The following is a 57,671-nucleotide window of genomic DNA, read 5'->3' as shown; positions in this document are numbered from 1 at the left end:
CGGCAGGTCCAGATCAACGGTGTGCGTACCGAACTCGACGGACTGGAAGCGCGGATCGCGGCCGTCGCCGGTGTGCGCGGGTGCGCCGCCACGGTGCGGGGCGGCACGATCGTCGCGTACGTCGCCGGTGACGTCGCGGCCGTGCGGCGCGCGCTCGCCCACGAACCGGGCACGAGGTCGATTCCCGTCGTCGCGGTCGGGGCGTTGCCGCGCACCGCCAACGGCAAGATCGACCACGGCGCGCTGCCCGATCCCGCGCTCGATGCCGGTGAGCCTCCCGCCACCGGCGACGAACGCGTCGTCGCGGATGCCGTCCGCGAACTCCTCGGCGTCACCGTCGGCCGCGACGGCGACTTCTTTCGCGCCGGCGGCACGTCCCTCACGGCGACGGCTCTCACGGCACTGCTCGAGACCGCGCTCGGCGTGGACGTGCCCGTTCGCCTCGTTTTCGAGAACCCCACGCCCCGCACACTCGCCGCCGCGCTCGCCGCGCACGCGCCGGCGCCGGCACCGGATCTCGCACGACCCGACCGCCCGCCGCTCACCGCTGCGCAGCACCGCATCTGGATCGCGGCCCGCATCGATCCGTCGGCGTACACCGTGCCCGTCGTCGTGCGGACGAGCGCCGACCTCGACGGCGACCTGCTCGGCGCCGCGTTCCGCGACGTCGCGGCGCGACACGAGTCGCTGCGGACGCGTTTCCCCGTGGGCGACGACGGCGTGCCGTGGCAGGACGTCCTGCCGGAGTTCACCGTCCCCGTCGAGGAGTGCAGCGTCGAGACGTGCGACCTCGAGGCGACCGTCGACGCGCTCGCGGCCCGCGAGTTCGACGTCACCGCAGCACCACCGGTGCACGTGACGCTGCTGCGCGCCGAGTCGGAGACCGTCGTCGTCGCTGTCGTCCATCACATCGCGACCGACGGCGCGTCGGTGCCGCCGCTGCTCCACGACCTCACGACGGCGTACGCCGCGCGGAGTGCGGGCACGGCGCCCCGCTTCGGTGCGGCGCCCGTGCAGCCCGCCGACGTCGCGGTCCGCGAGGCCGCCGCCACCGTCGACGACACCTTCTGGCGCGAGACCTTCGCGGACGCCGCGACGACGCTCGCCCCGCTGCCGACCTACGGCGCCGACGACGACGCGAGCGTGACCGTCTCGATTCCCGTCCGGACCGCCGAAGGCGCTGCCGCGTTCGCGCGCGAGGAGGGAACGACGCTGCTCGCGGTGCTGCACACCGCGGTCGCCGCCGCTCTCGGAAGGCTCTCCGGCACAACCGACCTCACGATCGCGACCGTGACCTCGGGGCGCGGCCCGGCATCGCACGACGCCGTCGGCATGTACGTCGCACCTATCCTCGTCCGCACGCGGCTCGGCGACGCCGCGACGTTGCGCGAGGCCGCACGCGAGGTCCGCGCCGCCCAGCTCGCCGCGATCGCCCATGCCGACGTGCCGTACGGGCGGATCGTCGCGGCCGCGGGTGCGCCCCAGGTCTCGCTGGGACACGACGACGTCGCCGCGTTGCCGGATTTCGGTGGCTTCGCCGGGGCGCGTGTCGAGGTGCGCGGCGGCGACGCGATGCTCGCGCCCGTCCACATCCACGCGACCTCCGGCGCATCGGACGCACTCGAGCTCCGGGTCCGCTGCCGGGGCGCGAGCCGTGACGTCACGCGCACGCTCGCCGAGCACGTCGTCGCGATGCTCACGGCGCTCGTCGCCGATCCCGGGGCCGACCCCGCGGACGTGCCGCTGCGCCGCGCCGAGCCGATGCGCACGGATGCCGTCGCGCCCAGGACGTTCGGCGACGTGCTCGTGCGTGCCGCGGCGGCCCACCCCGATGCCGTCGCGCTCGTCGCGGACGGTACTGCGATCACCTATCGCGCGTTGCTCGCCGCAGCCCGCGAGCACGGACGCGCGCTCGCGCTCGCACCGGGATCCCTCGCGGGTCTGCCCGCGGAGCGATCGGGGCGCTTCGTCGTCGACGTGTGGGCGGCAGCGCTCGCGGGCGCGACGTTCACGGCGGCCGATCCCGACGCCGTCGCACCGCTCGGCGACCTCGCGGGCGTCGCGTACGTCGTCGCGACCTCCGGGACCACGGGCACACCGCGTTTCGTCGCGGTCCCGCACCGCGGCGTCGCCGCGTTCGCCGCGACGGCCGCCCACGGGCTCGCCCCGGGCGACCGCGTGCTGTTCGGGCTCGGCACCGCGTTCGACGCCGCGCTGTACCCGCTGCTCGCGGCCGCCGGATCGGGCGCGACGCTCGTCGTCGCACCGCAGGACGCCTTCGCCGGACCGCCGCTCGCCGACGTGATCGCGGAACACGCGGTGACCCACGTCGTCGCGACGCCGTCGATCCTCGCGACACTCGATCCCGCCGCGGTGCCGTCGGTCCGGCACGTCGTGTGCGGCGGGGAAGCGCTGCCCGCGAGCCTCGCGGCGGAGTGGAGCCACTGTGTCGTCGTCGATTCCTACGGACCGGCGGAGTCGACCGTCGTGGCGCTGACCGGCCCCGCGGGAGCCGGACTCGGCCGGCCCGTGCCCGGCACGAGTGCGCGCGTTCTCGATCCTGCGCTGCGGTCCGTCGTGGTCGGCGGTGCCGGCGAGCTGTATCTCGACGGCGACGGGCTCGCGCTCGGATATCTCGGCGATCCCGCGACGACGGCGGCTCGCTTCGTCGCCGCGCCGGGTGGCGCGCGCCGCTACCGGACGGGTGATCGCGTCGTCGCGCGTGCCGACGGCTCGGTCGAGTTCGGGGGACGCCTCGATCGTCAGGCGAAGGTACGCGGCATCCGCGTCGAACTCGGTGCGCTCGACGCCGTCGCGCGCGCGGTCCCGGGCGTCACCGCCGCCGCCGTCACGGTGACCGGCGGCGACCTGCGGTGCTACGTCGTCGGCGATGCTGCCACGAGCACCGTCGCCGCCGCTCTGCACGGCGCCGTCCCGGCGCTGCGGGTGCCGCCGGTCGTCACGTCGCTCACCGCGCTCCCGCTCACCGCGAACGGCAAACTCGACGAACGGGCACTGCCCGCAGCGTCGGCGGCCCGGCCCCTCACGACCGACACACAGCGTCTCGTCGCCGCGGCGTTCGCGGCCGTGCTCGAGCGGGACCTCGACGAGATCGGTTCGGACACCGACTTCTTCGGTGCCGGCGGAACTTCGCTCACCGCGACCCGGCTCGTCGCGCGGCTCGGCGCGGCGACGGAGCGCTCGGTGCCCCTCGGCCTGGTCTTCGGCGCCCCCGTCGTCCACGACCTCGCCGCGGCGGTGGACGCCCTGCCGCGGGGTGGGGCCATCACGCCGGAGGCGCGGCCCGAGCGAATCCCGCTCTCGCGCGCGCAGAAACGGATGTGGATCGCTGCGCAGCGCGACCCCGCGTCGTCGCTGCACGTCCTGCCCGGACTCGTCACGATCGACGGGCCGCTCGACGTCGCCGCGCTGCGCGCCGCGTTCACGGACCTCGTGACGCGGCACGAGGTCCTGCGCGCGCGGTACCGGCTCGGTCCCGACGGCGAGCCGTTCCAGGAGATCGTCGCTCCGGAGCACGTCGCGCTCGACATCCGGAGCGGCACGGTCGATCCCGACGCGATCCACCGCGCCGCGAGCATCGGGTTCGGTCTGCTCGACGAAGTGCCGCTGCGCGCCGTTCTCCACGGCGTGGGGGAGCAGCGTCACGTCCTCGCCGTCACGGCGCACCACATCGCCGTCGACGGCTGGTCGATCCGTCCGCTGCTCGGCGACCTCGTCGCCGGCTACGCCGCTCGTCGCGCGGGCGCCCTGCAGGACATTCCGCCGCCCGCGATCCAGGTGGCCGATCACGCGCTGTGGGAGGCACGGCAGAGCATCGACACGTCGTACTGGCGTGCGCGTCTCGCCGGACTACGTTCGGTCGCACCGATTCCTCGTGACCGCGAGGTGGAGCTGCGGCCCGACACCCCGGCGACCGCGGTGCGGGTGCCGCTCGCCCCGCACGTCGCACGTGGAGTCGCAGAGTTCGCGGCGCGGGCGGGAACAACGGAGTTCGTCGTCGCGCACGCCGTCCTCGCGCTGCTGTGCGCCCACGAATCCGGCTCCGCCGACGTCGCGATCGCGACCGCCGTCTCGGGCCGCGGCCGACCCGAACTCGACACGCTCCCAGGCATGTTCGTCGACATGGTCGTGCTCCGCACGCTCGTCGACGTCGGCCGCACCGCCGAGCAGCATGTCGTCGCCGTCCGAGGTGCCGACACCTCGGCCTTCGCCCACGCCGACACCCCGTACGACGCGGTCGCGCCGCTGCTGCCCGGCCACCCCCAGATCGCCGTGGCGCTCGACGATTTCACGTTCGACGTCCCACCGGCAGCGGACCTGACCGTCACCGTCGAGGAGATCGCGCTCCCCGTCGCGCGCTCCGAGCTGTTCTTCACCCTCGACCGCCGGGCCGGCGAGGTCGTGCTGACGTACTCGACCGAGGCGTTCGACGTCGCGACGGCCCAGCGCCTTGCGCGGCGCTACGCCGACCTGCTCGCCGAGGTCGTCGGGCACCCCGGGCGCGCCGTCGCCGAGTGGACCGGTTCACTGGCCGTCCCCGAGGCGCCGCCCGCCGACGAGCCCGCCCCGCTCGTGGCGCCCCGGTCGGCGACCGAACTCGTCGTCGCCGACGTCTTCGCGGAGGTCGCGCGGGCCGCGCAGGTCGGCGCCCTCGACTCGTTCTTCGAGATCGGCGGCGACTCCCTCGCGGTGCCGCGCGTCGCGACGCGGCTGCAGGAGGCGCTCGGTGCACCCGTGCCCGTCGCGGCGGTCTTCGCGAACCCGACCGTGGCCGCGCTCGCCTCGGCCATCGACGAGGGCCTACCCGAAAACGGTGACCTCACAGCACTTCTCGGCACCGTCGTTCACCTGGGCGGACACGGCGACGGCGCCCCGCTGTTCGCGATCCACCCGGCGGGCGGACTCGCCTGGTGCTACGTGGGCCTCGTGGAGGTCGCGGGCGGCCGCGACGTCTACGGCGTGCAGGCGAGTGCGCTGCCCGCGGCGCCCGCGAGCATCACCGAACTCGCGGCCTTCTACGTGCGGGCCGTCACCGCAGTCGCCTCGACCGGGCCGTACCACCTGCTCGGCTGGTCGCTCGGCGGACTCGTCGCCCACGAGATGGCCGTCCAGCTCACCGACGCCGGCGAGCAGGTCGCCTCGCTCGTTCTCCTCGACACCGTCCCACCCGAGTTCTTCGCACTCGCCCCGGACGCGGGCGGCGCCGACGCCGAGTTCCGCGAGGCGGCACGCGCACTCGCCGCGTCCGTCGCCCTCCCCGACGACACCGCCGACCGGATCGACGCCGTCGTCTCCCGGCTGCGCGAACTCGCGCCCGCGCACGTCCCGCGGCCGTTCCCCGGGCCGATCGACTTCGTCACGGCGACTCGCGCACTCGCGTACCACCCCGAGCCCGTCGCGGCGTGGGACGGACGACTCGGGCCGCTCGTCACCGAACACCGCGTCGACGCCGACCACCACGAACTGGCGGACCCCGAGCACCTCGGTGCCCTCGTGCGGTTGCCGACACACGACGCGCTCGACTCCACGTGAGCGCCCGAGACCGACGTATCGCCCCACCGAGAGAGAGATCCATGGAGATTCAGGACTACCTGCGCATCCTGCAGGCGCGATGGAAGATCATCGCGATCACGACGGTCGTCGCCGTGCTCGGCGCGCTGGGCGCATCGTTGCTCGCGACACCCGTCTACCAGGCGTCGGCGCGGCTGTTCGTCTCGACGTCGGCGGGATCGTCGGTCAACGAGATCTACCAGGGAAACCTCTTCTCGCAGCAGCGCGTGACGTCGTACACCCAGCTGATCACGGGTGAGACCCTCGCGCAGCGGACCATCGACCGGCTCGGGATCGACGCGAACGCCGCCGAGCTCGCGTCACAGGTGACGGCGACGTCGGCGCCCGACACCGTGCTCATCGACCTCGACGTCCAGGACGCCTCGCCCGAGCGCGCCCGCGACATCGCCAACGCGATGAGCGACGAATTCGTCGTCATGGTGCGGGAACTGGAGACCCCCGAGTTCGGTGGTGCTCCCGCCGCGCGTGTCGTCGTCGAACAGCGTGCCGACACTCCCGCGGCTCCCGTCTCGCCCAAGACGACGCGCAATCTCGCGCTCGGCTTCGCCGTCGGCCTGCTGCTCGGTATCGCGTTCGCGGTGCTGCGCGACCGGCTCGACAACACAGTCAAGGACCGCCGCACCGTGGAGGAGATCACGGGCACCGCGATGATCGGCACCGTGCCGTTCGACAAGGAACGACTCACGACGCAGCCGATCGACTTCGCGTCGGGCAACTCCGTGAGCGCCGAGTCGTTCCGCGAACTGCGCACCAACCTGCAGTTCCTCGAGGTCGACAACCCGCCGCGGGTCATCGTCGTCACGAGTTCGCTTCCCGGCGAGGGTAAGACGACCACGGCGATCAATCTCGCGCTCGTGCTCGCCGAGAGCGGCAAGCGGGTCTGTCTCGTCGAGGGCGACCTCCGCAAGCCGCGGGTCTCGACGTACATGGGGATCATGGGCTCGGCCGGGCTGTCGAGTGTTCTCGCCGGGCGCGCCGATCTCGAAGACGTCCTCCAGGACGCCGGCCACAGCGGAATGCAGGTGCTCGCGTCCGGGCCGATCCCGCCGAACCCGAGCGAACTCCTCGGCTCCGACACCGCACGCCAGGTGCTCGCCACGCTGCGCGCCGAGTTCGACTACGTCGTCGTCGACGCATCGCCGCTGCTGCCGGTCACCGACGCCGCCGTGCTCTCCGCGATGGCCGACGGCGCGCTTCTCGTGGCGCGGCACGGCGAGACGAAGAAGGAGCAACTGGCGCGTGCCACCTGAAATCTCGTGGCCGTCGGCGCCAACGTCCTGGGCACCATCATCACGATGACGCCGCGAGGACGAGGCGTCTACGAGTACAGCTACCGGTACGACTCCGACGCTCCGTCGACGCCGGCGGCCCCGTCGGCGACCCCCGATCCCGCCGGCAGCGGCTCACACCGCGCGTAGCAGGGGCAGGATCCGCGTGGTGAGGTCGGCGAGCTCGGCGCCGACCCGCTCGAAGACCGCGGGTTCGCGGCCCATCGGGTCCTGGACGTCCTCGGGCGAGGCCGTCGCGCGGTGTGTCGTCCGCGCGGCGGCCAGCGTCGCGACGTCCGACGCACCCGTCGCGGCCACGAGCCTCGCCGCTTCGACGAAGGTGAAGGTGCGGCGCATCGCGCGCGGTGCCTCGGCGAGCACACGATCGCGTTGCCGTTCGGTCATCGTGAGGACGAGGTCGGCGTCGCGTGCGAGCGCGGGCGTGAACATCCGCGCCGTGAAACCGGACGGATCGCCCCCGAGCCGCGTGAGAACGTCGGCGGCCGTGGGTTCCATCGCGCTGCCGATCACCGCGCGGACACCCGCACTCGACACGCGGCCGGACAGGTCGATGCCCTCCGCGCGTGCGTACGCGAGCAGCAGTCGCTCGGCGCTGGGGGAGCGGCAGATGTTGCCGGTACACACGAACAGCACACGCATCGGCCCAGGGTAACGAGTCACGGAACGGAACGGGCGCCGGCCGCCGCGCCCCGTCGTGACCTTTTCGATACACTCACCGGGCACGAGCGGGGACAGTCGGGGTCTCTCGCGTGAGAACCGAAGGCGGCTGGTGAGTTCGATCCTCGGGGTTTCGATCGGAACGAGCACCGTCCGCCTCGTTCACACCGGCAGGCTCGCCACCAGCGGCACGGCGTTGCAGCCGGGAATGCCGCAACCGCAACCACAACCGCCCGAAGCCGAGGCGATCGACGCACGCGGTCAGCGCGGTGAGGCGGTCGCTGCCGCAGCGGTCGGCGTGGCGGCCGCGGCGGGGCTCGCGACCGTCACCGGGATCGCGGTCCGCGACGACGACCAGGCCGGAGCGGTGCTCTCCGCGATGGAGAGCGAACGGATCGACGACTGCGTGCTCGTTCCCGAACTCGCCGCAGCCCTCACCGAACTCGACGAGACGGGCATCCTCGGACCCGCGCGCACCGTCCTCGTCTACGACATCGGGGCGTCCGGCGTACGGGTCCACGTCGTCGACCGCGGCACCGGCGCGCTGCTCGCCTCGGAACGCACCGAGGCGATCGGCGGCGACGTGTTCGACGCCGCGATCCGTCGCTACCAACTCGGCGAACGCCGCATCAGCGAACCCACCGACGCCGCAGCGTCGGCCGAACTCGACGCCCGCTGCCGCGCCGCGAAGGAATCGCTCTCGGTCGGCGGTGCCGCATGCGTGCCCGGCCCCGGCGGCCTGCTGCTGCTCTCCCGCGACGTCTTCGAGGGCCTCGTCGCCGAGACGATCGAGACGTCCGCGCGGCTCGTGCGTGACGTCGTCGCCCGCTGCGATCAGCCCGTCGAGGTCGTCGCCGTGATCGGAGCGTCGGCCCGAATCCCGTTGGTACCGCGCGTGCTCGAAGCATGGACGAGGCTGCCCGTCGTCGTCCCCGCAGAACCCGAGACGGTCGTCGCACGCGGTGCCGCCGTCCTCGCCGCCCGCACCGCGGCGGGCCGCCGGACCGACGTCTCGCCGCTCGGTGTCCCGCAGACGCACGGCAACGTCGTCGCACTCGACACGACCGCCCTCACCGGCACGCCGAGCACTTCGGGCACGCCGAGCACCTCGGCGCTGCCGTGGAATCCGATGCCCGCGGCCGCCGTCCTCGCACCGAACACCGCGCTCGCCGAACCGGACCCGGCCGACCCCGCGCCGTCACGACGCCCCCGCGGTGCAGCGCTCGCGGGCGGAACCCTCGGCGTCCTGGCGCTGGTCGCACTGGGTTTCGGCTACGGCACGACGCGCATGGAGAGCACCGAGGGCACGGGGCGTCCCGTCGACACCGTGGAGGAGGAGCCGTCGACGACGTCACCCCCGCCGTCGCCGACCACCACACCCGAACCGCCGCCGCCCGTCGTCGAGGAACCGGTCTACGTGCCGCCGCCCGTCACGACGACGGAGCCCGAGCCGCCACCCCTGCCGCCTCCGCCGTCGATCGAGATCCCCGGTCTGCCGCCGATCGAGTTGCCGCGCATCGAACTTCCGCCGCTGCCGGGGCTTCCCCCGCGCGGCTGACCGTCAGGCCTTCGCGTGCCGGCCGCGCGGACGCTCGGCCCCCGCCGAGCCCGGCGGCCGCGCGAGGATCGCGGCGATCGCCGTCGTGAGCGGGACGGACAGCGCGAGCGCGATGCCACCCACCGCCGAGCGCGCGATCTCGATCGCCACCGCATCGCTCGTGAGCACGTCGAGGAACGGTCTGCCGGTGACGCTGAAGAGCAGCAGCAGCGGCAGCGCTCCGCCCGCGTACGCGAGCACGAGGGTGTAGACGGTGCTGGCGATGTGATCGCGCCCGACTCGCATCGCCGACCGGAAGATCGCGCCGGGACCGGCCGATTCGTCGAGGGCCGCGAGCTCGAAGGCCGACGACGCCTGCGTGATGGTGACGTCGTTGAGCACGCCGAGCGACCCGATGATGAACCCCGCGAGCAACAGTCCCGACAGGCTGACCTGCGCGAGATAGGTCTGGACGTTCGTGTTCTGTTCCTCGGACAGCCCGGTGAGCGTCGTCGCCTCGATCGCGACCCACGACAGCACCGCGGCGAGCACCATCGACGTCAGCGTCCCGAGCAGCGCCGAACTCGTGCGCAGCGAGAACCCGTGTGCGAGATAGAGAACGGCGTACAGGATCACCGAGCCCGTCACGAGTGCGACGGGAACGGCGGGCCGCCCGTCGAGCACCGCGGGGAGCGTGAAGACGATGAGCACACCGAACGCCACCGCGATCCCGATCAGCGCCCGCAGGCCACGGCCGCGCGCGATGACCACCACGACGATCGCGAACGCCGCCGCGAGCAGCGCGAGCGGAAGCCCGCGCGAATAGTCCTCGAAGCTGTACTGCGTCTGGCCCGTCGTGTCGTCCTGCCGCAGCAGCCGGATCGAATCACCGGGCTGCAGCTGGGGCTGGCCCGGCCCGCGCACGATCTCGAGCAGAGTCTGCGCGCCCTCGTTCGGTCCCGATTCGATCGTCACGAGGCTGCGGTCGCACTCGTAGGACTGCGCGGGCGGCGGCAGCGGTGCGCCCGTGAACGCCCGTCCCGCGGACGGGCTCCCGCACGGCCCGATGCTGTGGGCCGTCACGGCACCCGATTCGGTGACGCCCGCACCGCCGACGGCGTCCTGATAGGCGCTCGTGTCCGCGTCTCCGCTCGGCCACAGCGCGACGGCGCCGGCGATCGTCGCGACGAAGCCGACGACGAGCAGCACGACGACGATCCGCGCCGCCGATCTCCCGATCGGAACCGGGCCGTCGTGGCCGTGACCGTGGCCGTGACCGTGGCCGTGACCGTGACCGTGTGGGGACGGGGCTCCCGAAGTGCTCGACCGAGACGGCATCGGATCAGGGTAGCCCGGTGGCGGGTCCCCGAACTCCGGGCACGGAGCGATTGCCGGCGCGTCGCTCCTGTGTGGCTTCGGTGTCGCCTGTGTGGTTCAATGACTGCGGCACAGAACAGGCTGTGGCAGCGGGGTGGGCTGCCGCACGACGGACTGCGGCGCAGAACACGGAGCGTGTCGAACGAGGGGTACGTTCCGGGTTTCTGCGTGATCTCCGGTCGATCCCGGGATCGGCACGAGAGTTCTGGGTGAGCGCGAGAGTCGGCGTGAACACACGAACGGCGCGGAATGATCGAGCTGGGTGGCGGGGTACAGGGGGTTTGACCCCGCCACCTACCTGCGCCCACAGGGGGGGATGGGGCGACAGGCGCTCGAGGCACTCGAGGGTGCCGGGATCAATGTACCGACACCGGACGGGTTCACGTCAACCGAAACCGGAAAAATTCCGTCCGTATTGTTTTGACTGCGCGTGCGCGCGGCACTTTCCGCAGGTGGATCCGCCGAACTCCGCGACGCCTCGACTGTGACGCGTCACCATCGGTGCGGTCACCGGGCACGCCCGACCCGCCCCGTACACTTCCTGATTCGGAGGTGGATTGTGAACGTGTTCGGTCGACGGGGGCGCACGGCTCCCGGGCCGCGATCGGCAGCGGGGCTGCGCAGGATCGTCACCGGCCTCGCCCTACCCCCGGGCTGGACCCGCGACACTCTCGTGGAGGTCGTCGCACGCCGACGTCGCCGGCCGATCCAGCTCGTCCCCATCGACGCCGCCGTCATCGGCGGCCAGTACTCCGGGGCGTGGCTCAAACGCGATCACGACGACCTCGTCGTCTACGCGGATTCGAGTTCGCTGCGTCACTCCACCAACGTCGTGTGCCACGAACTGACCCACATGTTGCTGCGCCACGACGAGGTCGCGACGCCCGAGTCGGCCGCCGACGCCGTCGACGTCGTGCGGGCCGTGTCCCGGCCCGGTGTGCGTGCGGTCTTCGGCCGTTCCGGGTACGCCGACGAGCAGGAGTACGAGGCCGAGCTGCTCGCCGGAATGATCATCGCCGCTCGGCGCCCGGGATTCGGCGACGACGCCGCCGGGCGCATCGCCGGCAGCTTCTGATCCGGGGATGGTCACCGAGATCCTGGTGTGGCTGGGCACTGCCTTCGTGTGGGTCGCCGTCGCCCTGCGGTTCGTCTTCCGCGGCACGAAACGCGATCAGCGTGCCGTCGACTGCGCCCTCGTCTTCGGTGCGGTGTCGCTGCTGCTGTCCAAGCGAACCTTCGGTAGCGCGCTCGAGGACGTCGTCGGCCCGGCCCAGCGGTCGAATCTGTCCAACTCGCTGACCCTGTTCGCTGTCGGCTTCATCCTCGTTCTCGTCGTGGTGTGGCGTCACGGTGACGACGCACCCCGGTGGATCGAGTCCGTCGCGGTCGGCGGTGTCGCGGTCTTCTGCATGGCGCTGTTCGTCATCTCCGCCGATCTGCCCGAGAACACCCCGATCCACGAGGGGTCCGACGCCGCGAGCGCGGCGTACCTGTCGTTCTATTCGGTGCCGCTGCTCGTCCTCGCGTTCTACGGTGCGTGGGTTGCCGCCACGGCGTCGCGTCGCGGCGAGTTCGTCGGCACCCGGCGGTGGACGGTCGCGGCCGTGTTCGGGTTCGCGGTGCTCCTCGGCGTCGGAACCGTCGCCGTGCTCGCGGCGGCGTTCCACGAACTCGTCAGCGGCTCGGACGCCGTCGCGGCCGTCCAGACCGACGCCGGGCCGGACTATCGCGTGCTGGTGGTCGCCGCGGGTGCCGCGATCGCGATCAGCCCCGTCGTCCGCGGCGGTGCACGCCGCTGGGCCGCGCGCCGCCACATGCGGCGGCTCCGGCCGATGTGGCGCGACCTCACGTCGGTCGCGCCCGAGGTCGTGTTGCGGCTGCGCCGGCGTGACCGGGTCTCCGTCGACGCCCTGTACGCGCTGCATCGCATGTGTGTCGAGATTCGCGACGCAGTGACCGTCGTCGGAGGCCACCTGCCGGACGGCAGACTGCCCGAAGGGCCGGCGGAGCAGGCTCGCGTCCTCGCGGCGGCCGTGCGCGCCCACGCGCGGGGCGAGGAGCCTGTGCACACCGCCGACCTGTCGGGCTACGACGTCCTCTCGCCCGAGGCCGAGCTGCATCTGCTGGTCGCGATCGCCGACCACTGGCCCGCCCTCGCCGTGGCCGAGCCGCCGGCGACTCCGGTCAGTGCGGCGGGAGCTGCTCGAGCACCGTGAGCCACGACCGCATGTCGGCGACCGACAGATCCTGACGCTCCGCGAGCGACCGCAGCGAGAGGTGACGGACACCCGCGTTGCGGACCGCGATCTGGAAGCGCAGCTGGACCTCGAGGTCGGCGTCGCCGTCGATGAGGTATTCCGGCGCGCACCCGAAGTGTGCCGCGACACGGGTCAGCAGCGCCGGGTCGGCGTGCGTCGCGCCGTTGCGCAACGCGGCGACCTCCTGCTCCGTGACCGGAACGCCACCCGCGGCGGTCACCGCCGCCGCGACGTCCGACTCCGAGGGCGGGGTGTCGCCGAGTCGATGTGCCGCCGCGAACAGCAGGTCGAGACGCTGTCCGAGCGTGCTCATGCCGATTCCTCCGACCGTTGCCACCGTTGCCGATTCGTTTCCCACCGTTGACGGAACCGTTCGCGGGTGTGGGTGTCCATGTCCGCCGTGCGCCCGTAGAGGAACCTCCGGTAGAGGGCCTCCTCCAGTTCGTCGGGGTCGTTCGCGGCCGCGGGGACTTCGAGCAGATGGCCGAACGCGAACTCCAGGAGCGGCTGACGTGGCCCCTCCGGCCCGCCGTTCGCCTCGAGCAGGCGGGTCACGTAGGCGCCGGTGATGGAGCCGACGACGTCGTCGAGATCCGCGGAGATCTCGGCGAGCGCCCCGATCTCGGGGTGCTCGAGCGCGAGCCGGGACAACCTGCCCTGCGGGCCGAGCAGGTCGACGAGCGTCTCGAGGTCGAGCGGGATCTGCCGCGGTCCGAGCTGCAGTTCGGGGGCACGACGTCGCGGGGGAGGCGCGACGTCCTCGATCGGCGTCGGCTCGCCCCCGGCCAGGGTGCGCGCCGCGCTACCCGGCTCCCAGCGAAGACCGAGATCGAGTTTGCGGAGCGTCTCGGCGCTCGGCGCCGGGCCCGTGCCGTTCTCCGCTCGCGTCTGCGCCGCATCCGAGGGGCCACCGGCGGCGGTCACCTCGTCCTGGGTCAGACCCAGCGCGCGGCGCCGTCGATGGACGTAGTCACCGAATCTCGTTCGGATGTTCTCGTCGCTCCTGATGTTCGCGACCACAGCTTCCCCCACCGCCCCCGACCAGGGAGCTCTCGACATGCGAGCTACACGTAAGCGACACGTGTCGCCTGATCACGATACCAGCGGCCACACGACCGGCGTGCGGCCGCCGCATCGGTCACTGCTTGTAGCTCGTCAGGAAGTTGCCGAACCGCTCGATCGCGACCGCGAGATCACGGGCCCACGGCAGCGTCACGATGCGCACGTGGTCGGTGGTCGGCCAGTTGAAGCCGGTGCCCTGCGTCAGCAGGATCTTCTCCGACACCAGCAGGTCCTGGACGAGCTTCTCGTCGTCGTGGATCTCGTAGACGTTCGGATCGAGCCGCGGGAACGCGTACAGCGCACCGCGCGGTTTGACGCAGCTCACGCCCGGAATCATGTTGAGCTTCTCCCACGCGACGTCGCGCTGCTCGAGCAGCCTGCCGCCGGGCAGGATCAGATCGTCGATGCTCTGGTAGCCGCCGAGGGCGACCTGGATAGCGTGCTGACCAGGCACGTTGGGGCACAGTCGCGTCGACGCGAGCAGATCGAGTCCCTCCAGGAATCCGCTCGCGTGGTCCTTCGGCCCCGTGATCGCGAGCCAGCCCGAGCGGTAGCCGGCGACCCGGTACGCCTTGGACAGGCCGTTGAACGTCAGGCACAGCAGGTCGGGGGCGAGCGTCGCGAGCGAGATGTGCTTCGCGTCGTCGTAGAGGATCTTGTCGTAGATCTCGTCGGCGAGCAGCAGCAGCTGATGCTTGCGCGCGAGATCGACGATCTGCTGCAGCACCTCGTGCGAGTAGACGGCGCCCGTCGGATTGTTCGGGTTGATGACGACGATCGCCTTCGTGCGATCGGTGATCTTCGACTCGAGATCCGCGATGTCCGGATTCCAGTCGTTCTCCTCGTCGCACAGGTAGTGCACGGGGGTGCCGCCGGCCAGCGACGTCATCGCCGTCCACAGCGGGTAGTCCGGCGCGGGGATGAGCACCTCGTCGCCGTTGTTCAGCAGCGCCTGCATCGTCATCGTGATGAGCTCGGAGACGCCGTTGCCCAGGTAGATGTCGTCGACGTCGACCTCGGGGAAGCCGGGGACGAGCTCGTAGCGCGTCACGATGGCGCGGCGTGCGGGGAGGATGCCCTTCGACTCCGAGTAGCCCTGCGAGTAGGGCAGTGCCGCGATCATGTCGCGCATGATGACGTCGGGGGCGTCGAACCCGAACGGTGCGGGATTGCCGATGTTGAGCTTGAGGATGCGATAGCCCTCGGATTCGAGTCGCGCCGCCTGCGCGTGTACCGGCCCGCGGATCTCGTAGAGAACGTTCTGCAGCTTGCTCGACTGTTCGAGCTCGCGCAGCGGCCGGTGACGGATCGACTCTTGGTTGCTCACGCGAGCCATTCTCCCACCCCGGGGCAACCGGTTTTGCGGCCACCACCGACGTTTTTCGCCGAACCACCGGCCCGCACCGCCACCGCGCGGTGACTATCGAGTGTCCCCGCGGTCGGTACCGTGTGACCGAAACGACGAATGAGCCCGCCGGGCAACTGCACCCCGACTACAGCGATCCCGACGCGACGCCACCTCCGTGGAGCGTGATCGACGGCGTGCTGCGCGACGCGGGGATCTACTGGCTGACGACGACGCGGCCGACCGGACGACCGCACACCACACCGGTGATCGCGGTGTGGGACGGCCGGAGCGTGTGGTTCTGCACCGGACCCGACGAACGCAAGGCCCGCAACCTCGGTGACCGCGGACCGTGCACCGTGACGACCGGGTGCAACGACTACGAGGCGGGTACCGACGTCGTCGTCGAAGGCGACGCCGAGCGGGTCCGTGAACCCGCAGAACTCGCACGCTTCGCCGACGCACTGCACGCCGGTTACGGCGACGACTGGCGATTCGACACCGTCGCGGACGGCGTCGAGCATCCCGCCGGCGGTGTCGCGGCGGTCTACCGCGTTCGCGCCGACGTCGTGTTCGCGTTCACCCGCGGACCTGCCGCGCAGGTGCGGTATCGGCCGTAGCGGTGGTGCCGACGGGCTCGTCCGGCGGCTGCCAGCGGAACACCCCCGCGCCCTGGGCGAACGCGAGGTGCCCGCCGAGCGCGCCCCCCGCGCCTGCGGCCGACATGCCCAGCAGGCTCCAGACGACCCCCGCTCGACCCGACCCCTCCCGCGAAGCACGTAGGAGATCAGGAAGCACGACGAGCCCACCGAGTTGGCCATCGCGTGCACCTCGGCGACACGGCGCTGGCGCACGTCGTCGAGACGCCCGTACTCGGCGGCGCCCGCCAGCGCGGCGGGCGCCGTACCGAGGAGGCCGATCCCGACGAGGATGCGGGCGGCGTCGCGGTGACCCGGTATCGCGTCGAAGATCAGCGAACACGTCCAGGCGCCGATCGGGATGGTGGCGAGGGTCGGATGAATCGGGTGGCCGACCGGTTCACCCGTGAGCAGGCGTCCGATCGTTCCCTTCCCTATCGTGTTCCGAACGACGGTTGCCAGGGCGTTGGAGGGGCCGTCGAGAAACGAGAGCGATTCGGCGGCGCGCAGGATGCGGTGTCCGTTCATGCCGGGGGAGTACCCGAATCCGGCGGATTCGATACGTCGAAGCGGCATCGTGACGCGTCGAGCCGAGGACGTCGCGATACCGCTCGGTCGTTCTAGGGTGAGGTCATGAGACGCGCGCCGTACGGATCCTGGGAATCGCCGATCACCGCCCGTGACCTCGCAGCGAGCGGGCACCCCGTCGAAGGCGGGGTGTTCGTGGGAGACCAGGCGTGGTGGGCGGAGCTTCGCCCCGACGAGAACGGACGGACAGCGATTCGCCGGACGGGTCTCGACGGCCAGCCCGAGGACGTCCTGCCCGCGCCGTGGAACGCGCGTACCCGCGTCCACGAGTACGGCGGCGGCGCGTGGCTCGTCACCCCGCAGGCACAGGTCGTCTTCGCGGAGTACTCCGATCAGCGCGTGTACCGACTCGACGGTTTCACGCCGATCCCGCTGACGCCGGAACCGCCCCGCGCGGCGTCGATCCGCTACGGCGACCTCACGCTCTTCGGCGACGAGGTGTGGGCGGTGCGGGAGCAGCACGCCGAGGACGGCTCGATCGAGCGAGACATCTGCGCGTTCCCCCTCGACGGGTCGGGCGCCGACGGCACGGGCATCCGGTCCGTCGTGGGCGGCTCGGATTTCCTTGCGTACCCACGCGTGTCGCCGGACGGCCGCGCGCTGGCGTGGATCGCGTGGGATCACCCCCAGATGCCGTGGGACGGAACCGAACTACGGGTCGCCGCACTCGAGAACGGCACGGCGACCGACGTCCGGACGCTGCTCGGCTCCACCGAGGAGTCTGTGCTGCAGCCCGAATGGATCGACACCGACTCGCTCCACGTGATCAGCGATCGCAGCGGGTGGTGGAACATCTATCGCGTCGCGGTCTCCGGCGGTGAGCCCGTCGCCGTACACGAGATCGCCGCCGACTTCGGCGGGCCGCTGTGGACGCTGGGGACCAGGTTCTACCTGCCGCTCGACCGCGGCAAGTTGCTCACGGTGCGGACCGTCGGCACGGACACGCTCGCGGTGCTCGACCCGGCGACGGGGCGGCTCGACGACATCGACCTGCGCGGACTCACGACGGTGCGACTCTGCGACGCGAGCGGTGGCGCAGTGCTGATGCGGTCCGGTGGCGCGCTCGCCGCGGCCGGGCTCCGTACATACGACCGTACGAGCGAGGAGATCTCCGTCGTACGGCTCTCGTCCGAGGAACTTCCGGCGGGCGAGTACCTCCCCACCGCCGAACCGGTGACGTTCGAGAAGAACGGCCGCGACGTCCACGCCTTCGTCTACGCGCCGCACAATCCTCGCTTCGAGGGCATGCCCGACGAGCGGCCGCCGTTCGTGGCGTTCGTGCACGGTGGCCCGACGGCGCACGTCGCGCCCTCGCTCAGCGCGGTGTTCGCGTTCTTCACCAGTCGCGGTATCGGCGTCGTCGACGTGAACTACGGGGGCTCGACGGGATACGGGCGCGAGTACCGCAACCGGCTGCGCGGGCAGTGGGGTGTCGTCGACGTCGAGGACGTGATCGCGGTGGTCGAAGGACTCGCTGAATCCGGGGCCGCGGACCCGGCGCGACTCGCGATCGAAGGCGGCTCCGCCGGCGGTTGGACGGTACTGGCCGCGCTCACGTCGTCGGACGTCTTCGCGTGCGGTGCATCGTATTACGGCGTCGCCGAGCTGCGGGAGTTCGTCAAGGAGACCCACGATTTCGAATCGCGGTACATCGACGGGCTCATCGGTCCGCTGCCGGAGGCCGCCGCCCTCTACGACGAGCGGGCGCCGCTGAACAACGTCGACGGTCTCGCGTGCCCGGTGCTGTTGCTGCAGGGACTCGACGATCCGATCGTGCCGCCCGCTCAGGCGGAGCGATTCCGGGACGCGCTCGTGGCGAAGAAGATCCCGCACGCGTACATCGCGTACCCCGGTGAGTCGCACGGCTTCCGGCGCCTCGACACGATCGTGGACTCGCGCAACTCCGAGCTCTCGTTCTACGGCCAGGTGATGGGATTCGAGACGCCGGGAATCCCCAAGCTGCGCTTGTGGACGTCCGAAAGCGCATGAGCCAGTAGCCGATCGAGGCTGCTGCGCCGCCACGCACGGGAGGTGCGGTGACGTCCGCCGCCGGCGGTGGCCGAGTCCGCCGCCGGGCGGGGCTGCGGTTCGTAGGGTCGATCGGTGCTCATGGCGCCTCTTCCGTCGTGTCGGCGCGTGCAACACTCCTCCGTCGTGTCGAGGCGTGATCCACGCGTTCGTTCTCGACAGTAGGAACGCACTCTGAGAAACGCCCGAGAGTGGGCTTCCGCAACTCTGAGGATCGTCGGTCACTCGCCGACGACGCGGTCGACGAGCACCTGCACCTCGATCCCGCCGGCGGCGAGTTCGAGCGCGCCCGTCGACGAGAGCACCGCGATCCCGTGGACGCCGACCCACATCGCGGCCGCAGCCTCGCGAGAACTCGCGTCGCCGGTGAGGTCGACGAGCCAGTCGAACAGCGGTCGCGAGACAGTGCGTAGTTCGGCTCCGGATCCCTCGATCAGATCGTGGCGGAAGATCAGGCCGAACATGGCCGGACGCCGGCGGGCGAACTCGACGTACGCTGTCGCCGCCGCACGTAGTGGCTCAGGTGCGCCGTCGGCTGCGGAACGGAGTTCGTCGGACAGATCGCGCAGGCCCGTGCCGGCGATCGCTCCCAGGAGTGCGCGATGGGTCGGGAACCACCGCCGCGGCGCACCGTGGGAGACCCCTGCTCGCCGTGCGATGGCGCGCAACGTGATGTCGGTGGATCCCGTCTCTTCGAGCAACTCGACGCCCGCCTCGATCAGCGCCGACCGCGTGCTGTTCTCCGCCATGTGGACAGTGTCCACCATCGAGGTGTAGACACTGTCTACATGAGTGTGGGGAGCGTCATCTGCTATCGGCTGTGCCGGCACCTTCTCATCGGACCTGCGTTGTACGGGTGGGGGCGTCCCCGAGTCGTCGGCCGGGTTCCCCGCCTGGGCCCGGTCGTTCTCGCAGCCAATCACCTCGCCGTCGTCGACTCCTTCTACCTCACACTCGCCGCACGGCGTCACGTCGTCTTCCTGGCGAAGCGCGAGTACTTCGATCGCCCCGGCATCGGGGGGCTGCTCCGCAGGGCGTTCTTCACTGCGGTCGGGCAGATCGCGGTCGATCGACGAGGTGGTGCCGCCGCGTCGTCGGCGCTCGACGCCGCGATTGCGACGGTCGAGGCCGGCGGCGCCTGGGGAATCCATCCCGAGGGCTCGCGGTCTCGGGACGGCGATATCCATCGCGGCAGAACCGGCGCCGTGCGCGTCGCGATGGCGACGGGAGCCCCGCTGATTCCGGTGGCGATCACGGGCACCGCGCGTTCCGGTGCAGCACCCTGGTGGCGCCGCAGGGTGGTCGTCGAGATCCTCGAACCCTTCGACCTGGCGCCGTACCGCGATGGGGGCGCTGCGGGTGTCCGCGCGGCCACCGACGCACTCATGGCGACGATCGCCGCGCGGACCGGGCAGCGCTACGTCGACACGTACTCGACGTCGTGGCAGCCGACGGCTCCCGACGCGGCCTGACGCCCGATTCTCGAAGCGGGACGGGGCGCAGACGAACGATGGCCCCACCCGAATCGGGTGAGGCCATCGTCGCTCGCGCTGCTACTTCTTGCGGCCGGGTGCCTTCGCGCCCGACTTGAATCCGAGGCCACCCGGCTTGGCCTGCGGCGGTGCCGGCGTCTCCGCCGCCGACGACTCCCCGGCCGACGACTCGGTTGCGGGTGCCGACTCGGTTGCGGGTGCCGACTCGGTCGACGCCTCGGGCGCAGGAGTCTCGGCCGCGGGCTCCGGCGCCGGTGCTGCGGCGGGCGCAGGAGCGGACTTCTTCGCGCCCGGCGCCTTCGCGCCGGACTTGAAGCCGAGGCCGCCCGCCTTGGGCGCGGGCGGTGCCTTCGGCGCCTCCGCGGCCGGAGCCTCGGTTGCGGGTTCGTCCGCGGCCTCCGCCGGCGTCTCGGCAGGCTTCGGTGCCGTTGCCGGTGCCGCAGCCTTCGCGCCCGGCGCCTTCGCCGCACCCTTCATCTGCAGACCCTTGCCGGGTGCCTTGGCAGCGCCCTTCATCTGCAGTCCGGGACCGGCCGGCTTCGCGGTGGCCTCGGGTGCCGACGTCTCCGGTTCGGCCGGCGTCGTGCCCGCCTCGTCGGCGGGGGCCTTCGCGCCCGGCGCCTTGGCGGCGCCCTTCATCTGCAGGCCCTTGCCGCCCGGCGCCTTCGCCGCGCCCTTCATGCCGAGACCGGGAGCCTTCTTCGGCGCCTCGTTCTCGGTGGCCACGGCGTCGGCAGCCGGATCGGCTCCTGCGGGCGCCTTCGCTCCGGGTGCCTTCGCGGCACCCTTCATGCCGAGGCCACCGCCGCCGGGTGCCTTCGCTCCGGGTGCCTTGGCGGCACCCTTCATGCCGAGCCCACCACCGGCAGGCTTGCCCGCAGTGCTCGACGGCGTCTCGGCCGGCTTCTCGATGTCCTCGATCCGCTGGTCCTCGACGGTCTCGGCTGCTTCCTCGACCCGCTCGGCGGGCTTGTCGGCCTTCGGCCGCGGAATCACCTTGATGTTGTCGGACAGCGTGTCGGGGTCGAGTCGCTTGACGGACGACAGCATCAGCTGCGCGACGTCGACGACCTCGACGCCCTCGCCGCGGCCACCCTCCTGCGCGGCGGTGACGCCGTCGGTGAGCATGACGCGACAGAACGGGCAGCCCGTCGCGATCTTCTTCGTGTCGGTCGTGAGCGCTTCGTCGACGCGGTCGACGTTGATGCGCTTGCCGAGCTGCTCCTCCATCCACATGCGAGCACCACCGGCACCACAGCACATCGAACGCTCGCCGTGGCGCGGCATCTCCTTGAGGTTCGAGCCCGACGCCGCCATGAGTTCACGCGGTGCGTCGTAGACCTTGTTGTGACGGCCGAGGAAGCACGGGTCGTGGTAGGTGACGTCCTCCTGGACGGACGCGACCGGTACGAGCTTCTTCTGGCGCACGAGACGGTTGAGCAGCTGCGTGTGGTGGACGACCTCGTACTTGCCGCCGACCTGCGGGTACTCGTTGCCGAGTGCGTTGAAGCAGTGCGCACACGTGACGACGATCTTGCGCTTGCGCTCCTCGACGCCCTCGAAGACCGAGTTCAGCAGCTCGATGTTCTGCATCGCGAGCTGCTGGAACAGGAACTCGTTGCCGGCACGGCGCGCGGAGTCACCGGTGCAGGTCTCCTCGGCGCCGAGGACCATGAACTTCACGCCCGCGGTCGCGAGGAGCTCCGCGACGGCCTTCGTGGTCTTCTTCGCGCGGTCCTCGTAGGCACCGGCACAGCCGACCCAGAAGAGGTACTCGTAGTCCTCGAAGGTGTCCGCATCCTGGCCGAAGACCGGGATGTCGAAGTCCATCTCGCCGATCCAGTTCAGCCGGTCCTTGGCGTTCTGGCCCCACGGATTGCCCTTGTTCTCGAGGTTCTTGAACAGACCCGCGAGCTCGGACGGGAACTCCGACTCGATGAGCACCTGGTAGCGGCGCATGTCGACGATGTGGTCGACGTGCTCGATGTCGACCGGGCACTGCTCGACGCACGCACCGCAGTTGGTGCAGGACCACAGCGTCTCGGTGTCGATGACGGGGGCGAGTTCGCCCGCCGCGAGCAGGTTCTCGGTCTCGCCGACGAGCTTGCGGCCCGCCTCGTTGCGTGCGTCCTCCGAGATCCGGGAGAGCGCCTTCTCGTCCGCATTGCCCTCGGCGTCGACGAGGCCGACCTCGTCGCCCGCCATGTCGCGGCGTCCGCCGGCGAGCAGATAGGGGGCCTTGGCGTAACCGTGGTCGCGCAGCGACGTCACGAGCAGCTTGGGCGAGAGCGGCTTACCGGTGTTCCAGGCGGGGCACTGCGACTGGCAGCGACCGCACTCGGTGCACGTCGTGAAGTCGAGCCAGCCCTTCCACGAGAAGTCCTCGATGTTGCCGGCGCCGAACGTGTCGTTGTCGGGATCGGCCTCTTCCATGTCGATCGGCTTGCCGCCGGACATCATCGGCTTGAGCGCACCGAGGGCGACGCCGCCGTCGTCCTCACGCTTGAAGTAGATGTTGAAGAACGCCGAGAAGCGGTGCCATGCGACACCCCAGTTGATGTTGCGGCCGACGATGTAGAGCCAGATCATCGCGGACATCAGCTTGACGAAGGCGAAGGCCGACACCATCTCCGGGCTTGCGGGGAGCAGCTCGGCGACGCGCATCGTGAAGAAGTCGGTCCACGGGTTGGCGTGGCCGTAGGTCGCGATCTTCCCGGCCTTGACCAGGATCATGCCGAGGCCCTCGATGATGACGACGGTCTCGACGAAGTACGCCGCGCGGAAGTTCGAGCCCGCGAAACGCGACATCCGCTCGGGGCGGCGCGGGTGGTTGAGCTGGCGGATGATCACCAGCGCGACACCACCGATGACGGTGCCGATACCGAGCAGCTCGTCGACGAAGTGGTAGACCCCGGTGCCGCCGATGATCGGCCAGTGGCCCTCGGGGTTGAAGGTCTGGATGTAGGCCTCCATCGCGACGATCGACCCCAGGAGGAAGCCGATCATCACGAGCCAGTGGGCCCAGCCGACGGTGCGGAACTTGTTCATGCGCGTGTGCGCGAGGAACTCGATCAGCATCTGCTTGAAGCGCGGGAAGAACGGGCGCCACCGATCCGGCGCGGGCTGACCTATGCGGATCGCACTGAGGATCCGCCAGATGCCGCTGAAGAACGATGCCCATGCGGGAATACTCAGCAGCACGCCGATCGTGCCCAACGTGATCGTCAGGGCATTCATGTCGCGGCCTTTCGTTCACGGCGGCACCGTGCCACCTCGGGACTGCACAGCATCCTAGACGCCAGGTAAGTTACCGACGGGTAACCTACGCGATGCTACCGGTGAGTAATGACGCATGACGTGTCGGGGGATACATTCACACGCCACGGTAGGCCGGTGCAGGACGGCCCGTCTTGCCAGGTTTGCCTAACTCGGCCCCCGGTGTCGCGAATCGGGCGAAGTGCACCTCGTCGATTCACCCGCCGGAGAGTGTGGCCTCGGTTACGGTGAGCTCGCTCGGTCGCGTGTCCTGAAAGAACGTCCGGCCCGTCGACCGGCACTCCACCACCCACATCCAGGTCGGGGACGAGAACGAGGACCCAGATGTTCGTGAAACGAGTACTTGCCGTCGGTTGTCTGACGGCTGCGGTGACCGGTGTCGGAGCGGGGATCGCCACGGCGACGGCATCGGCGGCTCCCGCCGTGCCGGAGACGGCTGCACCCGCGCTGCCCGCCCTCCCACGTCACGACGTGGCGTCCCGGCAGGAGAACGACCGAGCGCTCGCGGCGTTCGGCACGCAGGTGGGGATCGCGACCACCGTCGGTGGCCTCGCGGGCACCGCGCTCGGTGCAGGAATCGGATGCGTCGTGACGCTCCCGGCGGGATGCGTCGCGGGAGCGGTGACGGGCGCGGGGATCGGCGGGGTCGTCGGGACCATCGTCGCGGGCGGACCCACGCTGATCGTCAGCGGGATCCAGCTGGCCGAGACACTGAACGCGGCGCCGGGGACCTCACCGTACGCCGACCCGGTGTATTCGACTCAGCCGTGATCCGGGTCGGCGCAGGAGGCTAGTTCGTACGGACGGTCAGGCCGGAGTTGTCGTCGAGGATCGACTGGATCGGCGTCGCGAACAACTCCGGTCCCTGGCCGATGAAGAAGCCGACGGCCTGCGCGACCTCGCACATCGGGTACTGGCCGACGTTCGAAGCGCTCGAGACGCCGATCGCCATCGTGCCGCTGACGATGGGGCCGCCGCTGTCGCCCTGGAGGGCGCAGATGTTCGTCGAGAAGCCGTCATCGAGGGTGCGGGAGCCGACCTGGACGCTCTGTCCCGCCGTCTGCACGGTGCCGCAGCTGAAGCCGGTCGTGGTGCCCGACTTGCACACCGGGGCCCCGACGACGGGCTGGCCGACGCCGGTGATCGCGAGCGGAGCCGCGCCCGGCACCCGGACGCCGTTGTTCTCGAACCGGGCGCGAGACGAGTCGTCGGCACGCACGAGTGCGTAGTCGAGGCCGTCGAGGCGCGACTTCGCGAACGTGCCGAAGCGCGGCCCGGCGCCCTGTGGGGCGAGCGCGAACGCCTCGGACGCCGCGCCGGTGCCGGCGGCGGCGAGGTTCGGGTCGCAGTGACCCGCGGTGATGTTGACGGGGTCGCCCGCGCCGGTCGTCGCGTTGAAGCCGAGCGAGCAGCGCAGTCCGCTGCCGCCGCCGAGGGCACCGAAGCCGTCGCCGCCGAGAAGCGAACCCGGGGTCGCGGGGTCGGCGATCGGCTGCAGATCGGTCGGCGGCACCGCGGGCGACGGCGCGGGGGCGATCGTCACGGGCGCCGCGCGCAGGAAGTCGGGGAGATCGAGCGCTGCGCCCGCATCCGTGCGGACGACGAGGCCGTTCGAGACGACGTCGAGCGTCACGCCGCGCACGAGATCGGAGATCAGCGGCGGCTGCGTCTCCAGCCAGGTCGACAGGGTGTCGATGGTCTTCTGCAGGTCGCTCTCGCTACGCGCGACGTCGCGGACGACGAAGCCCTCGGTCGCGACGGCCGAGGCGGCGGCGTCACGGCCGTCACCGGGAGCGAGTGCGACGACGGGCGTTCCGGCCTCGTCGAGGTAGGCGCCGCCGAAGACCGCGGGGAACTGCTCGCGAGCCGACTCGGTGAACTCCGCGAGCCGCTGCGCGAGCTGCGAGCGGTCCAGGTACTGCTGCGGGTCGAGCTGCAGATCGTGCGCGAGCGCCGTGATCAGTTCGGCGGGCAGGTCCGACGTGGGCGCCGGCTCCTCGGCCGCCGGGCCGTCCTGCACGGGGGACGCGTACGCCGCGCTCGTCGGGACGAGCAGGGCGAGCGCGGCTGCACCCACGGCAGCGGCGCGGGTGGCGCGTGCGCGGGTCGTGCGGAGACGCCGGGCGCTGGAGAAGAGCATGAGTGCCTTTCGAATCGAGTCGAGCGAAGCGGGGAGCCTGGCGGCGTCAGTCGCGGGTGGCGGTGCGGATGTTCAGTCCCGGCTCGGCGTCGAGGATGTCGACGACGGGGATGCCGAGGTTCGCGGTGCCGCCCTCGGTCGACAGGACGAGGTTCGCCTCGGTGCAGTTGGGGGCCATCGAGGCGTTCGATCCGCTGGTCACGCCCAGCGCGAGGCTGCCCGTGACGATCGCGCCGCGGCTGTCGCCCGCGAGCGTGCAGGCGGTGCCGGCGAACCCGCGCACGGTGCGGCTCGTGCCGTCCTCCATGAGCAGCTGCGTCTCGACGGTGTCGGCGACGACGAGCCCGCACGTGAACGACGAGCTCTGTCCCGACTTGCAGATCGGGGCGCCGACGACGGGGCGTGCCGTCCCGGTGATGTCGAGGGTCGTGCCGTTCGCACCACGCACCGTCGGCCGGTCGAGCCCGGCGGCGACGCCCTTGTCGTTGAGTGCGATGACCGAGTAGTCGAGTCCGCCTGCGGCCGAGCCGACGGCGGACCGGTCGAAGCGGCCGATCTCTTCGCTCGCGTCGATGTTCTCGCGGTCGGGGAGGTACACCGACGACGCGGTGCCCTGCTCCGGATTGCAGTGCCCTGCACTGATGTTGACGGCGGAGCCGTCCGCGTCGGTGCCGTTGAAGCCGAACGAGCACACGCCGATGCGGTCGGTGGGGGTCTCGCGGAGCGGGCCCGCGGTGGTGACGTAGGTGTCGCCACCCATCGGGCGTCCGTCGACGGGACCGCCGCTGCCGGGGCTCAGCACGACCTTGACGCCCGCGACGATCGTCGGGAGGTTCAGCGCCCGGCCGATCGGGCTGTTGACGACGTCGATCACGATCCGGTTGTTCAGGAAGTCGATCGCCGCGGAGTTGATCTGCGACGAGAGTTCGCGCGGCAGCGTCGCGATCCACGTGTTGACGTCGGAGAGCCCCTGCTCGAGACCTGCCGCGGAGACGGGCGCCATCCGGGTGGTGTAGCCGTCCTGGCGAGCGGCGTCGGCGGCGTCGGAGCTCGTGACGGCGACGATCTCCTCGCCGTCCTCACCGATCCAGGCGCCGGCGAACGCGTCGGGGTGATCGGCACGGAACGTCGACGCATAGCTGCTCAGTTGCTGAGCGGTCGCAGCGCGATCGAGGTACTCCTGCGGCGTCATCTGCAGATCGCGGTCGATCGCCTCGACGAGTTCGGCGGGAAGTTCGTGCGCACCCAGCTGGGTCGGCGCGTCCGCGGGCTGCGCGGACGCCGTCGCCCCGAAGGGGGAGAGGAGGAGCACCGCCGAGGCGGAGAGCACAGCAGCGCGGCGCGCCAGCACGGTACGCAATGAAATCCCTTCGGGGGTTCCGTCGTTGTCAGCGCCCTACCCTATGTCACGTTCGAGGTGGGCATGAGGGTGGACCGCGACTGTGCTGGTCGCTCGGTCAGCGGCCCGAATTCGTGTCCGATGTGACGGAATTCGCGGGTGCCGGCGCGACTCCGCGCGCGGCCGGGTCGGTGGTCTCGCCCGACTCCGGTGGCGTCGTCTCGGTCGATGTCGGATCGGTGATCTCGGGCATCGTCACCTCCGGCGGCGTCGTCGGTTCCGGGGTCGTCGAGGGCGTCTCGCTCGGGGGCGGTGTGGACGATTCCGGGGGTGTCGTCGGCGCCGGCGGTGGCGGCGGCGGGGGAGGTGCGACCGTCGTCTCGACGGTCGTCGGCGGCGGGGTGTAGACGGGTTCCGGAACGATTGCCGGAGCCTCGTAGGTCGGTTCGGGTCGCGGCGGCGCGACGGTCGTCGTCGTGGTGGTGGTGGGCGACTCGGGCTGCATGATCGCGTCGCGCGCGGACGAACCGCTGCCGGTGATCGCGATCGCTCCGGCGATGAGGCCGCCGCCCACGAGCACGGCGCCGATCAGTGCCCCGCCGACGAGCAGTCCGCGCTTGTCGCGGGACGACGCGCGCTGTGCGCCGGTGTCCACCGTGGCCGGGTTCGGCGCCGAGGGGGAGGGGTCGTTCGCGGGAATCACGGCCGAGTACGCGGTGAGGGGCGTCGCGCTCACGGTCGGGATCGCCTCGGTGTCGGCGTCCGCGGCGTTCGCGAACGGGACGGCACCGGCGGCGAGCGCCGCAGCCCCACGCGCGGTGAGTTCCGGCGGCGCGGCGTCCCCGGCACCCGCGGTGTGCGCGGCGGCGAGCGCCTCCTCGTCCGGGACGAGGGTGATGTCGGCCAGTCCCATGTACTCGAGCGCGTCGCGCAGGCTCGACACCTGATCCGGCGACCAGCCGTGCGGGTGGGTGACGACGGTGGAGACGGGCGTCGTCACGCCGTGCACGGCGTCGCGGAACAGACAGAAGGCCGCGGTCGCGACGAGATCCTCGGCGCGAGTGTCCTTGCCGCCGTACTCGATGCCCTCGGGTTCGCCGACACGGGAGAGGAAGCCGCGCACACTCTCGGCGGCATCGGCCGCGGGGTCACCGAGGTGGACCGTGCCGTCGGCGGCGCGCCACACGACGGTCTGCCGCGTGACGACGCGCGGCGGTCCGGATTCGTCGACGACCGCCACCGACGTGTCGTCGCCGATGGTGAGCCCGACTCCCGTTGCCATGTACGCGAAATCCTCCGATCGGGCGGCCCGACACCACCCCTGTCGACTGTGTCGTTCTCGCCCCCGCGTCGGTTACGCGCCGAAGCGGTGATCCACGCTACCTGGCGGCACCGAGGATGCGGATTTCGCGTTTCGGACGGGCGGGCAGCGCCGGGGACCGGCCCGAGTCGGGGTCCGATGGGGGATCGTCCGGACCTGCGAACCCGGGCTGGGCCCGGATGTGCACGAGCCGCGAGACGCCGACGATCGAGACATGCTTCCGCGACCCGCCCCCGATCGGCCACCCGAGACCGTTCCGCCGCGACGTCGGCTTCGCCGCGCCGCGGCCATCGTGGCCGCGGTGCTCACCGTCGCCGTCGTCGCGATCGCGGGTGCATCGGCGTATCTGTGGTTCGCGGCTCCCGTGAACACGGTGGGCGCCGTCGCGTTCTCCCGCTCGCTCGCGATCCCTCCCCTCGCGGACTCCCGCGTCACCGACGACGGCGTCCGCGAGTTCGACCTCGATCTCACCCGTGGCACCGCGGATCTCGGGCACGGCCCCGGAACCGAGGTGTGGGGCGTCGACGGCGGATATCTCGGGCCGACGGTGCGTGCGCATCGCGACGAGCAGGTGCGGGTGAACGTGACGAACGGGCTGGGCGAGACGAGCACGCTGCACTGGCACGGAATGCGGGTTCCCGCGGCGATGGACGGCGGGCCGCATCAGATGATCGCGGACGGCGAGACGTGGTCGCCGCAGTGGCGGATCGATCAGCCCGCGGCGACGCTCTGGTACCACCCGCATCTGCACGGCGCGACCGCCGAGCACGTGTACCGGGGCGTCGCCGGGCTCTTCCTCGTCGACGACGAAGCGCCGGGCGACGGGCTGCCGGATCGGTACGGCATCGACGACGTCCCGGTGATCGTGCAGGACAAGAATTTCGACGGCGATCGGCTCGACACGGGAATATCGGCCCTGTCGGGTGTCGGCATCCTCGGCGAGGAGATCCTCGTCAACGGTACGCCCGGGCCGTATCTGGACGTCACGACGCAGGCGCTGCGGCTTCGGCTGCTCAATGCGTCGACTGCGCGCGTCTACGATTTCGGGCTGTACGACGAGGACGGCGGCGCCCGGCCGTACGAGGTCGTGGCGACGGACGGCGGGCTGCTCGAGGCTCCCGTGCCTCGCGAGCGCCTCATGCTCTCGCCGGGGGAGCGCGCCGAGATCGTGGTCCGCGTCGATCCCGACGATCGTCTCGTACTGCGCAGTACGCCACCGGATCTCGGGACGGACATCTTTCACACACGATTCGCGGGCGGAGCCGACTCCTTCGACGTCCTCGAGCTGCGGGCCGCGGGCGAACTCGCGCCGTCGCCCCCGCTGCCGCCACGGCTGCGCGCTGCCGACCCGGCGCCGGACGACCCCGCCGAGATCCGGCGATTCGCATTGGCGAACAACAGAATCAACGGCGAGGCGATGGACATGTCGCGTATCGACGCCGTCGTGCGAGCGGGCAGCACCGAGGTGTGGGAGGTGACGAACGAGGACGGGCTGCCGCACAACTTCCACGTCCACGACGTCCAGTTCGAGGTGCTCGGCACCGATGACGCCGTGCTGCGCGGCCGCAAGGACACGGTGTGGATTCCGGCCGGCGACACCCGCCGTCTGCTCGTGCGGTTCGGCGATCACGTCGACCCGGAGACGCCGTACATGTTCCACTGCCACATCCTGTATCACGAGGACGCCGGGATGATGGGGCAGTTCGTCGTCGTCGGTGCCGACGACGACGAACCCACGGTGATCGATCACGAGATGCACGACATGCACGGGGATCACGGCATGCACGGCGGACACTGACCGCAGCGGGCTGCGGCGGCGGTATCCCTTTCCCCTTCCAATCCATAGCGCACCCCGGGCCTTGCGGCAAGGCCCGGGTGGGGGTGCACAATCGCTGATCCATGGCCAGGACCTGCGCGAATGCAGGTTCCGGTCTCGTGGGGGAAGCGAGGCACGGGATGCGAGACGACCAGACACGGGACGACCAGACACGGGACGACGAGACACGGGACGATTACGAACGAGAGCTGGACGCGGAACGGCGGTACGTCGACGAGCTGTACCGGCGGCTCGACGCGGAACGCGCGAGTGTGCGCGGCCGCTACCGCGACGCGCTGCGCAGCGACGGGCGGCTGCTCGTCGAGCGCGATGCCGAGGTGCGGGCACTCGCGAAGGAGATCGCGCGACTCGACGTCGCCGACAACGCGCTGTGCTTCGGGCGGCTCGACGCCGAGGACGGAGCGCGGACGTATGTCGGCCGGCTCGGCCTGTTCGACGACGGCGAGGACTTCACCGCCGGCGGCGACGTCGAACAGCTCCTGCTCGACTGGCGCGCACCCGCGGCGCGGCCGTTCTACACGGCGACGGCGGCGCACCCGGAGGGGATGCGCCGGCGACGGCGGTTCCTCACCCGCGGCAGGCGCGTCACGGAGTTCACCGACGACGTGCTGGGCCGCCCGCACGACGGCGAGCGGGGCGACGCCGCGCTGCTCGCCGCGGTGAACGCGCCGCGCGGCGACGGCATGCGCGACATCGTCGCGACCATCCAGAGCGAGCAGGACGAGGTGATCCGGCTCGATCACCCCGGTGTGCTCGTCGTCGAGGGCGGGCCGGGCACGGGCAAGACCGCCGTCGCGCTGCATCGCGTCGCGTATCTGCTGTACACCGAACGTGCCCGCATCGCGGGCCACGGCGTGCTCGTCGTCGGGCCGACGTCGTCGTTCATCGACCACATCTCGCGGGTGCTGCCGTCGCTGGGCGAGTCGGACATCGTGTTCGCGACGCCCGCGACGCTGCTGCCCGGGGTGCGGACGACCGCCGAGGACACCCCGGCGGTGGCGGCGGCGAAGGGTGCGGCGGGCATGGTCACCGTGCTCGCGGCGGCAGTCGCCGACCGGCAACGTCTTCCGGAACGGCCGATCCCGATCACGCTCGGCGGCACCACGATTCCGATCGACACGCGGACCGCGGAGTGGGCACGCGACGAGGCTCGCGGGAGCGAGTTGCCGCACAACGACGCTCGCGCGGTGTTCCACGACATCGTCTCGTGGGTGCTGGCGGAACGAGCGCTGCAACGCATGGGCGACGAGTGGCTGGACGAGTCGGATGGCGCGGAGTGGGACCGGTTGCGCGCTTCGCTCGTCGGCGAGCTCGCGGAGAACGACACGTACGCCGCGGCGCTCGACGAGCTGTGGCCGCTCCTGACGCCGCAGGGCGTTCTCGCCGAGCTCTACACGTCACCGGAGCGGCTGCGGACCGCGGGCGGGGAGGAGGCGCTGGCGCGTACCGACGGCCACGCGTGGACGGTTTCGGACGTGCCCCTGCTCGACGAGCTGACCGAACTGCTCGGCGAGACCGGTGCCGACTCGCCCGCGGCCGGGGGTGACGACGCCGAGGCGCGCTACGCCGAGGACGTGCTGGACAGCCTGGTGTCAAGACAGGACAGCATGGACGACGAGGATCACCTGTACGCGACGGACCTGCTGTACGCCGAGGATCTGGCAGGACGCTTCGAGGAGCGCGACACCCGCGAACTCGCGGAACGTGCTGCCGCCGAACGTGACTGGACGTACCGGCACGTCGTCGTGGACGAAGCACAGGAACTGTCGGCGATGCAGTGGCGCGTGCTCATGCGCCGGTGTCCGAGCAGATCGTTCACCGTCGTCGGTGATCTCGCGCAACGCCGTTCGGCAGCGGGAGCGCGGTCGTGGAGTGAGATGCTCGACCCGTACGTGCCGGGCCGCTGGGCGTATCGGACGCTGTCGGTGAACTACCGCACGCCCGCCGAGATCATGGCCGTCGCCGCCGGCGTGCTCGCCGAGTTCGCGCCGGAGATCGCGCCACCGGAGTCGGTGCGGGCGTCCGGTGAGGCGCCGTGGGCGCGCCGCGTGGCCGACGACGAGGTCGCCGACGCCGTCGCGGAGTTCGTGCGCGACGAGTCGCTGCGGGAGGGGACGTCGATCGTGATCGGGCCTCCCGACGTGCCCGGTGCTGTTCCCGTGGCCCGGACCAAGGGCCTCGAGTTCGACGCCGTGCTCGTCGTCGACCCCGACCGGATCGTGGCCGACGGGCCGCGCGGCGCGGCGGAGTTGTACGTCGCGCTCACGCGTGCGACACAGCGGCTCGGCATCCTGTATCGCGGCGAACTGCCGCCCACGCTGGCCCGCGGGATGGAGGTGCGGTCCGGCGGGCGGGTGCGGGGTCGATAGGGTCGAGCGTGTGACCACGAGCGTGCCCGACCTCCCCGTGCCGGTGCCTGTCCGCCGCCTCGCCGGGGACGCGACGATCGTCCCGGTGTGGCTCAACGACGTCGGCGGGGTGACGTACCGGATCGACGGGCCCGCTCCGCTGTACGTCAAGTGGCAGCCGCCGGGATGCGAGATCGATCTGCTCCGGGAGGTCGCCCGGCTCGACTGGGCGGGTGCGCTGACCACCGTGCCCGAGCCCGTCGAATGGGGCGAGGACGATACCGGGACGTGGCTCGTCACGCGCGGTCTCCCCGGCACGAGCGCGGTATCGCCCGAGTGGCTCACCGAGCCCGAGATCGCCGTGCGCGCAGTGGGTCTCGGGCTCCGTGCGTTGCACGAGCGGCTGCCCATCTCGTCGTGCCCGTGGGAGTGGAGTGTTGCCGGGCGCATCGCCGAGGCGCGCGATCGTGGACGGCACCCCGATATCGGGGAGCCGCCTACGATCGACCGGCTCGTCGTCTGTCACGGCGACGCGTGTTGTCCCAACACGCTTCTCGCGCAGGACGGCACCGTCCTCGGGCACGTGGATCTCGGCTCGCTCGGCGTCGCCGACCGGTGGGCGGACATCGCGGTCGCCGCGGCGAGCACGCGCCGGAACTACGGTCCCGGCTGGGAGGACGCGCTCGTCACGGCGTACGGCCTCGAACCCGACCGCGATCGGATGGACTACTACCAGCGGTTGTGGGACGAGACCTGACGGTCACTTCCGCGAGGTGCGGCGCAGCCGGGTGTTGACGAACTCGCCCATGCCCCACTTGCCGAGCTCGCGCCCGAAGCCGGAGCGCTTGACGCCACCGAACGGGAGCCCGGGCAGCGTCGTCCCGTGCTCGTTGACGTACGCCATGCCGACCTCGAGCCGATCGGCGATCTCCTTGGCGCGGTCGAGATCGGTGCTCCACACTGAACCACTCAGCCCGAAGCTCGTGTCGTTGGCGAGTGCGACGGCCTCGTCGACGCTGTCGACGGGGTAGACCATCGCGACCGGGCCGAAGATCTCCTCGCTGTAGGCGTCCATCTCGGGGGTGATGCCGCTCAGCACTGCCGGCCGCATGAACGCGCCGTCGCCGTCCACGGCGTCGCCGCCGGTGTGCAGCGAGGCGCCCTGCTCGACGGCCTTGCGGACCTGTTCGACGACACCGTCGCGTGCCGAGACCGACGACAGCGGTCCGACGTCGACGTTCTCGTCCGCGGGATCGCCGAGCGCCGAGCCCTCGAATCGTTCGGTGAGCCCGGCGACGAAGCGGTCGTGGACATCGCGCGGCACGATGAAGCGCTTCGGCGAGTTGCACGCCTGGCCGGTGTTGGACAGGCGTGCCGTCGCGGCGATGTCGAGCACGGAGTCGACGTCGGCGTCACCGAGGACGAGGAAGGCATCCGAGCCGCCGAGCTCGAGGACGGCCTTCTTGAGGTTCTTGCCGGCCGTCTCGGCGACCGACGCACCGGCTGCCTCGCTGCCGGTGAGGGAGACGCCCTGCACGCGCGGGTCGGCGATCATCGTCGCGATCTGATCCGTCGACGCGAACACGTTGATGTACGCATCGACGGGGACGCCGCCCTTGTGGAGCAGTTCCTCCATGAGCAGCGCCGAGGCGGCACAGATGCCCGCGTGCTTGAGCAGGATCGTGTTGCCGACCATCAGGTTCGGCGCGACGAAGCGCGCGACCTGGTAATAGGGGTAGTTCCAGGGCATGACGCCGACGAGCGGCCCGATCGGCTCGGTCTCGACGAGCGACTCCTGGGCGCCGGGAACATCGAGCGACTCGGGCTCGAGGAGGGCGGGGCCGTGCTCGCTGTACCAGCGGTAGATGTCGGCGGCCAGCTGGACCTCGCCGAGCGCTTCCTTCTTGCGCTTGCCCATCTCGGTGGTGATGGTGGCGGCGAGTTCCTCGGCGCGCTCCTCGTAGAGATCGGCGGTGCGCGCGAGTGCCTGGGCCCGCTCGGCGGGGGTGGCCGCGCGCCAGCCCTCGAACGCCGCCGTCGCACGGGCGAGCGCGTCCTCCACGCCCGCGTCGTCGAGGCTCTCGAAGGTCTGCAGGGTTTCTCCGGTGGCCGGGTTGGTGGTCGCGTAGGTGCTCATCCTTCGACCGTAACCGCCGAAGCGGAGCTCATGGGACAGTGTCGTGATGAAAAGCATTCAGTAGCAATACAGTTCGATCAAAGTGTACCGACGCGAGATATCGGGCCGGTAACGACGGTGCGCTCGGGCTCAGTCCGGGAGGTGGGGGAGCAGCGCATCGCACTGGATCGGAAGGCTGCGGAGTCGCGCTCCCGTCGCGTGCCACACCGCATTTCCCACCGCCGCCGCGGACCCGACGATCCCGATCTCGCCCGCGCCGCGTGAGCCCATCGGCGAGGCGACGTCGTCCGATTCGTCGAGCCACTGCGCGTCGATGTCCTCGATGTCGGCGTTGACCGGGAAGTGGTACTGCGCGAGGTCCGCCGTGACGATGTGCCCGAAACGGGCATCGCGTACCGAATGTTCCTGCAGTGCCATCGAAATTCCCATGATCATGCCGCCGAGGAACTGCGAACGGACTGTACGCGGGTTGATCACGCGGCCCACCGAATACACGCTGCGCATCCGCGGCACCCGGACCTCACCGGTGTCGGCGTCGACGCGCACTTCGACGAAGTGGGCCCCGAACGACGCCGGAGTCGTGCGCTCGAGCTGCGGCAGCTCGGGTGTGCGTGTCGTGACGGCATCGTCGATGTCCGGGTCGTCGCCGTACTTCGCGCGGAACTCCTCGGCGGCGGCGACGATCGTCGTGCCCCACGTCGCCGTGCCCGACGATCCGCCTGCGACGGCGGCGCGCGGCAGGGCGCTGTCGCCGATGTGGAGGGAGATGCGGTCGGGATCGACGCCGAGGGCGTCGGCGGCGATCGCGGTCAGGGCCGTCCATGCGCCCTGGCCGATGTCGGCCGCCGCCGTCGAGACCGCGTAGCGGCCCTCGGGCAGCGCGCGAATCGAGACCCGGGTGCCCGGATTGATCAGGTGCGGGTAGTACGCCGATGCCATGCCGGTGCCCACGAGCCAGCGCCCGTCGCGGCGCAGGGCCGGACGCGGATCGCGACCCTCCCAGCCGAAGACCTCAGCGCCGCGGCGCAGACACTCGACGAGGCGCCGAGACGACCAGGGATTGCCGCTCGCGGGATCGACCGGGGCGTCGTTGCGGATCCGCAGCTCGACGGGATCGATGCCGGCGGAATGAGCGAGTTCGTCGAGTGCCGTCTCGACGGCGAACATCCCCGGTGACTCGCCGGGGGCCCGCATCCAGAACGGGATGGGGACGTCGAGTGGGACCATGCGGTGCGTCGTACGCCGGCTCTCGGTCGCGTACACGCTGCGCGAGACGGTGGACGCGTTCTCCGCGAACTCCTTGACGCGCGCGGTCTGCGAGAACGAGTCGTGCGCCAGCGCGGTGAGCCGTCCGTCCGCGTCGGTACCGAGTTGCACGTGCGAGACCGTGGGGGAGCGGTACCCGACGATCTCGAACATCTGCCGTCGCGTGAGCGCGAACGTGACTGCACGGCCGGGGAGTTCGCGTGCGGCCATCGCCGCGAGGACGTTGTGAGCGTGCGGTGATCCCTTGGACCCGAAACCGCCTCCCACGAACGGGGATACGACGCGGACGTCGCCGGTGTCCATGCCGAGCACGCGGGCGACCTCGTACGAGACGCTGCTCGCGACCTGCGTCGAGTCGTACATCGTCAGCGTTCCGGAGTCCGGTTCCCACCGCGCGACGGTGGCGTGCGGCTCCATCGGATTGTTGTGTTCCTCGGGAGTCGAGTACCACTCGTCGACTCGGTGCACGGCGGCCGCGAGTGCGGCGTCGACGTCGCCGACGCTCTCGTCGACGGGGGTGACGCCGTTGAGATCGTCCGGCTCGTAGGCCGCGGGGTGATCGGCGAAGAAGGCCGAATCCTGTGTCCTGATGTCGTATTCGACCGTCACACGCGCGGCGGCGTCGGCGGCGATCTCGGGCGTCTCGGCGACGACCGCTCCGATCAGCTCGCCGTGGAAGTGGACCTCGATGTCCTGCAGCACCGCGAACTCGGCGTCGGACGTGTCGGCGAGGGCAGGGGCGTTCCACGGCGTGAGCACCAGCAGCACGCCGTCCATCGTGCGGACGGTGTCGACGTCCATCGTCGTCACGGTCCCCCGTGCGATCGTGGAGCGGATCGGCGCGAGATACGCACGCTCGCCGGCATCCTGCTCGTACGCGTACGGAGCCTCGCCACGCACCTTGAGCTCGCCGTCGACGCGCGGCCCGTCGGCGCCGACCCTGTTCCATCGGTGCACTGCGGTCACGACGCCAGCACCTCCCGCAACGTCGCGCGGAGTGTTCGCGCGGCGAGGTCGACCTTGAATTCGTTCCCCGGAACGGGGTGGGCCGCAGCGAGTTCCGCCGCGGCGGCTCCCCGCAGCAGGTCGTCACCGCTGTCGTCGCCGGCGAGCAGGAACTCCTCGGCGGCCCGGGCACGCCACGGCTTGTGGGCGACGCCGCCGAGCGCGATCCGCGCCGAGGTCACGCGGCCACCGGCGGTGGCGACCTCCGCCGCGACCGACACGATCGCGAACGCGTACGACGCGCGGTCGCGCACCTTGCGGTACGTGCCGACGGCGCCCGGGACCGGCGGCGGAAGCTCGACGGCGACGATCAGTTCGTCGCGGCCGAGGACGGTGTCGACGGCGGGCTCGTCACCGGGCAACCGGTGGAAGTCGACCACCGGAATCGTGCGCTGCCCGTCCGGCCCGACGACGATCACGACCGCGTCCAGCGCGGCGAGCGCCACTGCCATGTCGGACGGATTGGTGGCGATGCAGTGCCGGCTCGCGCCGAGGATCGCGTGATAGCGCGTGAACCCGCCGAGCGCACTGCACCCCGTCCCCGGCTCGCGCTTGTTGCACGGTGTCGACGAATCCTGGAAGTAGCCGCACCTGGTGCGCTGCATCAGGTTTCCGCCGGTCGTCGCGAGATTGCGGAGCTGCGGCGACGCCGCCGAGAGCAGCGCGCGCGCCAGCATCGGATACTCGCGGCGAACGTCCTCGTACGCCGCGACGTCGGCGCCGCGCGCCATCGCGCCGATGCGCAGCCCGCCGTCGCCGGTGCGGTCGATCTCGCCCAACGGCAGGCGCGTGACATCCACGAGCAGATCGGGTGCGGTGATGCCGAGACCGAGATGGTCGACGAGATTCGTCCCGCCCGCGAGGAATGCGGCGTTCGGTTCGGCCGTCATCGTCGCGACGGCGTCGTCGACGTCCGAGGCGCGGTGATAGCGCAGCGGCATCATCGCAGGTTCTCCCTCGAGGTGTCCTTGTCCCGGTTCGCCGTTGCAACGGAGCGCACGGCGTCGAGGATGCCGCGGTACGCGCCGCACCGGCAGAGGTTGCCGCTGAGTCGTTCGCGCAGTTCCTCGTCGGTCGGCTCGGGCGCCTCGGTGAGCTCCTCCGTGACGACCGACGGTGTGCCGCGCGACAATTCGTCGAGCATGCCGACTGCCGAGCACACCTGGCCCGGGGTGCAGTAGCCGCACTGCAGGGCGTCGTACTCGACGAACGCCGACTGGACGGGATGCAGGCCGCCCTCGGCGAGCCCGCGTGCCGTCGTCACCTCGGCGCCGTCGTGGGCGACGGCGAGCGACAGGCACGTCGTGACGCGGCGGCCGTCCTCGAGGACGGTGCACGATCCGCACTGGCCGTGCCCGCAGCCCTTCTCGACCGACGTGACCGCGAGGCGATCGCGCAGGGCGTCCAGAAGCGTCGTGCGGTTGTCGACTGTGATCTCGTGGCGTTCGCCGTCCACGGTCAGGCTGATGGGGGTCCGGTACTGCTCGCTCGAACTCGAGAACTCCGTCACGTGGTGACCTCCCCGGTCGGGTGCTGACGACGTTACGCGGACAGTGTGGGGCGATGGGGTCAGTCGGCGGGCCGGGGCAGATCACGGGGCGTGTCGACGTCGTGCGGATCGCCCGTCCCGGTGCAGTCGACCTCGACGACGAGCGACGGATGCGCCCGCAGGTGGTCGCGGGCCCCGACGTCGCCGTGCGCGCTCTCGCGCACCGGTTCGAGCACCGCGCGGCCGAACGCGATGGGGTGGCCCCGCGTGCCGTCGTAGGTCGCGGCCGCGACCGCGGCGCCGCGCCGGGCCGCGTCGAGCACCCGGGCGACGGCGTCGGGCCCCAGCCACGGCAGGTCCACGAGTGTCACGACGAGGGCGGCCACGTCGCGGGCGAGAGCGGCGTCGATCGCGGTGCGCAGCGACGATCCCATGCCGGACTCCCAGTCAGGGTTGTGGACCACGTCCGCGCCGGCGACCTCGAGCGGGGCAGCGCCGCTCACGACGACGATCTCGTCGCATCCGCCGTCCCGAAGCAGTGACGCCGCGCGGTCCACGAGCCGTTCACCGTCCAGTCGCACCAGCGCCTTCGGCCCGCCGAACCGGCGGCCCGCACCTGCGGCGAGGACGGCGCCGACGACCGCCCGGCCGGCCCCAGGGTCAGCGATGGATTGCGACATCGGTCGCGTGCAGCGGTGCGCCGGTGCCGCCGCGGCGCGCCGCGACGACTCCGGACAGGATCGACAGTGCCGTCTCGCGTGGTGTCACCGCGGCGAGGTCGAGGCCGACGGGAGAGGCGATCCGGGCGATCGCGTCGTCGGGGACGCCGCGCTCGCGCAGCGCGTCGATCCGGGCGCGATGGGTCGCGCGGCTGCCGATCGCGCCGACGAAGAACGCCGCTGTCGTCGCGGCGTGCGCGAGCACCGGGACGTCGAACTTCGGATCGTGGCTCAGTACGACGATCGCCGTCCGCGCGTCGACGTCCGCCGCGGCGACGAACTCGTCCGGGCGCGCGCACACCACCCGATGCGCGTGCGGGACGCGCTCGGCTGTCGCGAACGTGGGCCGCGCGTCGCACACCGTCACGGTGTAGCCGGTGGCGGCCGCGAGAGCGGCGAGCGTGTCCGCGATGTCGACGGCTCCGACGACGAGCAGGGCGGGCCGCGCCGCGAACCGCAGGACGAGGGCGTCGCCGCGCACCTCGGCGGTGTCGTCGGGCAGTCCCGGATCGCCGGGCTCCACGTGGCCGCCGTCGCGCGACAGCACGAGCGTCGCGGCCCGGCCGTCGTCGAGAGCAGCCAGCGTCTCGCCGATCGCAGCGCGCGCCGCCGGTGTGATGACGGGCTGGAGCCGGATCTCCATCGTCCCGCCGCACGTCGGGCCGACGCCGAAGATCCCGTCGTCGGGGCCGTAGCCGACGGTGAGCGCCTCGCCCTCGTCCACCGCGCTCGCGGCACGCGCGACGAGATCGGCCTCGACGCAGCCGCCCGACACCCCGCCCAGCACCGCCTCGTCGCGCGAGACGGCCATCGTCGTCCCGATCGGCCGGGGCGCCGACCCGTAGAGGTCGACGACCGTCGCGAGCGCGAACGATGCGTCGCGGCTCAGCCACTGTCGTAGCGCAGCGGTGTAGGAGTGCATGCCTCGATTGTGCGGCGAGGACGGCGCGGACGCCCGGGCCGGGGCCGCTCCGCCGAGATCCGGTCCGCGTCGCCGGGCAACTCTGTCGTCGACTCGGGCATTCGCACAGCCTGCCGATGAGTTCGGTGTAAGGCGAGTGTTAGGCGCCCACGCGATGCTGACGGCCGACGGAACGACTATCGACGGAGGCACGTGCGAATCCCGACCGAACTGCAGGTGGTCGCCATCGACGACGTCGCTGTCGATGTGCGCACCCTCGAATTCGCCACCACCGACGGCACGCCGTTTCCGGAATGGGAACCGGGCGCGCACATCGCCCTCGAGGTGGGTGAATTCCGACGGCAGTATTCCCTGATCGACGGCTCCGGTGACCGGTGCAGAATCGCGGTGCTCCGCGACCCGCACAGTCGCGGCGGATCGGAATACCTGCACACCCGCGTCCGGGTGGGCGATCGGCTGCCACTCGGGTCGCTGGCGAACGATTTCGTCTTCGCCCCGCGGCCGGTCACCTTCGTCGCCGGCGGCATCGGCATCACCCCGATCCTGCCCATGATCGACGAGGCGCTCGGCCGCGGTCTGGAGGTCGATCTGCACTACGGCGGCCGCGACCGCGCGCACATGGCCTTCCTGGACCGGATCACCGGCCTGACCGGGCATCCCCGGTTCGCGGCGGTCGTCACCGGAGACGACGTGGACGGCCCGATCGACGTCGCCGCGGCGCTCGCCGCACGGCCGGACGAGGATCCCGTGTACTGCTGCGGACCGGCCGGCCTGATCGACGCGGTGCGGGGCGCGGCGAACGGCCGGACGGTGTATTCGGAGCTCTTCCGCGCCGATACCGACACCGCGGGCGCCGAATTCTTCGTGACGATCGGCGAACGCGGTGATCCCATTCCCGTGGCCGCGGAATCCACCCTGCTGGACACGCTCCGCGATCGGGGATACGACCTTCCTTCCTCGTGCGAGGAAGGCACCTGCGGAACCTGCGAAATCCCGGTCCTCCGCGGAGACATCGACCACCGCGATCACGTCCTCGGAGAATCCGAGCGCCGCGCGGGCGACACGATCATCCCGTGTGTCTCCCGCGCGCCCGGCGTGCTCGCCATCGAACTCTGACTCGGCCAGAAAAGGAATCCCTCATCGTGCCCGGAGAAACTTTCACCGACTATTTCCATGTCGTCGCGGAACGGTCCGAAGTCCGGCCCGAGCAGATCGCTCTGGGGTATCTCACCGAGGACGGCTCCGCGCTGGCCGCCGAGGAATGGACGTACGGCGAACTGATCGCGCGCAGTCGTTCCGTGGCCGCGCGACTGCGTGAGGAGATGGCGGAGGGCGAGCGGGCGATGCTGCTCTATCCGCCCGGCCTGCCGTTCGTGGCAGCCTTCCTGGGGTGCCTGGCCGCCGGCGTCGTCGCGGTGCCCGCGCCCCTGCCCGACGGCCGCGACAAGGCTCAGGATCGGCTGGCCGGCATCGTCAGCGACTCCGGCGCCCGGGTGGTGCTCACCGAGTCGTCGATCGCCCCGATCGTCGACGGCTGGGCACGGACGCTGCCCAGCCCGGTGCCCACCCTCGTCACCGACGGTCTCGATCTCGCCGTAGGCGCGGCCTTCACGCCCGTCGCCGCCGACGCCGCCGCACCCGCCTTCCTGCAGTACACGTCCGGATCCACGAGCGCGCCCAAGGGTGTCGTCGTCACCCACGGCAACCTCGTCGACAACGAGGTCGAGATCGGTCTCGCGCTGGAGACGGACGCCTCGATGTCCATGGTGAGCTGGCTCCCGCAGTTCCACGACATGGGACTGATCGGGATGTTGCTGCATCCGCTGTTCCAGGGGGGAACCGGCCGCTTCCTCTCCCCGATCACCTTCGTCAAGCGGCCCGTCACCTGGATTCGGGCACTGTCGGCGTACCGCGCCACCGTGTCGGTGGCGCCGAACTTCGCCTTCGATCTCGTGGCGCGGCGGTGCTCGGCCGACGATCTCGCGGGACTCGACCTCTCGACGGTGCGGTCCATCCTCAACGGCTCCGAGCCCGTCCAGTGGGAGTCGATCGCGCGGTTCACCGCTCTGCTCGCACCGCGGGGCCTGCACGAGCACGCGGTGATGCCGGTCTACGGGCTGGCCGAGGCCACGCTCTTCGTCACGGGCACCACGCCGTCGAGCCCCGCCGTGCGCACGGTGGTCGACGCCGACGAGCTCGCGGCGAACCGCATCGCCCCGGTGCCCGCGGACAGCCCACACGCCCGGGTACTGGTGGGCAGCGGACACCCGCGGCGGCTCGAGGTGCTGGTCGTGGACGAGGACGGTGTCCCGGCGGCCGACGGCCGGGTCGGCGAGATCTGGGTGCGCGGCGGCGGCGTGGCCGCCGGCTACTGGAACATGCCCGAGCTCTCGGCCGCCACCTTCGACGCCACACCGGTGGGCGGCACGGGCGGCTGGCTCCGCACCGGGGACCTCGGCGCGTCCGTGGATGGCGAGCTGTTCGTCACCGGACGCACGAAGGACGTGATCATCGTCAACGGGCGCAACCTGTACGCGCACGACATCGAGGCGGCCGCCAGGGCCGCAGCACCCGCGCTGGCCCGGGGCGTGGGCGCGGCTTTCGCCGTCGGCTCCCCCGAGCGCCTTGTGCTCGTGCACGAGCTGCGCCCGGAGCACCTCGGCGACGCCACGCTCGACGACGTGACCGCGGCCGTCAGGTCGGCCGTCTTCGCCGAGTTCTCCGTCCCTCTCACCGAACTCGTGCTGGTGGCCAAGGGCGTGGTGGCCCGCACCACGAGCGGCAAGATCCGCCGCACCCACATGCGCGCTGCACACGAAGCCGGCACCATCGCCCGGCTGGAGCAGGCATCGCAGCCGGAGGTGGCTCGGTGACGCGCTCGATCGTGGCGGCCCGGTTCCCGGCCGTCGAGGCAGTCGAGGACGCCCTCGGCGACGCGCGCGATCCGTCGAACCCACTCGGGTTCGACGCGCTCGGCGCACTCGACCGGATCGACGGCTTCCCGGACGACGCGGTGCGTGTCCTCGACGAGCTCGGTCTGGCCGAGCACTACGTTCCCGCAGGAGACGGCGGCCGGCTCACCGACTACGTCGAACTGTCCTGGATCATCCGTGCGCTGGCGCGACGCAACGTGACCCTGGCCGTGGCGCACGGCAAGACCTTTCTCGGTGCGGCGACGGCGTGGATCGGCGCGGCACCCGAGCAGCGCGCCCGGATCTCGGAGCTCGTGCGCGCCGGTGAGCTGGGGCCTGACGGAGCGCGCACACGGTTCGGATCTGCTGGCCGGCGACGTCGCGCTCGAGGCGGGGGCCCTCACCGGAACGAAGTGGCTGATCAACAACGCCACCCGCGGCGGTGCCGTGGTGGCGATCGCGCGCACCGCGCCGGAGGGCGGCCCCCGCGGATTCGACCTGGTGCTCGTGGAGAAGTCGGTGGCCGTCACCGAAAGCGGCGAGCCCGCCTACCGTTCCCTGCCCAAGGAACGGACCCACGGCATCCGCGGCGCCGACATCTCCGGGATCGAGTTCCTGGACGCCCCGATCACCGCCGGCGACGTGATCAGCGCACCGGGCCGCGGGCTCGAGAACGTCATGAAGGCCCTGCAGCTGACCCGCGCGCTGTGCTGCAGCCTCTCCCTCGGTGCGGCGGACCGTGCCCTGCACACCGCCGTCGGATTCGCGGAATCCCGAGTGCTGTACGGGCGTTCGCTCGTCGACCTGCCGCAGGCACGTCGCGTGCTCGCCGACGCGTTCGCCGATCATCTGCTCAACGAGGCCACGACGCTGGCGGTGCTGCGCTCCGTCCATTCGCTGCCCGGCGAGCTGTCGGTGCACGCCGCCGCGGCGAAGTTCCTCGTGCCCACGCGCACCGAGGCGCTCCTCGCGGCGCTGCGCGGCTTCGTCGGCGCGCGGGCGATCCTCGATCCCGACCACGCCGACGCGCCGCCGCTGACCCGTACCGAGCGCGATCACCGGATCGTCTCGCTGTTCGACGGCAACACGGTGGTCAACCTGACCTCGCTGATCGCGCAGTTCCCGATGCTGGACCGCACCGGTCTCCCGGCCGACTCCGTCCGGATCGTGGGTGAGGCCGAGCCCGCCGATCTGTCGAGGCTCTCGCTGCTCAGCCGCACCGGTTCGACGATCCTGCGCATGCTGCCGAACGCCGTCGAGCAGCTCGCGGGGTCCGGTGTTCCGGACGAGGTCGCGGCGTTGGGCCACCGGCTGGCCGGCGCGGCCCGCCGGGTACTCGACGACGCCGCCCGCGCGGAGCGGAACCCCGCCGACATGCCCGATGCCAACTTCGCCGTGGCGGAACGGCTCGCGGCCGCGATCGCCGGTGCGGCGGCGGTGCACGTGCACCTCGCCCACTCCGGCGCGATCGATCCCGCGCTGGCCGCGAACGCCCTGTGGCTGCGGCTCGCGCTCACCCGCGCGCTCGCAGCCGTCGACCCGTCGGCACCGACCACCTGCCCCGCCGCCGTGCACGACGACGCCGTCGCCCATCTGCGCCACCGCAACGCGGCGGACCGCGGCTTCGGCCTGTACGCCCCGAACGGAGAGACCGCATGACCGCCGTCGCCGCACCCCTCACGCCCGCCGTCCTCGACGAGGCGCTGGGCGACCCGTTCGACGCGGGGAATCCGTTCGGGATGGACGCGATCCTCGCGGCCGACGCCGCGGGCGTGCCACTGGCATCCGCCCATGCGCTGCTCCGTGATCTCGGCGTGCAGCGGCTGTTCGTGCCCACCGAGCTCGGTGGCGCACTGGACTCCGTGCCCGATCTGATCGCCGCGCTGCAACCCGTGTTCGCCCGGGATGCCGGACTGGGACTGGGATTCGGGGTGACCACGCTGATGGCCGCGCTCAACGTGTGGCACAGCGGCGACGACGAGCTGCGGCGCCGGGTCGCCGGTGTGGTGCTCGCGGGTCACCCCGTCTCGGTGGCGTACCACGAGCTCGACCACGGAAACGACCTCGCGTCCAACGATCTTCGTGCGGACCGCACCGCGAGCGGATACGCGCTCACCGGCCGCAAGGAGGTCGTCAACAACGCGGCACGGGCGGCTGCCGCGGTGGTCTTCGCGCGCACGTCCGAGAAGCCCGGCCGCAGCCACTCCCTGTTCTACGTCGACCTCGACGAGGCCGCGAGCACCGCGACCCGGCTCGACCGGTTCCGCACCACCGCGCTCGACAGTGTGCAGCTCGGCGGATTCGCCTTCGACGCGCATCCGGTGGCGGAGTCCGCGCTGATCGGCGCGGAGGGCAAGGGAATCGAGATCGCCCTGAAGTCGTTTCAGGTGAGCCGCGTGGTGATGGCCTCCGCGGGACTGGGGCCCGTGGATCTCGCGTTGCACACCACCGCGTCCTTCGCGCGGCAGCGTGTGGTGTTCGGCCGGCCCGTCGATGAGATCGCGCACGCTCGAACGAATCTCGCGATCGCCCAGTCGTTGTTGCTCGCGGTCGAGGCCGCCGTCGACGAGGCGGCCGCGTCGCTGCACACCGCTCCGGAAGCCGCGGGGGCCCGGGCGGCGGCGGTGAAGTACGCCGCGCCGCTTCTGCTGGAATCGGCGATGGAGCATCTGGCCGTCGTGCTCGGCGCGCGGTTCTATCTGCGCACCGGGCCGTTCGCGGTGTTCGGCAAGCACTACCGCGATCTGGCACCGGTGGGCATCGGGCACGCCGGGAGCACCTCGTGCCTGCTCTCCCTGCTACCGCAGATCCGGCAACTGCTCCGCGAGGACGCGGGTACTCCCGTCGCGGCCCGGCCGGACGATCTGGGCCACCTGGACCTCTCACGGTTGTCGCTGCGCACCGGATCTCCGGACCCCGTGATCTCCGCGATCCCGCACGCATCGCCGCTCACCGGACCCGAGGGGGCCGATCCGGCGGCCGAGGCAGCGGAGCGGCTCGACCGGCTGCGGGCCGCAGCGGCGGCGCTGCCCGCGTCGGCGCTCGGCGTCGCCGCACCCGCCGAGGCCTTCGACGTGGCCCACGAGTACGCGATCACCTTCGTCGCCGGTGCTGCACTCGCGGCCCGCGAGCGCGATCGGTCCCCGTTCGCCGATGCCTGGGTACGGATCGCGCTCGCCGCGGTGCACAACCACCGCCGTGCCCGTCCCGCCGTCGCACCCGCCGATGTCGCGGTCGTGGCCGACCGCATCGGCCGGCACCTCGACGACGGCCGGTCGCTGTTGCGCGACGGGCGCCCGGTCTGCCGGTCCATGCCCGCCCTCTAGTCCCCGAACCGACACTCAGCCAAGGAGAATCCTCATGACCGCACCCGCCCTGGACGACTGGCTCGCCGAGAAGATCGCCGGGTACCTGTCCGTCACACCCGAGTCCGTCGACCGCGACCGCAGCCTGGCCGACTACGGCCTCGACTCCGTGTACGCGGTGACCCTGTGCGGCGAGATCGAGGACGAGTTCGGCCTCGTGGTCGAGCCGACGCTCGCGTGGGACCACCCGACCGTCAACGCGATGTCCGATCATCTCGAGACCCTGCTCGGCTCCGGGGTCTAGGCAGCAATGGAGATCGACGTCGCCGGCATGGCGTGCCGGCTCCCCGGCGCACCCGATCTGGATGCGTACTGGGACCTGCTGATCCACGGACGCCACGGCATCCGCGAGGTCCCGGCGGATCGCTGGCCGGTCGGCGAGTTCTCGTCCGCCACGCAGGTTCCCGGCAAGGCCAACACGCGGCGTGCCGGTTTCATCGAGGCACCCGAACGGTTCGATCACGCCTTCTTCGGCATCGCGCCGGTCGAGGCCGCTGCCCTCGACATCCAGCAGCGGCTGGTCCTCCAGAGCGCGTATCACGCCCTCGAGGACGCCGGAATCGATCCGCGGCGACTCCACGGCTCGGCGACGGGCGTCTTCGTCGGCGTCATGTCGAGCGACTGGGGCGCGCTGCACCTGACCGACTACGCGGGGATGACACCGCAGCGCGGCGTCGGCAACGGCTATTGCATGCTGGCCAATCGTGTCTCGTACGCCCTCGACCTCGTGGGCCCGAGCATGTCGGTGGACACCGCCTGCTCCTCCTCGCTCACCGCGATCCACCTCGCCTCGAACGCCCTGCGCGCGGGCGAATGCGATCTCGCGATCGTGGCCGGCGTGAACCTGATGCTGACGCCCGCGCTGTCCATCTTCTACACGCAGGCCGGGCTCTCCGCCGAGGACGGCCGCTGCCGGCCGTTCGCCGGATCGGGCGGTGGCATCGGGCGCGGCGAGGGCGTGGGTGTGGTGGTGCTGCGTCGCGCCGAGGACCGTCCGGACGATGCTCCCGCGCCCTATGCCGCGATTCGCGGCAGCCACGTGTGCCAGGACGGGCGCAGCAACGGGATCACCGCGCCCAGTCGGCGCGGTCAGGAGCGCGCGGTCTCTCGTGCGCTGCGCAGCGCCGGGATCGACGGTGCCGAACTCGATTTCGTGGAGGCGCACGGCACCGGCACCGCGCTGGGTGATCTCATCGAGGTGCAGGCTCTCGGCGCCGTGTGCGGGCAGCGGGGCGGCCGCGCCCCACTCGTGATCGGCTCGGTGAAGGGCAACATCGGCCATGCCGAGGGCGCTGCGGGGATCGCCGGGTTCATCAAGGCGAGCCTGGCCGTGTATCACCGCACCGTGCCGCCCAGCCTGTTCGGCGACGACGAGAATCCCGCGCTCGGCTTGGCCGGACGTGGGTTGCGGCTCGCCGCCTCGGCCGAGAAGCTCTCGTCCGGTGATGTTCTCGGTGGTGTCAGCAGCTTCGGTCTGGGTGGCACCGACACCCATGTCGTGATCGGCTCGGTCCCCCGGAAGCGGCGCCCGGCTCGGCCCGGTGGCCTCGGCGTGCTCACCCTGTCGGGCAACGACGGTGCCGCGCTCGAGCGCAACCTGACCGCACTCGTCGACGGCTTCGGCAGTGGTGATCACTGGGCTCGCTACTGCTATTCGTCGAACCGGGTCAAAGCGGCCGGCGTACAGCGGCTCGCGCTGGTCGCGCACACCGTCGAGGAGGCCCGCGCCGAGGCCGAGGTGGCCCGGCACCGGCTCGCCCGGCACGAAGGGCGGCCCGCGCGCAGTCGGCGACCACGCATCGCGTTCGTCTTCACCGGCCAGGGTTCGCAGTACCGGTCGATGGCCCTCGCGCTGCGCGCCGACGTCCCCGCGTTCGCTGCGGCGCTCGACCGCGCCGACGCACTCCTGGCACCCGCCTTCGGCGGATCGATCCTCGCGGCGATCGAATCGGGCGTCGACCACCGCGGCCGCCCGCTCGACGACACGGCCGTCGCCCAGCCCGCCCTGTTCGCGGTGCAGCTCGCGTTGACCGAGGCCTTCGCAGCGCACGGCGTCCGGCCCACCGCGGTGCTGGGACACAGCGTCGGCGAGATCGCGGCCTGCGTGGCCGCGGGCATCCTGTCGGTTGCCGACGCCGCCGCACTGGTGGTGCTGCGCGGCGAGCACATGGGCGCGTTGCCGGCCGGCGGCACGATGCTGGCCGCTCGCCTCGCCGCCGACGATGCGGCCGAGTTCGCCACCGGCGCAGTGTCGCTCGCCGCCGTCAACGGACCGGAGAGCGTTGTCTTCTCGGGCCCCACCGAGGAGATCGAGGCCGTCGCCGACCAGCTCACCGAACGCGATGTGAAGGTCCGCCGACTGGTGGTCTCGCACGCGTTCCACTCCGCCGCGATGGAGCCCGCGGCCGACGAACTGGCAACGCGCGCACCGGTGCCCGCGACCCCGGAGCCGAAAAGCCCCGTCTTCGTGTCGACCCTGGACGGTGCCGTGACCGCAGCCGAGTCGGTCACGGGTGACTACTGGCGGCGCCAGCTCCTCGCCGGGGTCGCCTTCCACGCCGGCACACGGACACTGGCCGAATCGGGAACGACGCATGTCGTGGAGATCGGCCCGCAGGCGACGCTGCTCGGCCTGATCGCAGCGGCCGACCTGGTTCCCGGTGCGCTGCGCGTCGCGCCCGTCCCGGGCTCCTCGGCCACCGGAATCGATTTCGCCGGTGCACTCGCGCAGCTGTGGCAGAGCGGCGTCGAGGTCGACTTCGCGCCGCTGTACGGCGAGCGCAACCGGGTGCTCGGCCGTATCCCGGCGTACGCCTTCGCCGACGACGAGCGCTGGTTCGCCTCCGCTGCCACCACCGGCCGAACCGGTTCCGTCGTCGCGACCGCGACCCCGATCTCTGCCGCGCCGCAGGTAGTCGATCGGACCGCTGTGAGCGGGGACGAGACGACCGACGCCGTTCGGTACGCCGTGGTCCGGGTGCTCGCCGATGTCGGCGGGCATCGGACCGATGCGCTCCGCCCCACCGCCGATCTTCGCGACGACCTCGGCTTCGACTCGGTGCAGGCGATGCAGTTCGCCGACCGCATCGTCGCGGAACTCGGCATCCCGGAGATCGACCCGGTCGCGATGGCCGACAGCCACACCGTCGGCGATCTCACGCGGCTCGTCCTCACCCAGCTCGCCGTCACCTCAGCCCGAAGAGAGGGAGCATGAACCGCCCCACGCACATCCTGGCAACCGGCACCGCGCTGCCCGGCGATCCGATCGACAACGCCGCGTTGTGTGAGGTGATCGGCGCCCAGCCCGAGTGGATCGACCTGTTCGTCGGCACCAGGACCCGGCACTTCGCCGTCGACCTCGACACCGGCCGGCAGACGCACAGCCTCACGGACATGGCGACCGACGCGGCTCGGCAGGCGATGAGCCGGGCCGATGTGACTGCCGCCGACATCGGCTTCCTGGTGCTGGGTACCGCGACGCCGGACCACCTCATGCCGACCACGGCGAACCTGGTCGCCGATGCGCTGGGGCTCGACCGCATCCCGACGTTCCAGCTGCAGTCCGGGTGTTCCGGCGCGATCGCCGCGTTCGATCTGGGCATCCGCATGCTCGACGACGAGCGACAGCTGGGTCTGGTGATCGGTGCCGACGTGTGCGCCAAGCACCTGCGGATCGATCGTGATGCCAGCACCGCGATGTCGCCGTCCGAACTGATCAACTTCGTCCTGTTCGGCGACGGCGCGGGAGCCGCGGTGCTCTCGCACGACGACGACGGGGCGCAGCTCACGATGCGCTCGCTGATCAACCGGTTCGCCGGGCTGGGCCGGGCTCCCGCGCAGCAGATCGAGTGGTTCGGGCTCGCCGATCGGCACCTGGACGGGCCCGCGCTCGACGAGGACTACAAGGCCATCGAGCAGTGGGTGCCGTCCCTGTCCCGGGACGTGCTCGGCGACGTCGTCGCAGCGGCAGGGCTCGCCGCCGACGACGTGGAGTACCTGCTGCCGCCGCAGCTGAGCGGCCGGATGACGACACGGGTCGTGCAGCAGATGGCGCCCGCCGCGGGCACCCGTGAGATCTCGGTCGTGGCCGATACCGGCAACAACGGAAATGCGCTGCCGTTCCTGCAGATCGACGCACTCGCGAACGAGATCCGGCCGGGTGAGCGTGCGGCGGTCGTGACCATCGAGTCCAGCAAGTGGATCGAGGGCGGCATGGTCCTGGAAGGGGCGTCGTGACCGCAACGGTCGACACCGGCCGCGAGCCGAGCGCACCCGCTGCGGCGCGGGCGATGCGCAAGCAGCCGCCGGTCGGCGGGCGGCAGGCTCTTGCTGCCGGATTCGCGGATCTGGTGCCGCTGCTCGCGGAGGCCGGTGACGACGACGTGATCCGCACCGGCACCGTGCTCCGCCATCTCGAACTGGGTGATGTCGATCCGGCGGTGACCACCGCGCGGCTCGCGGTCCTGGGCACGTCCACGACGGGTCCGCTGCAGGCGCCGCTGCTCGGCGCCCTCGCCTCGCGCGGGATCGCGGGACGCGTCACCCTCGGCGATCACGACGGCATGATCGCCGAGTTGCTCACCCCGGACAGCCCGTCGCTCGCCGACGATCCGACCGCGGTGGTGCTGCTTCCGGACGGCGACGCGGTGTTCCGGTACGCCCCGGTGCCGTTCACGACCGATTCGGCCGTCGCCGCACTGGACGAGACGGTCGATCAGCTCCTCGACGCTATCCGTGCGTTCCGCGCGCGCTCGTCGACGCCGGTGATCGTGCCCACCCTGCTGTTGCCGCCCGAGCGCTCGGCGCTGCTGCTCGATCTCCCGGGCCGCGCCCGACTCTCGGCTGCCTGGCATCGCGCCAACGCACGGCTGCTGGACGCGACGGAGACCGTCCCGGGACTGATCGCGGTGGATCTGGGGCAGATCGCTTCCTACGCGCCGGCGACGGCGACCGATCCGCGTCTCGCCGCGTACACCCGGACGCTGTTCACCGAGCCGCTGCTGCTGGGGTACGCCCGGCAGGTCGCCGCTGCGGTGGCCGCACTGCAGGGCAGGACGGCCAAGTGCCTCGTGCTCGACCTCGACGGAACCACCTGGGGCGGTGTACTCGCCGACGACGGCCCGCGCGGCGTGGTGAGCGGCGAGGGCCGGCTGGGCGAGGCCTTCGCCTGGGTGCAGGACGCTGCGCGGCAGTTGTCCGCGCAGGGCGTGGTGCTGGCGATCGCATCAAAGAACGACGGCGCCGCGGTCCGCGCCGCGCTGGCCGAGCACCCCGGGGTGCGGGTGAGCGAGCAGGACTTCGCGGTGGTGGCCGCGGACTGGAATCCGAAGCCGGGCAACATCGCCGGCATCGCGGCGACGCTCGGCATCGGACTCGAGTCACTGGTCTTCGTCGACGACAACCCGTCCGAGCGGGGGGCCGTGCGTGCGCATCACCCCCACGTGCGCACGGTGGCGGCCGATCCCGACGATCCCTCGCTCACCGTGCCCGCGCTGCTGCGGGACGGGGCCTTCACCACCCTGCGGATCACCGACGAGGACCGCCATCGCCCCGCGCGGTATCGCGCCGAGGCGGACCGGACCAGCTTCCGGCAGTCGGTGGGCGCCGTCGAGGACTACCTCGCCGGGCTGCGCACCGAGGTCGTCGTGGCCGCTGCCGAGGACACCGACGTCGATCGTCTCTCGCAGCTCACGCTGCGCACCAACCAGTACAACCTCACCACGCACCGGATGGACTCGGATGCCGTGCGGGCCTTCGCCTGTCGTCCGAACACCCTCGTCACGACGGTCCGCTGCACCGACCGGTTCGGCGATCACGGGCTGGTCGGTGCGCTGTTCGCCGAGATCGCAGGCGGTGAGTTCCGCATCGTGAACTTCGCGATGTCGTGCCGGGTGCTCGGCCGCGGGGTGGAATCGGCCGTGCTGCGCGCCGCGCTCGCCGAGGGCGCCCAGCGGGGCGCCCGGGTCGCCGTCGGCACGTTCGTCCGGACCGCGAAGAACGAGCGCGCGGTCGGTTTCTTCGCCGCCTCGGGATTCGCCGTGGACGGCGACGACGAGACCACCCGCATCGGGGGCCGCACCGTCTTCCGTCGCACCCTCGCGACCCTTCCCGATCCGATCCCGCACCTGACCGTGAACACCGAGAGGCAGACGCCGTGAACGCCGAAGAATTCCACGAACTGGTCGTCGACGAGATCGGCCTCGACATCGCCGTCGCCGATCTGACCGTGCCGCTCGACGACGTGCCCGACTGGGACTCGGTGTACCTGCTGAAGCTGGTCACCGCGATCGAGGAACGCACCGGCGCTTCGGTGGTGGTGTCGGCGCTGCTCGACGCTCGCACCCTCGACGACATCCGGCAGGCCGTCGCGGCATGACCGAGACCGTGATCGGACCCGTCCCCGCCCGCCGGCGACACACCCTGGCCTTCCTGCGGGCGATCCGCGGTGACGCCCCCGTCCACCTCGCCACCGAGGTGGACGTCTCGGAGCTGCTGGAACGGCGGGCGGCGGCGTCGCGGCGGTACTCGTACGTCACCTACGTCGTCGCCGCGCTCGGCGCCACCCTGGCGAAGCACCCCGAGGCCAACGTCGCGATCGGCGGGCCGTGGTTCGCGCCCCGCCTGGCCCGGTTCGCGACGGTCGACGTCAAACTCGCGCTGGACAAGACCGACGGGGGCGTGCGGCACGTGGCGTCCGCCGTGTTCCCGGACGTCGAGGCGGCCACCCTCGACGAGATCCAGGATCGAGTCGACCGGCTGCGCGACACCCCGGCCGCCGAGCTCGACGAGTTGGCGGGATCGCGACTGCTGGACCGGCTTCCGCCGTTCCTGGGCGGCGTCGCCTTCGCCGTGGCGACACGGCTGGACCGGCGTCCCGCCACGCTCGGCACCGTCGCGCTCTCGAGCCTGGGCCACGCCGACGTCACCGCTTTCCATTCCGACGGCGGCACCGCCGTCACCGTCGGGCTCGGTGCCGTGCGGCAACGCCCGGTGGCGGTCGCGACCGGTGCCGGACACGAGGTGGCGGTGCGGCCCGTGCTGCCGCTGAGCCTGACGTTCGACCACCGCGCCCTCGACGGTGCCGCGGCCGCCGACGTGCTCACCACTCTCGCGGATCTGCTGGCGCACGGAGGTTGTCGTGCGTGACGCCGCCCTGCCTTTCGCTGCCGCGGTGCCGATTGCCGACGACCTGTTCCTGGCGCGTACCGACATCCGGGACGTGGCCGCTCCGCCGGCGTCGCACCGCGCACTCGTGCGGCTGCTGGACTGCGACTACCCGCGATGGGCGGCATCGACGTCCGAATCCTTCCGCGCCCGGTTCGCCGCCACTCGCCGATTCGCGAAGGCCGCGGTGGCCGGGGTCGCCGGCGTGGACGTGGACGACATCGCGCTCCGCCGGGACCGGGCCGGCAGGCCCCTCTTCGTGACCCGCGACGGCGTCGCCGCGGTGGCCGACGCGAATCTCTCGCACACCGGCGACGCGGTCGTGGTCGCGGTCAGCACACGCGGACGCGTCGGGGTCGACATCGAGGCGGCGCGGCGCCGACTGGACCACGGCGGCTTCGCCGGCGCGATCTGTCATCCCGACGAGTTGCGCCGCTATCACCGCTGCGGTCACGCCGGCCGCAACCGCATGCTGCTCGAGGTGTGGACGTGGAAGGAGGCCACCACCAAGGCGATGGGCACCGGCCTCGCCACCGCGTTCCCGTCGCTGCGCACCGATCCGGAACGCCGCACCGTGCACGCGCCCCGCGGCGAACGCTGGCGGGTGTACACCGCACCCGGCGACGGCCACCACGTGGCGATCGCTCGCCGCAGCGAGGAGGACCTCTCGTGCACGAACTGACCGAGCGCGCCGAGCTGGTACGCCTGCACAGCCGCGCCCAGGGCCTCTCGGTCGCGGCCACCGAGCGCGTGCTCGCCCGCATCGACACCCTCGACGACGGCCCCACCGGCTGGTCCACGGTGTGGGCGGAGGACGCCCGGCGGAGCGCCGCCGCCGGCCGCACCCCGGACGCAGTGGCCCGGTACAACCTGGCCCGCTTTCCCTTCCCGCACACCCCGGACGGTCGTGCGGCGCACCGCCGTTGCGTCGATCTCGCGGCGGACCTGCTCGCCCGCCGGGGCGCCGCCCGGATCGAGGTGGACGGCACCGCTGCCTGGCACCTCCCCGCGCCGGACGCCGCCGACGCGCCGCGCTTGCTGGTGGTGTGCGGCGGCATCGTGAGCATCAAGGAGCAGTGGATCGGGCTCGCCGGTCTGGCACGGCGGATGTCGATGGGGCTGTTGCTGACCGAGCTCCCGGGCGTGGGGGAGAACTCGGCTCGGTACGGGGCCGATGCCGGTGCCCGGTTCGGCGCGCTGCTCGACGCCGCCGCTGCGCGCGAACGGTTCTCGGCGGCCTTCGCCCTCGCCCTGAGCTTCGGCGGCACCGTCGCACTGCATGCGGCGGCCGCGGATCGGCGGATCGGCGGCGTCGCCTCCGTGGGCCCACCGGTCCGGCACTTCTTCGAGGACATGCAGTGGTGGAGTCGCGTCCCGCAGACGACGAAGGACGCCCTGGCCGTGACCACCGGTGTCGCGGAACGCGACCTGCCGGCGGCGCTGCCCGCGCTGGCGCTGACCCGGGGACAGCTCGGCGACGTGCGGATCCCGGTGACGTCGGTCGCCAGCCTTCGGGACGAGATCATCCCTGCGGCAGACCCGATCGTGCTGCGCGAGGAACTGCCCGACGTGCGGGTGGTCGCCTTCGACGACGTGCACGGATCTCCCGCGCACCTGCTGGACACGCGACTGCTCACGATGAGCGCACTCGCCGCGTTCGCCTCCCCACCGCGGCCCCTCCTGGGTCGCGCGGCCCGGGCCGCCCTCCGGGTGCGGCGTTCGGAGCGCAGTCTCGTCGGCGATCGAGAAGGGGCCCACCGGTGACCACACTCCTGTGCTTCCACCACGCCGGCGGCGCCGGTACCACCTTCCGGTCGTGGCAGAACGACGCCGCCGGTTCGGATCTCGCGGTGGTGGCCGCACAGCTTCCCGCCACGCGTCCGCTGACCGGCCGCCGTGTGCACACCGACACCGCCGCGCTCGTCGAGCACCTGGTGCAGACCCACGCTGCCGAGCTGCGGGGACCGCACGTGCTCTACGGCCACAGCATGGGCGGACTGCTCGCCTATCTCGTGGCCCGGCGGATCGGGGGAGATCCGGCGTTCGCCGCGTCGTCGGCGCTCGTCGTGGCGGCCAGCTGGTCGCCGCGGATGCGGCCGTCGATCGACGTGGACGCGCTGACCGACACCGAACTGGTCGATCTGCTGATCGAGATCGGCGGCATCCCCGCCGATCTCGTGGCCCGGCGCGAGTGGCTCGCGCCGATGCTGCCCCTGCTGCGCGACGATCTGCGGATGTGCGGCGGCTACCGGCACGATCCCGTCGCCGACCGGGTGACGGTGCCGCTGCACGTGATCGGTGCCGAGGGCGACCGGCTGGTTCGCCGGGAACAGACCGACGGCTGGGCGGCGCTCGGCACGCCCGTCACCATCGAGTACCGCGAGGGCGGTCACTTCTTCGAGACGGATCCCCAGGGGCTGCGCAGCCGCGTCTTCGAGATCGCCCGCGCTGCAGCGGAACCCGCCTGACCTCGACGGCATGCGTCCGGCCTCGGGCCGGTCAGAGTTCGGCGTCGGCCACCGGGGGGAGCAGCGCGAGCACGTTGATCGCCAGCGAGAAACCTGCGAACCCGAGCACCCAGGAGGTGCGGACCCCGGCGACGGCGAGCAGGGCGGTGGTGCCGCCGTACAGCCCGATCTTCACGGCGTACCGGGCGGCGGCCACGTCGACGGGGGCCTTGGGCGCCGCGAACAGCCCCCACAGCACGCAGGCCACCACGACCGCGCCGATCGCGGCCGCCCAGCCGACCGGCCCCCGCCCGGCCAGGCGCCACACCGCGTGGCCGAGCGCGCCCATGAGCACGACCTCGCTGACGAACAGCAGCAGGCTCACGGTCCAGACGTACACCGTGGTCACGGTCGAGCCTCAGTCAAGGTCATGCTCGCGCCGCTCCCGTTCGGCTGTGGTCGGCGGCACGACCTCGAGCCAGCGGCGCAGGGCCGCCGACGCGGGGTTCGCCGCATCGGTGAGCGCGTAGTAGACGGGCGTCCAGATCCGGCGCTGCACGGGCGGCAGGTGGTCGACGATCCGGTACACCAGACGCCGCACCACGGCACCGAGACCGCGGAGCTCGAACAGGTGCTCCTGGCGCAGCTGCGTGGCCCTGGCCGCGTCGACGTGCGGGCGGCGCAGCTCCGCGAACCGCAGAGCTGCGGCGTCGGCAGTGGCCGGGTCGACGGCACCGGGCGCCGTCGCCGCGCGCAGTTCGTCGGTCAGCACCAGCGCGTCGACGATCGCGTTGTTCACGCCCTGCGCGAGGACGGGCGTCATGGTGTGCGCGGCGTCGCCGATCAGCACCAGCCCGGGCACACTCCACCGCTCCGCCTCGGTGGTGAAGATGTCCAGCATCGACGTGTCGCGCCAGCCGGTGACCTCGGCGCGCAACGCGTCGGACAATTCCGGGACCGCCGCGGCGACCTGATCCCGGAAGGCGTCGAATCCGCGTTCGCGAACGTCCCGGATTCCGCCCTGCGGGATGTTCACACCCAGCCGGACCATATCGGGAACCGTGGGAATGCACACCACGTGATCGGACCGATTGATACGCACGTGGTAACGGTCGGAATCCCATTCCGATGGCGCGGTCACTTTCATCCAGAGAAAGTCGCGCGCCAGCATGTTCTTGTCGTATTCGATATTCGCGATGTCGCGAACGGTGCTGTACCGGCCGTCGGCGGCGATGGTCAGACCGGCCGTGATCAGCCGTTCGTCGCGGCCCGCCTGGTATCGGACGCCGGCCACCCGGCCGCCGTCGAATTCGAGCGCGGTGACCTTGGCGCCGAAGCGTACGTCGACCGTGCCGGGTGTCTCCGGAGCGCACGCGACGGCGTGCACCGCGGCGAGGAGGGTGTCCTGGGGAATCTCGGCAGGAAGCTCGAGTCCCGGGAGAAGCCGATCGAAATCGACTGTGAGAACACGTGACCCGTCGTCGGTGATGGTGGTTCCGAGAACCGTGCGCATCGCGCCGTCCGGCACCTGCGCGAGCACTCCGAGGTCGCGGAGGATGCGGACCGAGTCGGGCGAGACGGACTCGCCGCGGAAGGATCGGCGCAAGCCTGCGGCCTTCTCCAGTACTGCCACGTCGAAGCCCGCCCGCGCCAGCAGCGTCGCGGTGAGCATGCCCGCGGGGCCCGCCCCCACGACCAGGAAATCCACGTCCGTCATGTATGCCCTTCCTCGATGTGAGGACGACGTTATGACGGATTCCTAATCCGCCACTAATTCGCTGCTCACGAGGTGATGACAGGCCCGTCCCGCGCTCGAGAAACGGCCCTAGACTGCGCCGCATGACGGAAATCGACGCTCCGGATCAAGCCCGGAAATGCCCTTACTCCTATCCGTTTCCCCGGCCGTCCACGCTCGGCGTGTCCGAGCTCTACGAGGAGATCCGGGAGACCCCCGGCACCGCCGAGGTGAATCTTCCGTCGGGTGATCGGGCGTTCATCGCCACCCGGTACGACGACGTGAAGACGGTGCTCGGCGACAAGCGCTTCTCCCGGGCCGCCACGCTGCAGCCCGGCGCGCCGCGCCTCGGTCCCGCGCCGCAGAATTTTCCCACTCTGCTTAC

Annotated in this window: 42 protein-coding genes and 3 pseudogenes (1 of these 45 running past the window's edge); 26 read left to right on the top strand and 19 right to left on the bottom strand. The window is 71.5% G+C overall.

Annotation, left to right across the window (positions count from 1 at the left end; translation table 11 throughout):
* Nucleotides 1-5,553, top strand: partial view of a non-ribosomal peptide synthetase gene (locus RR1_RS17735; protein WP_010838766.1) — the 3' portion only. Its footprint begins 8,259 nt before the window's first position; 5,553 of the gene's 13,812 nt are visible here — the last part of the coding sequence; the start codon falls outside the window, past its left edge; it ends in the stop codon at nt 5,551-5,553.
* A gap of 41 nt (nt 5,554-5,594) precedes the next feature.
* Nucleotides 5,595-7,010: pseudogene (locus tag RR1_RS17730) on the top strand (tyrosine-protein kinase domain-containing protein).
* On the opposite strand, the gene RR1_RS17725 reads toward RR1_RS17730, so the two are convergent.
* Nucleotides 6,996-7,520 (bottom strand): arsenate reductase/protein-tyrosine-phosphatase family protein, encoded by a 525-nt coding sequence (locus tag RR1_RS17725; RefSeq protein ID WP_010838763.1) that lies wholly within the window; start codon nt 7,518-7,520, stop codon nt 6,996-6,998. The pseudogene RR1_RS17730 and the gene RR1_RS17725 sit on opposite strands and share 15 nt — an antisense overlap.
* Nucleotides 7,521-7,650: 130 nt before the next feature.
* Between RR1_RS17725 and RR1_RS17720 the strand changes: the two genes are divergently transcribed.
* The gene (locus RR1_RS17720; RefSeq protein WP_010838762.1) at nt 7,651-9,096 is read left to right on the top strand and encodes a DUF7159 family protein; all 1,446 of its coding nucleotides are present in this window, start codon (nt 7,651-7,653) and stop codon (nt 9,094-9,096) included.
* Between the two features lie 3 nt (nt 9,097-9,099).
* On the opposite strand, the gene RR1_RS17715 is transcribed toward RR1_RS17720, so the two are convergent.
* On the bottom strand, nt 9,100-10,413 hold the full coding sequence (locus RR1_RS17715; RefSeq protein ID WP_010838761.1) for a YibE/F family protein: 1,314 nt from the start codon (nt 10,411-10,413) through the stop codon (nt 9,100-9,102).
* Between the two features lie 604 nt (nt 10,414-11,017).
* Between RR1_RS17715 and RR1_RS17710 the strand changes: the two genes are divergently transcribed.
* On the top strand, nt 11,018-11,527 hold the full coding sequence (locus tag RR1_RS17710) for a hypothetical protein (RefSeq protein ID WP_071990748.1): 510 nt from the start codon (nt 11,018-11,020) through the stop codon (nt 11,525-11,527).
* Between the two features lie 7 nt (nt 11,528-11,534).
* Complete coding sequence (locus RR1_RS17705; protein ID WP_010838758.1) at nt 11,535-12,668, top strand: MAB_1171c family putative transporter; 1,134 nt, start codon at nt 11,535-11,537, stop codon at nt 12,666-12,668.
* Here the strand turns inward: RR1_RS17705 and RR1_RS17700 are convergent.
* The 3 genes from RR1_RS17700 to RR1_RS17690 all read right to left on the bottom strand — a co-directional run bounded on the left by RR1_RS17700 (nt 12,637) and on the right by RR1_RS17690 (nt 15,108).
* Nucleotides 12,637-13,023: a hypothetical protein gene (locus tag RR1_RS17700; protein ID WP_051111212.1), complete on the bottom strand. Its 387-nt coding sequence runs from the start codon at nt 13,021-13,023 to the stop codon at nt 12,637-12,639. The two genes, RR1_RS17705 and RR1_RS17700, sit on opposite strands and share 32 nt — an antisense overlap.
* Nucleotides 13,020-13,769 (bottom strand): helix-turn-helix domain-containing protein, encoded by a 750-nt coding sequence (locus RR1_RS17695; protein WP_081634183.1) that lies wholly within the window; start codon nt 13,767-13,769, stop codon nt 13,020-13,022. Before RR1_RS17695 ends, RR1_RS17700 begins: the two co-directional genes overlap by 4 nt.
* Before the next feature lie 79 nt (nt 13,770-13,848).
* Nucleotides 13,849-15,108: a pyridoxal phosphate-dependent aminotransferase gene (locus RR1_RS17690; protein ID WP_040773766.1), complete on the bottom strand. Its 1,260-nt coding sequence runs from the start codon at nt 15,106-15,108 to the stop codon at nt 13,849-13,851.
* A gap of 113 nt (nt 15,109-15,221) precedes the next feature.
* On the opposite strand from RR1_RS17690, the gene RR1_RS17685 reads away from it, so the two are divergent.
* Entirely contained in the window at nt 15,222-15,737 is a 516-nt protein-coding gene (locus RR1_RS17685) for a pyridoxamine 5'-phosphate oxidase family protein (RefSeq protein WP_010838754.1), read from the top strand.
* Nucleotides 15,738-15,875: 138 nt separating this feature from the next.
* Here the strand turns inward: RR1_RS17685 and RR1_RS23170 are convergent.
* Nucleotides 15,876-16,283: pseudogene (locus RR1_RS23170) on the bottom strand (DUF2231 domain-containing protein); the annotation flags it as partial.
* Between the two features lie 105 nt (nt 16,284-16,388).
* Here RR1_RS23170 and RR1_RS17675 point away from each other — a divergent pair.
* On the top strand, nt 16,389-18,332 hold the full coding sequence (locus RR1_RS17675) for a prolyl oligopeptidase family serine peptidase (protein WP_010838753.1): 1,944 nt from the start codon (nt 16,389-16,391) through the stop codon (nt 18,330-18,332).
* 260 nt (nt 18,333-18,592) lie between these two features.
* On the opposite strand, the gene RR1_RS17670 is transcribed toward RR1_RS17675, so the two are convergent.
* The gene (locus RR1_RS17670; protein WP_040773761.1) at nt 18,593-19,120 is read right to left on the bottom strand and encodes a TetR/AcrR family transcriptional regulator; all 528 of its coding nucleotides are present in this window, start codon (nt 19,118-19,120) and stop codon (nt 18,593-18,595) included.
* A gap of 39 nt (nt 19,121-19,159) precedes the next feature.
* On the opposite strand from RR1_RS17670, the gene RR1_RS17665 reads away from it, so the two are divergent.
* Entirely contained in the window at nt 19,160-19,843 is a 684-nt protein-coding gene (locus tag RR1_RS17665) for a lysophospholipid acyltransferase family protein (RefSeq protein WP_010838751.1), read from the top strand.
* Between the two features lie 81 nt (nt 19,844-19,924).
* On the opposite strand, the gene RR1_RS17660 is transcribed toward RR1_RS17665, so the two are convergent.
* The gene (locus RR1_RS17660; RefSeq protein WP_010838750.1) at nt 19,925-23,101 is read right to left on the bottom strand and encodes a (Fe-S)-binding protein; all 3,177 of its coding nucleotides are present in this window, start codon (nt 23,099-23,101) and stop codon (nt 19,925-19,927) included.
* 363 nt (nt 23,102-23,464) lie between these two features.
* Between RR1_RS17660 and RR1_RS17655 the strand changes: the two genes are divergently transcribed.
* Complete coding sequence (locus RR1_RS17655; RefSeq protein WP_010838749.1) at nt 23,465-23,911, top strand: hypothetical protein; 447 nt, start codon at nt 23,465-23,467, stop codon at nt 23,909-23,911.
* Nucleotides 23,912-23,930: 19 nt separating this feature from the next.
* On the opposite strand, the gene RR1_RS17650 is transcribed toward RR1_RS17655, so the two are convergent.
* From RR1_RS17650 to RR1_RS22070, 3 genes are all read right to left on the bottom strand, one after another.
* Nucleotides 23,931-25,280: a S1 family peptidase gene (locus RR1_RS17650; protein WP_040773758.1), complete on the bottom strand. Its 1,350-nt coding sequence runs from the start codon at nt 25,278-25,280 to the stop codon at nt 23,931-23,933.
* A gap of 46 nt (nt 25,281-25,326) precedes the next feature.
* The gene (locus RR1_RS17645) at nt 25,327-26,640 is read right to left on the bottom strand and encodes a S1 family peptidase (RefSeq protein ID WP_040773755.1); all 1,314 of its coding nucleotides are present in this window, start codon (nt 26,638-26,640) and stop codon (nt 25,327-25,329) included.
* 97 nt (nt 26,641-26,737) lie between these two features.
* Nucleotides 26,738-27,901 (bottom strand): hypothetical protein, encoded by a 1,164-nt coding sequence (locus tag RR1_RS22070; protein ID WP_010838746.1) that lies wholly within the window; start codon nt 27,899-27,901, stop codon nt 26,738-26,740.
* 253 nt (nt 27,902-28,154) lie between these two features.
* On the opposite strand from RR1_RS22070, the gene RR1_RS17635 reads away from it, so the two are divergent.
* The 3 genes from RR1_RS17635 (at nt 28,155) to RR1_RS17625 (ending at nt 32,882) form a co-directional block, all read left to right on the top strand.
* On the top strand, nt 28,155-29,738 hold the full coding sequence (locus tag RR1_RS17635; protein ID WP_040773776.1) for a multicopper oxidase family protein: 1,584 nt from the start codon (nt 28,155-28,157) through the stop codon (nt 29,736-29,738).
* 158 nt (nt 29,739-29,896) lie between these two features.
* A complete protein-coding gene (gene helR / locus RR1_RS17630) occupies nt 29,897-32,146 on the top strand; it encodes an RNA polymerase recycling motor ATPase HelR (RefSeq protein WP_010838743.1) in 2,250 nt (749 codons plus the stop codon).
* Nucleotides 32,147-32,156: 10 nt separating this feature from the next.
* Nucleotides 32,157-32,882, top strand: coding sequence for an aminoglycoside 3'-phosphotransferase (locus RR1_RS17625; RefSeq protein ID WP_010838742.1), 726 nt, complete (start codon nt 32,157-32,159; stop codon nt 32,880-32,882).
* A gap of 3 nt (nt 32,883-32,885) precedes the next feature.
* Here the strand turns inward: RR1_RS17625 and RR1_RS17620 are convergent, their stop codons facing one another.
* The 6 genes from RR1_RS17620 to RR1_RS22065 form a co-directional block, all read right to left on the bottom strand.
* Entirely contained in the window at nt 32,886-34,262 is a 1,377-nt protein-coding gene (locus RR1_RS17620; protein ID WP_040773752.1) for an NAD-dependent succinate-semialdehyde dehydrogenase, read from the bottom strand.
* A 129-nt stretch (nt 34,263-34,391) separates the two neighbouring features.
* The gene (locus tag RR1_RS17615; protein WP_010838740.1) at nt 34,392-36,494 is read right to left on the bottom strand and encodes a xanthine dehydrogenase family protein molybdopterin-binding subunit; all 2,103 of its coding nucleotides are present in this window, start codon (nt 36,492-36,494) and stop codon (nt 34,392-34,394) included.
* Nucleotides 36,491-37,477, bottom strand: coding sequence for an FAD binding domain-containing protein (locus tag RR1_RS17610; RefSeq protein ID WP_010838739.1), 987 nt, complete (start codon nt 37,475-37,477; stop codon nt 36,491-36,493). Before RR1_RS17610 ends, RR1_RS17615 begins: the two co-directional genes overlap by 4 nt.
* Entirely contained in the window at nt 37,474-38,043 is a 570-nt protein-coding gene (locus RR1_RS17605) for a 2Fe-2S iron-sulfur cluster-binding protein (protein ID WP_010838738.1), read from the bottom strand. The genes RR1_RS17610 and RR1_RS17605 overlap by 4 nt, the downstream gene beginning before the upstream one ends.
* Nucleotides 38,044-38,102: 59 nt before the next feature.
* Nucleotides 38,103-38,702, bottom strand: a complete 600-nt coding sequence (locus RR1_RS17600; protein ID WP_072713730.1) for a nucleotidyltransferase family protein — start codon at nt 38,700-38,702, stop codon at nt 38,103-38,105.
* Nucleotides 38,683-39,663: an XdhC family protein gene (locus RR1_RS22065; protein WP_010837451.1), complete on the bottom strand. Its 981-nt coding sequence runs from the start codon at nt 39,661-39,663 to the stop codon at nt 38,683-38,685. The genes RR1_RS17600 and RR1_RS22065 overlap by 20 nt, the downstream gene beginning before the upstream one ends.
* 192 nt (nt 39,664-39,855) lie before the next feature.
* Between RR1_RS22065 and RR1_RS22060 the strand changes: the two genes are divergently transcribed.
* The 13 genes from RR1_RS22060 to RR1_RS17530 all read left to right on the top strand — a co-directional run bounded on the left by RR1_RS22060 (nt 39,856) and on the right by RR1_RS17530 (nt 55,572).
* Nucleotides 39,856-40,779: a PDR/VanB family oxidoreductase gene (locus RR1_RS22060; RefSeq protein WP_010837452.1), complete on the top strand. Its 924-nt coding sequence runs from the start codon at nt 39,856-39,858 to the stop codon at nt 40,777-40,779.
* A 26-nt stretch (nt 40,780-40,805) separates the two neighbouring features.
* On the top strand, nt 40,806-42,536 hold the full coding sequence (locus RR1_RS17585; protein WP_010837453.1) for a fatty acyl-AMP ligase: 1,731 nt from the start codon (nt 40,806-40,808) through the stop codon (nt 42,534-42,536).
* A gap of 363 nt (nt 42,537-42,899) precedes the next feature.
* On the top strand, nt 42,900-44,234 hold the full coding sequence (locus tag RR1_RS22055; protein WP_010837454.1) for an acyl-CoA dehydrogenase family protein: 1,335 nt from the start codon (nt 42,900-42,902) through the stop codon (nt 44,232-44,234).
* Nucleotides 44,231-45,901: an acyl-CoA dehydrogenase family protein gene (locus tag RR1_RS17575; RefSeq protein ID WP_010837455.1), complete on the top strand. Its 1,671-nt coding sequence runs from the start codon at nt 44,231-44,233 to the stop codon at nt 45,899-45,901. Before RR1_RS22055 ends, RR1_RS17575 begins: the two co-directional genes overlap by 4 nt.
* Nucleotides 45,902-45,935: 34 nt before the next feature.
* Nucleotides 45,936-46,184: an acyl carrier protein gene (locus RR1_RS17570; protein WP_010837456.1), complete on the top strand. Its 249-nt coding sequence runs from the start codon at nt 45,936-45,938 to the stop codon at nt 46,182-46,184.
* Between the two features lie 6 nt (nt 46,185-46,190).
* Complete coding sequence (locus tag RR1_RS17565) at nt 46,191-49,154, top strand: type I polyketide synthase (protein WP_010837457.1); 2,964 nt, start codon at nt 46,191-46,193, stop codon at nt 49,152-49,154.
* The gene (locus tag RR1_RS17560) at nt 49,151-50,176 is read left to right on the top strand and encodes a 3-oxoacyl-ACP synthase III family protein (protein ID WP_010837458.1); all 1,026 of its coding nucleotides are present in this window, start codon (nt 49,151-49,153) and stop codon (nt 50,174-50,176) included. Before RR1_RS17565 ends, RR1_RS17560 begins: the two co-directional genes overlap by 4 nt.
* Complete coding sequence (locus RR1_RS17555; RefSeq protein WP_010837459.1) at nt 50,173-52,098, top strand: HAD-IIIC family phosphatase; 1,926 nt, start codon at nt 50,173-50,175, stop codon at nt 52,096-52,098. The genes RR1_RS17560 and RR1_RS17555 overlap by 4 nt, the downstream gene beginning before the upstream one ends.
* Nucleotides 52,095-52,316 carry an acyl carrier protein gene (locus RR1_RS17550; RefSeq protein ID WP_010837460.1) on the top strand — a complete coding sequence of 74 codons (222 nt, stop codon included), beginning with the start codon at nt 52,095-52,097 and terminating at the stop codon, nt 52,314-52,316. Before RR1_RS17555 ends, RR1_RS17550 begins: the two co-directional genes overlap by 4 nt.
* The gene (locus tag RR1_RS17545; protein ID WP_010837461.1) at nt 52,313-53,086 is read left to right on the top strand and encodes a 2-oxo acid dehydrogenase subunit E2; all 774 of its coding nucleotides are present in this window, start codon (nt 52,313-52,315) and stop codon (nt 53,084-53,086) included. The genes RR1_RS17550 and RR1_RS17545 overlap by 4 nt, the downstream gene beginning before the upstream one ends.
* On the top strand, nt 53,079-53,786 hold the full coding sequence (locus RR1_RS17540; RefSeq protein WP_010837462.1) for a 4'-phosphopantetheinyl transferase family protein: 708 nt from the start codon (nt 53,079-53,081) through the stop codon (nt 53,784-53,786). The genes RR1_RS17545 and RR1_RS17540 overlap by 8 nt, the downstream gene beginning before the upstream one ends.
* Complete coding sequence (locus RR1_RS17535) at nt 53,774-54,868, top strand: alpha/beta hydrolase (RefSeq protein WP_010837463.1); 1,095 nt, start codon at nt 53,774-53,776, stop codon at nt 54,866-54,868. Before RR1_RS17540 ends, RR1_RS17535 begins: the two co-directional genes overlap by 13 nt.
* Entirely contained in the window at nt 54,865-55,572 is a 708-nt protein-coding gene (locus RR1_RS17530) for a thioesterase II family protein (protein ID WP_010837464.1), read from the top strand. The genes RR1_RS17535 and RR1_RS17530 overlap by 4 nt, the downstream gene beginning before the upstream one ends.
* Before the next feature lie 31 nt (nt 55,573-55,603).
* Here RR1_RS17530 and RR1_RS17525 read toward each other — a convergent pair whose 3' ends face one another.
* Both RR1_RS17525 and RR1_RS17520 read right to left on the bottom strand, forming a co-directional pair.
* Nucleotides 55,604-55,960 (bottom strand): DUF2568 domain-containing protein, encoded by a 357-nt coding sequence (locus RR1_RS17525; RefSeq protein ID WP_010837465.1) that lies wholly within the window; start codon nt 55,958-55,960, stop codon nt 55,604-55,606.
* A 9-nt stretch (nt 55,961-55,969) separates the two neighbouring features.
* Nucleotides 55,970-57,268, bottom strand: a complete 1,299-nt coding sequence (locus RR1_RS17520; protein WP_010837466.1) for an FAD-dependent monooxygenase — start codon at nt 57,266-57,268, stop codon at nt 55,970-55,972.
* A 122-nt stretch (nt 57,269-57,390) separates the two neighbouring features.
* Here RR1_RS17520 and RR1_RS17515 point away from each other — a divergent pair.
* Nucleotides 57,391-57,671: pseudogene (locus RR1_RS17515) on the top strand (hypothetical protein); the annotation flags it as partial.

This window comes from Rhodococcus rhodnii NBRC 100604, from assembly GCF_001894925.1.
Lineage (GTDB): Bacteria > Actinomycetota > Actinomycetes > Mycobacteriales > Mycobacteriaceae > Rhodococcus_F > Rhodococcus_F rhodnii.
The sequence above is the reverse complement of the archived record's forward strand: the minus strand, read 5'-3'. Positions and strand labels throughout refer to the sequence as shown.

What these genes read in the sequence shown, in the direction of transcription:
- RR1_RS17695 (WP_081634183.1), bottom strand. Translation starts at nt 13,769, where the DNA reads ATGTCGAGAGCTCCCTGGTCGGGGGCGGTGGGGGAAGCTGTGGTCGCG.
- RR1_RS17545 (WP_010837461.1), top strand. Translation starts at nt 52,313, where the DNA reads ATGACCGAGACCGTGATCGGACCCGTCCCCGCCCGCCGGCGACACACC.
- RR1_RS17575 (WP_010837455.1), top strand. Translation starts at nt 44,231, where the DNA reads ATGACCGCCGTCGCCGCACCCCTCACGCCCGCCGTCCTCGACGAGGCG.
- RR1_RS17670 (WP_040773761.1), bottom strand. Translation starts at nt 19,120, where the DNA reads ATGGCGGAGAACAGCACGCGGTCGGCGCTGATCGAGGCGGGCGTCGAG.
- helR (WP_010838743.1), top strand. Translation starts at nt 29,897, where the DNA reads ATGCGAGACGACCAGACACGGGACGACCAGACACGGGACGACGAGACA.
- RR1_RS17715 (WP_010838761.1), bottom strand. Translation starts at nt 10,413, where the DNA reads ATGCCGTCTCGGTCGAGCACTTCGGGAGCCCCGTCCCCACACGGTCAC.
- RR1_RS17520 (WP_010837466.1), bottom strand. Translation starts at nt 57,268, where the DNA reads ATGACGGACGTGGATTTCCTGGTCGTGGGGGCGGGCCCCGCGGGCATG.
- RR1_RS17665 (WP_010838751.1), top strand. Translation starts at nt 19,160, where the DNA reads ATGAGTGTGGGGAGCGTCATCTGCTATCGGCTGTGCCGGCACCTTCTC.
- RR1_RS17565 (WP_010837457.1), top strand. Translation starts at nt 46,191, where the DNA reads ATGGAGATCGACGTCGCCGGCATGGCGTGCCGGCTCCCCGGCGCACCC.
- RR1_RS17620 (WP_040773752.1), bottom strand. Translation starts at nt 34,262, where the DNA reads ATGAGCACCTACGCGACCACCAACCCGGCCACCGGAGAAACCCTGCAG.
- RR1_RS17655 (WP_010838749.1), top strand. Translation starts at nt 23,465, where the DNA reads ATGTTCGTGAAACGAGTACTTGCCGTCGGTTGTCTGACGGCTGCGGTG.
- RR1_RS17560 (WP_010837458.1), top strand. Translation starts at nt 49,151, where the DNA reads ATGAACCGCCCCACGCACATCCTGGCAACCGGCACCGCGCTGCCCGGC.
- RR1_RS22070 (WP_010838746.1), bottom strand. Translation starts at nt 27,901, where the DNA reads ATGGCAACGGGAGTCGGGCTCACCATCGGCGACGACACGTCGGTGGCG.
- RR1_RS17650 (WP_040773758.1), bottom strand. Translation starts at nt 25,280, where the DNA reads ATGCTCTTCTCCAGCGCCCGGCGTCTCCGCACGACCCGCGCACGCGCC.
- RR1_RS22065 (WP_010837451.1), bottom strand. Translation starts at nt 39,663, where the DNA reads ATGCACTCCTACACCGCTGCGCTACGACAGTGGCTGAGCCGCGACGCA.
- RR1_RS17600 (WP_072713730.1), bottom strand. Translation starts at nt 38,702, where the DNA reads ATGTCGCAATCCATCGCTGACCCTGGGGCCGGCCGGGCGGTCGTCGGC.
- RR1_RS17660 (WP_010838750.1), bottom strand. Translation starts at nt 23,101, where the DNA reads ATGAATGCCCTGACGATCACGTTGGGCACGATCGGCGTGCTGCTGAGT.
- RR1_RS17570 (WP_010837456.1), top strand. Translation starts at nt 45,936, where the DNA reads ATGACCGCACCCGCCCTGGACGACTGGCTCGCCGAGAAGATCGCCGGG.
- RR1_RS17705 (WP_010838758.1), top strand. Translation starts at nt 11,535, where the DNA reads ATGGTCACCGAGATCCTGGTGTGGCTGGGCACTGCCTTCGTGTGGGTC.
- RR1_RS17635 (WP_040773776.1), top strand. Translation starts at nt 28,155, where the DNA reads ATGCTTCCGCGACCCGCCCCCGATCGGCCACCCGAGACCGTTCCGCCG.
- RR1_RS17675 (WP_010838753.1), top strand. Translation starts at nt 16,389, where the DNA reads ATGAGACGCGCGCCGTACGGATCCTGGGAATCGCCGATCACCGCCCGT.
- RR1_RS17700 (WP_051111212.1), bottom strand. Translation starts at nt 13,023, where the DNA reads ATGAGCACGCTCGGACAGCGTCTCGACCTGCTGTTCGCGGCGGCACAT.
- RR1_RS17610 (WP_010838739.1), bottom strand. Translation starts at nt 37,477, where the DNA reads ATGATGCCGCTGCGCTATCACCGCGCCTCGGACGTCGACGACGCCGTC.
- RR1_RS17725 (WP_010838763.1), bottom strand. Translation starts at nt 7,520, where the DNA reads ATGCGTGTGCTGTTCGTGTGTACCGGCAACATCTGCCGCTCCCCCAGC.
- RR1_RS17690 (WP_040773766.1), bottom strand. Translation starts at nt 15,108, where the DNA reads ATGGCTCGCGTGAGCAACCAAGAGTCGATCCGTCACCGGCCGCTGCGC.